Genomic DNA, 55,912 nt, shown 5'->3' on the forward strand with positions numbered 1-55,912 from the left:
GCGACCACTGGTTTGAAGAACCGTGCCTGGATGTCAGCCAATAGAGACGATTTGCTGGATCGCGCAAAGCTAGCTGGCAAGCAACTCCATCTTTACCTGATCGACCTCGATCATTTCAAGAACGTGAACGATACGTTCGGCCATCACGTTGGTGATCTCCTGCTGAAAGCCGTCGCCGAAATCCTGCAGTTGATCGAACGCCCCGACGATGTGTTTGCGGTTCGATTGGGCGGAGACGAGTTCGCGGTCATCGAGATTGGAGTGACGCATTCGGCCGAAAAAGGTCTCGGCAATCGTCTTCGGGAGCGATTGAATGGGTTTGCCGAGTTGGAAGGCCATCAAGTTCGAGTTGGCGCAAGCATCGGCATGGCCAGTTTTCCGCAGCATGGTGCGGACATTTCAACCTTGATGCGCAACGCGGATAGCGCTCTCTATGCCGCAAAGGCCCAGGGGCGGGCCGGCCTGGTGACGTTTTCGCCTGCAATCCTCAGTCAAATCGATGTGCAGCTTGGCGAAGAGGCCGCAATCAAGCGAGCGCTTAATTGCGACGAATTCTTCCTGGTCTGGCAACCACAATTTGAGTTGGCAACCGGCCGCATGACCGGCGCCGAGGCCTTGGTGCGCTGGCGCGACCCGATCTCAGGGGCGATTCGGCCGCCGATGTCGTTTATTCCAACAGCCGAACGAAGTGACCTGATATTGGAACTCGACAAGTTGGTCTTGAGCAAGGCTTGCCGGCAGGCAGCACAGTGGCTGCCCATTTGCTCGGAGGACTTTGTCTGCTCGGTAAATGTCTCAGGCAAGAGTCTTCAGAACGACGTGTACTTCACCCACCTGGTTGAAGTGTTGCGACAAACGGGACTGCCGACGTCACGTCTGCAGCTGGAAATCACTGAAGGGGTGTTTGTCCAGAACAGCCGAAGCGCTTTGGATATCCTGACCGAAATTCGAAACATCGGAGTCAGTTTGGCACTCGACGATTTTGGATCTGGCTATGCGAGTTTCGGCTATCTCGCCGATTTCAACCTGGATCAATTGAAGATCGACCGATCCTTCTTGAGCGATTTGGCATCGTCCCCGAAAAAGCAGAATGTCGTGCGAGGGATCATAGCGCTGGCCAATTCGCTCAGTCTGACAGTCGTGGCGGAAGGGGTGGAAAACGAAGCGCAGCTAGATTTTCTGATCGCTGAACAATGTCACCGCGCTCAAGGGTTCTTTATGTCGAAGCCCATCGAAGAAACCTTGCTGACAAATCATATGATTGCCCGGCGAGGCAGGACGAGCAGCGCGGGAAAATTCAAGCTGAACCTCTCCGCCTAGTCATCGTGCCACTTCCGGTCAGATCATCGCCATGCCGCCATTTACATGGATGGTCTGGCCGGTGACGTAGGCGGCTTCGTTGGAGGCGAGATAGGCGACGGCGGACGCGACTTCAACGCTGGTGCCCATGCGGCGCGTCGGGATCGCCGCCATGATCGCCTCTTTCTGCTTGTCGTTGAGCTTGCCGGTCATCGCCGATTCGATGAAGCCCGGGGCGACGCAGTTGACGGTGATGTTGCGGGTGGCGATCTCCTGCGCCAGCGATTTGGAAAAGCCGATCATGCCGGCCTTGGAGGCGCAGTAGTTGGTCTGGCCGGGATTGCCGGTGACGCCGACGACCGAGGTTATGTTGATGATGCGGCCGTGGCGGCGGCGCATCATCGGATGAGTGAGTTCGCGGGTCAGCCGGAACACGGCGGTCAGGTTGACCTCGAGCACGGTGTCCCAGTCGGCATCCGACATGCGCACGAACAGCCCGTCCTTGGTGATGCCGGCGTTGTTGACCAGGATGTCGACGCCTTCGAGATCGGCCTCCGCCTTCTGGCCGAGCGCCTTGACCTCGTCGCGGTTCGACAGATTGGCCGGGAAGAGCTTGACCCGGTCGCCAAGCTCGGTGGCTAGCGCTTCCAATTTCTCGACGCGGGTGCCATGCAGGCCAACGATCGCGCCTTGCGCATGCAGCACCCTGGCGATGGCCTCACCGATGCCGCCCGATGCACCGGTGACGAGCGCCTTTCGGCCAGTCAATTCGAACATGTCTCAATCCTCTTCTCAAATCGGACAGCCCGCGAATTGGCTATCTGTAAACGTCGCCGCGATGGCCTATCGTCACCACCAGAATTACGAGCCGGCTGTCCTGCACATCACAGATAATTCGATAATCCCCAACCCGATACCTCCAAAAGGTCGCAAGCGGACCCTTCAGCGGTTTGCCAGCCTCCCGTGGATTGTCGAGAGCGGCGATACGGTTCTCGATGAAGTCGCGAATTCGGTTGCGTGTCTGCGGATCCAACTTTTCGACGAATTTGCGCGCCGAGCGGGCATATTCAAGCGTCCAGGCCACGCCAGAAGTCCTCAGGCTTCACGACATCCTCCTCACCGCGTCTGATCCGTTCCAGGACCTCGGCCGCGAGATAATAGTCCTCTATGTCCTCAAGACCGCGTTCGATAAGCTCACGTAGATAGTAAGCTTTGCTCCGGCCGGTCTTGGTCGCGAGAAAATCCAAGCGTTCTTCGATTTCGGGAGCAAGTCGGATCGAGGTCGGCATACCACTCTCCTTGTGAATACATGTATTCATGTATCGTCATGACGTCGGGATTTCAAGTCCGGTGTGTGTAGGTCAACTCAACGCTGCCAGCGCCGTGTCGACCTCGGCCGCGGAGCCGACCGACGCGGTGGCGATGTCGCGGTTGATGCGCCGCGCCAATCCTGAAAGCACCTTGCCGGCGCCGATCTCGTAAAGCGTGGTGACGCCGTTTGCGCCGAGCCATTCCACCGTTTCGCGCCAGCGCACGCGGGCGACCACCTGCTCGACCAGACGCCGCGCGATCTCGTCGGGGTCATTGGTCGGGGTGACGGTGACGTTGGAGACGATGGGCACCACCGGCGCGGCCTTCGTCACGCTGGCAAGTGCCTCGCGCATGATCTCGGCCGCGGGCGTCATCAACGCGGAGTGGAAGGGCGCGGACACTTGCAGCATCAGCGCGCGCTTGGCGCCTTTCTCGGTGCAAAGTTTCGCCGCCAGTTCGACCGCGGCTCTTGCACCGGAAATGACCAGTTGGCCACCGCCATTGTCGTTCGCCACCTGGCAGACAGAGCCCTGCCCGGCCGCTTCGGCGGCCTCGGCGCAGGCAGCTTCGACATCGGCCTGTTCCAGTCCGATGATCGCCGCCATCGCGCCCTCGCCGGCCGGCACCGCCGCCTGCATGGCGTTGCCACGGATGCGCAAGAGCCGGGCGGCATCGGCAATCGAAACGAAGCCAGCAGCGGCTAACGCCGAATATTCGCCCAGCGAATGGCCGGCGACATAGGCGACCTTGCCGTTCAGCGACAAACCACGCGATTCCAGCGCCCGGATCGCGGCGAGCGACACCGCCATCAGCGCCGGTTGCGCGTTTGCGGTCAGCGTCAACGTCTCTTCCGGTCCTTCCCAGATCAGCTTCGACAGGTTTTCGCCGAGCGCGTCATCGACTTCCTGGAAAATCCCGCGCGCCTCCGGAAAGGCGTCGGCGAGATCCTTGCCCATGCCGACAGCCTGGCTGCCTTGTCCAGGAAAGGTGAATGCAACGGCCATGCGAGGGCTCCCAAGGGTTCGTTTTGCTTGCCTGGTAGACGAGTTTTGCTTGCCTGTGACGCAAGGCGGGCCGCCAAGTCAAGCCACTTCAACCCTTCCTGACGGCAGTGTCACACGCCGAGTGCCTGTTCCGAAAAGCTTTTTGGCGATCACTCCTGATGAAAACCGCTCACGATTCGTTTGCTGGCTCTTCTTATTTTGGCCACAGGCGCTAGCATTGGGTGACAGTTCCATGACAACCGAGTGACATGTTTGTCGCTGGGTGGGGAAATCAAAAGTGGCAAAGAGTTCGAAACGCGCCGGTACGGCCGCGCCGCAGTTCCTGGAAGACGACCCCTCCACCGGCTACCTGCCGGGCAGGAGATGGCCGGTCGTGCGCTATGGGCTGGTCAGCCTGGCGATCGCTGCAATCCTGGTGTTTGCCATCGAGCTGATCGTGCGCGGCGACTTTGCCGGCACGATCTCCTTCTTCCTGCAGCCACTCAAGCCGGGCTGGACCACCATTGTCGTGTTTGCGCTGATCCTGATCGGCCTTGATGCGGTGCTTGGGCGCAGCCACCAGAGCCTCATGATCGTCGCGCCGCTGACGCTTTCCCTTGCTTTCGTCGGTCACCAGAAGTCGCACTATCTCGGCGATCCGCTCTATCCGACCGATTTCCTCTATGCCCGCCAGATCTTCGCGCTGTTGCCGCTCCTGGTGCGCGACCGGCCGATGACCGCGCTCGCCATGGTCGCAGGCATCGTCGCCGGCCTGTCGCTGCTCGTCTATGGCTGGCGGCTGTGGCGCCGCAAGGTGCCGGCGCTCAGCCGCAAGGGACGCCTTGCCCGGCTGACGCTGGCAGTGCCGCTGCTCGCCTTCTTCGTCTCGATCATGGACTACGCCACCTTCTCCTGGACCAGGGACAGGCTGCAGATCATCCCGATCATGTGGGACCAGAAAGAGAACTATGCCTCCAACGGCTTTGCGCTGGCTTTTGCCCTCAATGTGCCGATGGCGCATGTCTCGGCCCCGCCGGGCTATTCCGACAAGGCGATCGCGGCGATCGGCAGGCCTGATGTGACCGCCTCGGTGCCGGCCGAGAAGCCCGACATCATCATCGTCATGAGCGAATCCTTCTGGGATCCGACCAAGTTGCCCGGCGTCACCATCAAGCCCGATCCGATCCCCAATGTGCGGGCGCTGCGCTCGGGCTCGATGTTCTCTCCGGAATTCGGCGGCATGACCGCCAACATCGAGTTCGAGGCGCTGACCGGCTTCTCCAATGCGTTCCTGCCTGCCGGCAGCATCCCCTATCAGCAGTATGTGCGCACGCCGACGCCTTCGCTGGCAACCTTCCTCAAGAGCCAGGGTTACCGGGCGCGCGCCATCCACCCCGGCACGAACTGGTTCTGGAACCGTGGCGCGGTCTACGCTGATTTCGGCTTCAACGATTTCAAGTCGGAAGAGACGCTGCCGCCGATGCAAAAGCGCGGGCCGCTGGCATCGGACGCGGCGATGACCGACGAGATCATCGGCGAGGCCGACGCCAGCGACGAGCCGGTGTTCTTCTTTGCCGTCAGCCTGCAAAACCACGGCCCGTACGAGCCGAACCGCTACTACAATCCGACGCACACGGTGCAGGCGCCGATCAGCCAGTGGGCGCGCGAATCGCTGCTCAGCTACGCCGAGGGCTCGGCCGACGCCGATCGCGGCCTTGAACGCCTGGTCGAATGGGCAAAGAAACGCTCTCGCCCGACCGTGATCGCCTTCTTCGGCGACCATCTGCCGCCGCTAGGGCCGGTCTATGTCGAAACCGGCTTCCTCAAGGACAATGTCGCGCCGCGCAAGGAAGCGTCGCCCGAGGCGGCCCTCGAACACCACGAGACGCCGCTGGTCATCTGGTCGAACCGCACCGGGCCGGCTGAAGACATCGGCGCCGTCAGCCCGGCCTTCCTGCCCTATCATATCCTGAAGACGGCCGGCATCACTCATCCCTACTACACTGGCTTCCTGGGCGAGATGAGCGAGCGCTACCGCGTCGTCGACCGCAACCTGTTGCTGACGCCGGCTGGCGAGGCCACGCCCGATTGGGAGCGGCAGAAAGAGATCGATCCAGCGATCCGCGATTTCCGCCTGTTGCAGTACGACATGATGTTCGGCAAACGCCACGCGGCGCCCGACTTCTTCCCCGAAACGGTCGACAAGGTTGTCGCCCATACGAGTTGAACAGACTGGCGAGTTGAACAGACTGGCGAGTTGAACAGACTTGTCCTTCTGGACCCGGTTCGACCGTTCGGTCGGGCGTTCATTTCGTCAATTGCAGCTTCGTGAACTTGTTGGCGATCCGCAGGAACACGTTCGGCAGTTTGATCGGATCGTTTACGGCATAATAGTCGCTCGGATCCGAAGCACAGGCGCTGTAAAGCGTGCGGTTGGCGGTGGAGGCTCAACTCCGCACAACCTGATAGCGTGGTCAAGGCGTGGGTGCCGGAAGCCTTGCCGTTGTTGCTACTTGATTTTTCGCCGCCTGCGACACGGAGGACGTCGTCTGCCCTTGCTTTGCCGCCGGATTGCTATATAGACGCCCGCAATCTGCCGGTCCTAGCTGGGGGCTGAACGGAGGGCCGGAGGTTTTTTCGAAAACCTCCGTGTGATGCCAGAAGTGCTTCCGCCTCCCGTGTCTCCGCTCTCGACCGTCTCGTCATGCTCCTTTCTTCCCCGATTTTGCGGGTCAGAGAAGTTGCAGAGGCTTTTGCCGCCGGGAACCGGGAGAGAAACGAAGAAAGGCATAAGACATAATGGCTCTTTACGAACATGTGTTTCTTGCCCGGCAGGACCTCTCGCAGCAGCAGGTCGATGCGCTTGTCGAACAGTACAAGGGTGTCATCTCCGCGAATGGCGGGTCCGTCGGCCGGGTCGAGAACTGGGGACTGAAGTCCCTCACCTACCGGGTCAACAAGAACCGGAAGGCTTACTACACGCTGATGGACCTGAATTGCCCGCCGGCCGCGCTCAACGAGATGGAGCGCCAGATGGGCCTGTCCGAAGACGTGCTGCGTTTCCTGACCATCAAGGTCGAGGCGCATGAGGAAGGCCCGTCAGCCATGATGCAGAAGCGCGAAGAGCGCTCGGAACGCGGCGGCTTCGGCGATCGCGACCGTGGCGATCGTGGTCCACGCTCGTTCGGCGACCGTGATCGTGGCGACCGTCCGCCGCGCTCGTTCGGCGACGCCGGTGCCGATCGCGGTCCGCGCCGTCCGCGCGAAGGCTTTGAAGGGGGTGCAGAATAATGGTCGACATCAATCAGATCCCGACCCGGCGCCCGTTCCATCGCCGCCGCAAGACCTGCCCGTTCTCCGGCGCCAACGCGCCCAAGATCGACTACAAGGACGTGCGTCTCCTGCAGCGCTACATTTCCGAGCGCGGCAAGATCGTGCCGTCGCGCATCACCGCGGTCAGCCAGAAGAAGCAGCGCGAACTCGCCAAGGCGATCAAGCGCGCCCGTTTCCTCGGCCTGCTGCCCTACGTGGTTCGCTGAGACTTTTAGTTTGACCATGATCTCTGGACAAACGGTTTCCGTTTGTCCGAGAAAACCGGTATCCACTTTTCGGGATCATGATCTAGCATGCGGGCGGTTCGCCGCCCGCTCTTCTCCCACGGCGACGGGCGCCGCAGGGTTGAACGTCAAATCCCGGGTTGAGGTCAAAAACCTCTAACTGCCGCGACAGGCAGGACAGCGACACCAGCGCCCCAGGCGCTCAAGCTTCCTGACCTGTTCCAGAGACATTCGGCGTCGACCTCATCGATCGATTGGCGCCCAACCAAAGGAACAAAACCATGGAAGTCATTCTTCTCGAACGCGTTTCCCGCCTCGGCCAGATGGGCGATACCGTCAAGGTCAAGGACGGCTTTGCCCGTAACTTCCTGCTGCCGCAGGGCAAGGCGCTGCGCGCCAACGAAGGCAACAAGAAGAAGTTCGAAGGCCAGCGCGCCCAGCTCGAAGCCCGCAACCTCGAGCGCAAGTCGGAAGCTGCCCAAGTCGCCGAAAAGCTCGACGGCAAGAGCTTCATCGCCGTTCGCTCCGCTGGTGAAACCGGACAGCTTTACGGTTCAGTGTCGACCCGCGACATCGCCGATCTGCTGACGGCGGAAGGTTTTTCGATCAACCGCAACCAGATCCTGCTCAACCAGCCGATCAAGACCATCGGCGTCACCAATGTGGCAATCGCGCTGCATCCGGAAGTCGAAGTCACGATCACGCTCAACATCGCCCGCACGGCCGACGAAGCCGAACGCCAGGCCAAGGGCGAGACACTGACCACCGCCGAGGCCATCTATGGCGAGGACATCAACGACAATGCCCGGCCGGAAAACTTCTTCGACCCGAACACCGAATTCGAGGGTGGCGAAGACAACGCCTGATCATACGTCGCGGAGGTTTGGAGCTGTGCTCCGATCACTTTGCCGGCATCCAGCCATACTGGACCAATGCCCGGGCCTCTTGCCCGGGCATTTTTGTGCCAAATGGAACTTTTCGAACCCCTATATATTGTTGCAGACTATAGCGTCGCGCGTCCTTTGGTCGCGCAAGTGACGTTGTGAACTTTGGCTCGGCGCAAGGCTCCTCGAAATCGATTCCGATTTTCGCGGTTACGCGCCAAGACAGCCTGTCTGGCCGAGAGGGGACATTTGGTCATGAATATTCTGTTGAAGCGCGTTCTCGACCGCCTGGTGCGCACCGGCAATCTCAAGGTGACCGGCCCCAAGGGCGCGACGGTGGTTTTCGGCGACGGCAGCGGCGAACCGGTGCACATGCACATCAAGACCGCGCATGCCGAGCGCGCCATCACCTTAGATCCGATGCTGGCGGTTCCGGAATCCTACATGGACGGCGAACTCGACATTCTCGAAGGTGGCGTGCTGGGCGTGATGCGCATCGCCTTCCAGAATATGGGCAGCGGCGGCATCGACGCCACATGGTCGAAAGCCATAGAAGGCCTGCGCCACGCCTTCCGCCGCCTGCAGCAGATCAACACCGCTTCGCGCTCGCGCCGCAACGTCCAGCGCCACTACGATCTGTCAGGCGATCTCTACCGACTCTTCCTCGACGACGACATGCAGTATTCCTGCGCCTATTTCGAACAGCCGGACATGACGCTCGACGAAGCGCAGGCTGCCAAGAAACGCCATATCGCCGCCAAGCTCAGGCTGAAAGCCGGCCAGACGGTGCTCGACATCGGCTCCGGTTGGGGCGGGCTCGGTCTCTACCTCGCCAAGGCGTTCGACGTCGACGTGCAGGGCGTGACATTGTCGACCGAGCAGCATGGCGTCGCCACCGACCGGGCGCACGCCCAAGGGCTGGAAAGCCGCGTGCATTTCGAGCTCAAGGACTACCGCGAGCTCAACGAGCGTTTTGACCGCATCGTCTCGGTCGGCATGTTCGAACATGTCGGCGTCAACCATTACCGTACCTTCTTCGACAAGAGCGCGATGCTGCTCAAGCCGGATGGCGTCATGCTGTTGCACACGATCGGCCGTTCCGGCGTGCCGTGGGCGACCAGCGCCTTCATCCGCAAATACATCTTCCCGGGCGGCTACATCCCCGCGCTTTCGGAAGTCATGCCGGCGATCGAGAAATCGGGCCTGGTCGTCACCGACGTCGAAATCCTGCGGCTCCACTATGCCGACACGCTGAAGCACTGGGGCCAGCGCTTCGCCGCCAACCGCGACAAGGCCAAGGCGATTTATGACGAGCGCTTCTGCCGTATGTGGGAATTCTACCTGGCGGCCTCGGAAGCAGCCTTCCGCTGGCAGGATCTGGTCATCTTTCAGATCCAGATCACCAAGAAGAACGACACGCTGCCGATGACACGCGATTACATGGCCAAGTGCGAGAAGGCGCTTGAGATGCGTGATATGGGGCATCGCGAAACGGCGCCGGTCAAAAAGAGCCCCGCCGCCAAGCCAGCTCGCCGCCGCAAGGTTGCGGATCCGGAATAAGCATTGCCGCTTGCCATTGTCGGCGCCTGCACTGAAAAAGGTCCCGTGATCGTCTCGGGACCTTTTTCATGACCTATGTCCTCTATGCCGCTGCCGCCCTGGCCGAGATCGCCGGCTGCTTTTCGTTCTGGGCCTGGTGGCGATTGGAAAAGTCGCCGCTTTGGCTGCTCCCCGGTCTCGCCTCGCTCGCGCTGTTCGGCTTCCTGCTGGCGCTGGTCGACACGAACGCCGCCGGCCGCGCCTACGCCGCCTATGGCGGCATCTACATCGCGGCGTCGCTTGGCTGGCTGCGGCTGGTGGAGGGTGTGCGCCCCGACCGCTGGGATTTTGCCGGAGCGGCGCTCTGCATTGCAGGCGCTTCGGTGATCCTTCTCGCCCCGCGGGGCGCGTGAGATGGAACTGCCGGCCCAACTTCGCCAAGGTGTCGAGCGTCTGCTCGAAAACATTCCGCTGGCGGTGCTCAAGCAAGCGGCAAAGATGCTGTCCGACCGCTACCGTGCCGAGTTGCGCGACGGCCGCCTGCACATGGCCGAGGATCTGGCGGTGAAGGCCTATCTGACGACGCGGCTTCCGGCGACCTATGCCGCGATCCGCGCCAGCCTCGACGCGCTGAGCGACGCCAGGCCCGACTTTCAGCCCAGGAGCCTGCTCGATGTCGGCGCCGGCCCTGGTACGGTGCTTTGGGCCACGACCGACCAGTGGCCCGATCTCGAACAGGCGGTGCTGCTGGAAGCGAGCGCGGCGGTGCGCAAGGTGGGCGAGGCGCTAGCGGGCGACGCGATTTTCGCCCAGACCAGTTGGCTGGCCGGCGACGTCACCATCGATCTTGCCGGCCTCGAGCCAGCGGATCTGGTGACGTGCGCCTATGTGCTGGATGAAATTGCCCCGGCCTCGCTGCAGAAGCTCATCGACCGGCTCTGGCAGCTCACCGCCGACACGCTGCTGATCGTCGAGCCGGGCACCCCTGCCGGATGGCAACGAATACTTGCCGTGCGCCGACAACTGATCGAGGCGGGCGCGCATGTGCTTGCCCCTTGCCCGCATCAGGCGCCCTGCCCGCTCGCCCAGCCGGACTGGTGCCATTTTTCCCGCCGCGTCGCCCGCTCGCGCCTGCACCGGCTGGCCAAGGACGCCGACGTGCCTTGGGAAGACGAGAAGTTCATCTATGTCGCGGCTTCCCGAGACGCGCCCACTTCGCACCAGGCACGCGTTCTTGCGCCGCCGAAATCCGGCTCCGGCAAGGTTCTGCTCAAGCTTTGCAGGGAAGACGGCACTGCCGCCGAGCGCTTGTTCACCAAGCGCGACGGCGCCGATTTCAAGCTCGCCCGGCGGCTGGGCTGGGGCGACAGGCTGGACAAAGCCGCAATATGAACAGCGTAACTGTTCTTGCTTTGTTCTGACGAGTCAGATACGAATCAGCGCCTTGTCGAGTCAATCGGAATCGGGGCGCGCGCATACTCTCCTGTGGACGACTGGTCGTTCCTGTGAACAACGGGCATCGAGGCTCTTTGGTCGCGCAGTGATGCAGAAAGGTCAGCATCGACTCGTCTCGTTCTGATATCGAAGGTCGGGATCAAAATCGGGGATATCATGGCAGAGGCAGCGCGAAAATTCGGCGTCGCGGAAACACCGCTTTATCGTGAAGCGCCAAACAATATCGAGGCCGAGCAGGCGCTGCTCGGCGCCATCCTCGTCAACAACGACGCCTTCTACCGCGTCTCGGACTTCCTCAAGGCCAGCCATTTCTACGAGCCGCTGCACCGCAAGATTTATGAGGTGGCGTCCGAGTTCATCCGCATGGGCAAGGTCGCGACGCCGATAACGCTAAAAACCTTCCTGCCGGCCGACGAGAAGGTCGGCGACATGACGATGGCGCAATATGTCGTGCGGCTGGCGGTGGAGGCGGTGACCGTCGTCAACGCCGCCGATTATGGCCGCGCCATCTATGACCTTGCCACGCGCCGCGCGCTGATCACCGTCGGCGAGGACATGGTCAACATCGCCTATGACGCGCCGGTCGACATGGCGCCCGGCGAACAGATCGAAGACGCCGAACGCCGCCTGTTCGAGCTGGCCGAAAACGGCCGCTACGATGGCGGGTTCGAAAGTTTTTCCGATGCGTTGAAGAATGCCGTCGACATGGCCAGCGCGGCCTATATGCGCGACGGCCACCTGTCCGGCATTGCCACCGGCCTGCGCGATCTCGACCACCGCATGGGCGGCTTGCAGCCATCGGATTTGATCATCATCGCCGGCCGCCCGGGCATGGGCAAGACGTCGCTGGCCACCAACATCGCCTACAACATCGCCGCCGCTTATGAGCCGGCCCAGCAGGCCGACGGTTCCGTCAAGGCGGCCAATGGCGGCGTCGTCGGCTTCTTCTCGCTCGAAATGTCGTCCGAGCAGCTGGCCACCCGCATCATTTCCGAGCAGACCGAGATCCCATCGTCGAAGATCAGGCGCGGCGATTTGACGGAAGCCGATTTCGGTAAGCTCGTCGCCTACACGCAGGAGAACCACAAGCGCCCGCTCTACATCGACCAGACGGGCGGTATTTCGATCGCCCAGCTCGCGGCCCGCGCCCGCCGCCTCAAGCGCCAGCGCGGGCTAGATCTGATGGTCATCGACTATATCCAGCTGATGCAGGGTTCATCCGCCAAGGCGTCGCAGAACCGCGTCCAGGAAATCACGGAGATCACCACCGGACTGAAAGCGCTCGGCAAGGAGCTTGGCGTGCCGATCATCGCCCTCTCGCAGCTCTCGCGTCAGGTCGAAAGCCGCGACGACAAGCATCCGCAGCTGTCGGACCTGCGCGAATCGGGCTCGATCGAGCAGGACGCCGACGTGGTGCTGTTCGTGTACCGCGAGGAATATTACATCAAGAACAAGGAACCGGAGAAAGGCACGCCCGAGCACCTCGCCTGGGAGGCGAAGATGATCGAGGTCCAGGGCAAGGCCGAAGTGATCATCGCCAAGCAGCGCCACGGACCGACCGGCACCGTCAGCCTTGCCTTCCAGGGCGAGTTCACCCGCTTCTCCGACCTTGCCGAGGAGCATCATCTGCCGGAAAGGTTCGAGTGACTTATTGAGACAGGCCTCGTTCCTTCGCGCCCCCCTCTGTCCTGCCAGACATCGGGGGGCACAAATCTGATGGCCAAGTCGCGCGTACAATTCATCTGCCAGAGTTGCGGATCGGTGCATCAGCGCTGGGCCGGCAAATGCGATGCCTGCGGCGAGTGGAACACGCTGGTCGAGGAAGGTACGTCCGGCGGCATCGGCTCGGGTCCGGCCAATACACGCAACGCCCGCAAGGGCCGCGCGGTGGTGCTGACCACGCTGTCCGGCGACATCGAGGACGCGCCGCGCATCATTTCGGGCATCGGCGAACTCGATCGCGCCACCGGCGGTGGTTTCGTGCGCGGTTCGGCGCTTCTGGTCGGCGGCGACCCCGGCATCGGCAAATCGACGCTGCTCACCCAAGCGGCGGCCGCGCTGGCGTCAAAAGGCCACCGCATCGTCTATGTCTCGGGCGAAGAGGCGGTCGCGCAGATCAGGCTGCGGGCGCAGCGGCTTGGCGTCGCCTCGTCTCCGGTGGAGCTTGCCGCCGAGACCAATGTCGAGGATATCCTGGCGACAATAGCCGACGGCAAGCGGCCGGATCTCGTCATCCTGGATTCGATCCAGACGCTGTGGACCGACCTTGCCGATTCGGCGCCAGGCACCGTCACCCAAGTGCGCGCCGCCGCCCAGGCGATGATACGCTATGCGAAGTCCACGGGGGCGGCGATCGTGCTGGTCGGCCACGTCACCAAGGAAGGCCAGATCGCCGGGCCGCGCGTCGTCGAGCATATGGTCGACGCCGTGCTCTACTTCGAAGGCGAAGGCGGCCATCATTACCGCATCCTGCGCACGGTGAAGAACCGTTTTGGACCGACCGACGAGATCGGCGTCTTCGAAATGTCGGACAAGGGCCTGCGCGAGGTTGCCAACCCGTCCGAGCTTTTCCTTGGCGAGCGCCATGCGAAATCGCCGGGCGCGGCGGTTTTCGCCGGCATGGAGGGGACAAGGCCAGTGCTGGTCGAGATACAGGCGCTGGTCGCGTCCTCCTCGCTCGGCACGCCGCGCCGCGCCGTCGTCGGCTGGGACGGCGCCCGGCTGTCGATGATCCTGGCGGTCCTCGAAGCCCATTGCGGCGTGCGCTTCGGCAGCCATGATGTCTATCTCAACGTCGCCGGCGGCTATCGCATTTCGGAGCCCGCGGCGGATCTTGCGGTGGCGGCGGCCCTGGTTTCCTCGCTCACCGGCCTTGCCCTTCCCGCCGATTGCGTCTATTTCGGCGAAATCAGTCTTTCGGGCGCAGTGAGGCCGGTCGCGCATGCGCAACAGCGCCTCAAGGAAGCCGAAAAGCTGGGTTTTGGAAGCGCGGTCCTGCCTTCGGGCAGCGGGGAATTGGCCGGGGGGATCGGGGCCGGTTCTTTCCAGCCGACCGAGCTTGCCGACCTCGTCGCGCGCATAGCCGGCTCACGCCGAAGCCGCGCGGACGAGGAAGATTAGGGCATCGGACCCGAAGGCGGGAACCGGTTTAGGAAAATCCGATGCTCCGCGCTATAATGCAGCTCATGGAGTGGGGCGAAAGACATGCCGATTACGCTGCTTGACGGAATTCTCGTCGGCTTCACTCTGGTCTCGGCGATGCTCGCCATGGTTCGCGGCTTCTCGCGCGAAATCCTGTCCGTCGTCTCTTGGGCAGCGGCGGCGGCGGCGGCGTTCTTCTTCTACAAGCCGGTTGTGCCTTACCTCGCGCCCTACATCGAGAATGAAAAGATCGCCATGGCGGCCGCCGCCGGCGTTGTCTTCGTCATCGCGCTGATCGTCGTCTCGGTCATCACCATGAAGCTTGCCGACTGGATCATCGATTCCAGGATCGGCGCGCTCGACCGCACGCTTGGTTTCCTTTACGGCGCCGCGCGCGGCATCCTGGTCGTCGCCGTCGCACTTCTGTTCTTCAACTGGCTGGCCGGCGCCAAGGCACCGGCCTGGGTGACGGAGGCCAAGTCGCGGCCGCTGCTCGAGCAGATCGGCGCCAAGCTCGAAAGCCTGCTGCCCGAGGATCCGGAAAACGCCATCCTGAAGAAGCTCAATCCGAATCAGCCGGCTACCGAGACGCCCGCTGCTCCGGACGCACCGGCAGCGGATGCTCCGGCGGGTGGGGACGATGCCAACACGCCGGCGCCTGATGATGATGCCGCAACACCGCCGGCGGACAACGCCCCGGCCAATCCAGCACCGGCTGCACCGGCAAACTGACGCCGGAAATGGGCGCTGGGACTTGACGATGGTGTGAATGGCTGCACGGCGCGCGTTGCTTTCGACGCGAACCCGCATTATATGGCGATTTTAGCGGAGCTTAAGATGGCAGACGCAGACGACGTGCTTTCCGCCGAGGCCGACGACCATTTCCACGACGAATGCGGTGTGTTCGGCATTTTCGGCCGGCAGGATGCCGCGGCCATCGTCACATTGGGCCTGCATGCGCTCCAGCATCGCGGCCAGGAAGCGGCCGGCATCGTTTCCTATGACGGCAGCCAGTTCCATGTCGAACGCCATGTCGGCCTGATCGGCGACACCTTCACCAAGCAGCGCGTCATCGACAGTCTGCAAGGCAACCGCGCCATCGGCCACACGCGCTACGCCACCACCGGCGGCGCCGGCATGCGCAACATCCAGCCTTTCTTCGCCGAGTTGGCCGATGGCGGCTTCGCCGTTGCCCACAACGGCAATCTGACCAACGCCATGACCGTGCAGCGGGCGCTGCAGAAGCAGGGCGCGATCTTCTCCTCCACCTCCGATACCGAGACGCTGTTGCACCTCGTCGCCACCAGCAAGGAGCGCGATTTGAACTCGCGTTTCATCGATGCGGTGCGGCAGGTCGAGGGCGCCTTCTCGCTGGTGGCCATGACGGCCAAGAAGATGATCGGCTGCCGCGACCCGCTCGGCATCCGGCCGCTGGTGCTCGGCGATCTCGACGGCGCCTGGATCCTGGCCTCCGAAACCTGTGCGCTCGACATCATCGGCGCGCGTTTCGTGCGCGACCTGAAGCCCGGCGAGATGGTCGTCGTCACGTCCAAGGGCATTGAAAGCCTGTTCCCGTTCGAGCCGCAGAAGACCCGCTTCTGCATCTTCGAATATGTCTATTTCGCGCGGCCGGATTCGTCGGTCGAAGGCCGCAACGTCTATGAGGTGCGCAAGCGCATCGGCGCCGAGCTGGCAGTCGAAAGCCCGGTCGAGGCCGATATCGTCGTGCCGGTGCCGGATTCGGGCACGCCGGCGGCGATCGGCTTTAGCCAAGCGGCGGGCATTCCTTTCGAACTCGGCATCATCCGCAACCATTATGTCGGCCGCACCTTCATCCAGCCGGGCGATTCGATCCGCCATATGGGCGTCAAGCTGAAGCACAACGCCAACCGCCGCATGATCGAGGGCAAGCGCGTGGTGCTGGTCGACGACAGTATCGTGCGCGGCACCACCAGCCAGAAGATCGTGCAGATGGTGCGCGACGCCGGTGCCAAGGAAGTGCATATGCGCATCGCATCGCCGCCGACACGCGCCTCCTGCTTCTACGGCGTCGACACGCCGGAGAAGTCGAAGCTCCTTGCATCGCGCATGTCGGTGGAAGAAATGGCCGAATTCATCCGCGTCGATTCGCTCGGCTTCCTCACAATCGACGGGCTCTACCGCGCCGTCGGCGAGGCCAGCCGCGACAATGACCAGCCGCAATTCTGCGACGCCTGCTTCACCGGGCAGTACCCGACCCGCCTGCTCGACTTCGAGGGCCACGACAATGTGCGCACGCTGTCGCTGCTGGCGACGAGCGGGACGTAGGGCCTTGCTGCAACCGTGAATTTCGCCGGTTTGCAAATTTCGCCGCGATCACTTTGTTGCGGCCTCCTCGAAGCAGCCGATCTCCCCCCTTGCGGGGGAGATGCCCGGCAGGGCAGAGGGGGGTGCTGTCCCTCCATCCTGTCGATCAATTCCAGCCGCGCGCTTGGCCGGGTTCTCTCTCGGGGTCGGATCATTTCGAAAATTGGCGATCCTTCACACCCCCCTCTGTCCCGCCGGACATCTCCCCCGCAAGGGGGGAGATTGCGCTCCCACCTCCGCTTTCGCCAAATATGCAGGCTGACGAGGCAGAGCCAAGTCCGAGTTAGAACGCTAGCCCTCGGAGTTGCCCGTTGACCCGTCCCCTCGACCTTACCGGCCGCGTTGCGGTTGTCACCGGCGCCTCGCGCGGCATCGGCTACTTCATCGCCAAGGAATTGGCTGCCGCCGGCGCGCATGTCATCGCGGTAGCGCGCACTGTCGGCGGTCTGGAAGAGCTTGACGATCAGATCAAGGCGGCCGGCGGCCAGGCGACACTGGTGCCGCTCGACCTCGCCGACATGGCAGGCATCGACCGGCTGGGCGGCGCCATCCATGAGCGCTGGGGCAAGCTCGACATTCTCGTCGCCAATGCCGGCGTGCTCGGCGTCATCTCGCCGATCGGTCATGTCGAAGCAAAAACCTTCGAGAAGGTGATGACCATCAACGTCACCTCGACATGGCGGCTGATCCGCTCGGTCGACCCGCTGCTGCGGCTCTCCGACGCCGGGCGAGCGATCATCCTGTCATCCAACGCGGCACACTCGGCCCGCGCGTTCTGGGCGCCCTACGCAGCGTCCAAGGCGGCGGTCGAGACCATGATGCGTTCCTGGGCACATGAGACGCAAAGCCTGCCGCTGCGCGTCAACGCCGCCGATCCCGGCGCCACCCGCACCGCCATGCGGGCGCAGGCGGTGCCCGGCGAGGATCCGGCGACGCTGCCCCACCCCTCGGAGATCGCCAAGCTCATCGTGCCGCTGGCGAGCCCCGACTTGAAGGAGACCGGGCTGATTTTCCAGGCCAAGCACAACCGCTTCGTCGCCTATCGGCAGCCGGAATAGCCGCACTCGCGCGGGCGGCAGCGTGACAAACCCGCCGCCTCATCACGCGGCTGTGATGTGACGGCTGGAGGCTGCGCGGCGGCCATGCTTTCGTCACTTCCGTGGAGTTGGTAGGATCGCAGCGACTCCCACAACAACCACCCAACTGGCAGAACGAGGAAATCCCCATGGCAACGACCGCAGCGTTGGTCTGGTATCTGGTAATCGCCGGCCCGCAAGGCGGCATGGTCGTCCTGCCCAGCACCTTCGACAAGCGCGAACAGTGCACCGCCGCCATCGCTGAGTATCAGAAACAGCCGACACCGGCCGGCTGGTCGGTGCAATGCGTGCCGAGCGCCTCGCCCTTCACCGACGAAGGCGACGCCGAAGAACCGTCAGCGCAGTAATGAGCGTAATCTCGCCCCTTGAGGGGGTTGAGGAGTGATCCGCACAGCGGACGGAAAGCCAATTGCTTGGCTTTCCGAACGACGAACGGCCGACAGGCCAGAGGGGGTCGCCGCGCGTCGAGCGCTAACCTCCTCTGCCGGCGGAAGAAGGTCGCGTCCCGTCGTTCCGACCCGCTCTGTCGCCTTCGGCGACATCTCCCCTCAAGGGGGAGATCCTCAGCGTCGAGCTGAAACCGTCAGTTCCGGCTTCTGGTTGATGGTCTGGAATACCACGCAATAGCGCTCGGTCAGCTTCAGCAGTGACTCTACCCGCTCCCGCGGCTCATCGGTGTCGAGGTTGAAATTGAGCCGAATGGCGCGAAAGCCGACCGGCGCATCTTTTGCCACACCGAGCGTGCCGCGAAAATCGAGGTCGCCTTCTGCTTCCACCGTGGCGGCGCCGAGCTTGAACTCGAGCGCCGTCGCCACCGCCTTCAGCGTCACCCCGGCGCAGGCCACCAATGCCTCCAGCAACATGTCGCCCGAGCAGAGCTCAAGGCCCGAGCCACCTGTTGCCGGATGCAGCCCGGCGATGGCGAGCGCCCTGCCCGTCTCCACCTTGCAGGCGACCGACTGGTCGTCGATCGAGCCCTTGGCGCGAAGCGTGATCAGGGCCTGCGAAGCATCGTCACGATAGGTCTGCTTCAGCGGCGCCTGCATGGCCTTCAGTTCGGTCGCATCCATCCGCTCTCCCCTTTCGTCGGCTATTTCGTGCGGTCGAGATTTGCGCCGATCACTACGGGAAGGCAATGCTGTTCATCGCCACCGCACACGGGCGAGCCGCCAAGACGCGGTTGGAGCCAGCAGCCCGCTCGCAGGAAGAAGGGAGAAGGAGCGGCAGCAGCAGTTGTCCAACCAAACAGCCATTTCCTTTGACTTCGATCATCTCGGCCATACCTATGCGGGAGTCGTTCTCGCGGAGCCATCATGCCGGTCAAGCTGAAACTGATCTTCCTTATCCTGCCGATGCTTGCCGCCCTGGCGCAGCCCCTCCTGGCTGAAACGGTGGAGCGGCCGGGCCCCTCGGGCGGCGTGCTGTCCCTGCTGCCGCCGCCGCGGACCACCAACCATTCGATCACCCTCGCCGGGCGCAAGCTGGATTATCAGGCAAAGGCCGCCACCCTGTCGCTGCTTTCCGGCAAGGGCGATGTCACGGCGGAGATCTTCTATGTCGCCTACGCGCTGGAGCCACCGGCAAGCATGGCCAAAGACCCGCAGCGGCCGATTACCTTCGTGTTCAACGGCGGCCCTGGAGCAGCGTCCGCCTATCTGCATATCGGCGCACTCGGTCCGCGTATAATCGCAACGGGAGCCGACGGCGAATTCCTGCCCTCACCGCAAAGACTTATCGACAATCCGGACAGCTGGCTCGACATGACCGATCTCGTCTTCGTCGATCCGGTCGGAACCGGATATAGCCGCGAGGCACCCGGCCAGGACACGCACGACTTCTGGGGCGTCAATCAGGATGCCAGTTCGATAGGCGCGTTCATCCGGCTCTATCTCGCGCAGAACGGCCGCACCGGATCGCCGTTGTTCCTCGCCGGCGAAAGCTATGGCGGGTTCCGCGCGGCGCTGCTCGCCAGGACATTGCAGGAAGACATCGGCATCAGTCCGAACGGCATCGTGCTGATCTCGCCGGCGCTGGAGTTCACGCTGGTGCAACCCGACGAATTCGAGCCGCTGCACTGGGCGCTTGAACTGCCTTCACTGGCGGCGGTGCGCCTGCGCGCCGAAGGCGTCAGCGGCGATGCGTTACGGGAGAAGCTGGCCGAAGTCGAACATTATGCGATGGGCGATTACCTTACGGCGCTCACCAGCGGACTGGAGCAAGGCAGGCGGCTGGCGAGCCAACGCGTGGCTGACATCACCGGCCTGCCGCTCGACCTCGTGCAGCGGAACTCCGCCCGTATCCCGACCGGCCTGTTCGCAAGGGAGTTCGCCCGTGCCAGCGGCAAAGTGCTCAGCCCATATGACGCCATGATCGGCACGGCCGACATCGCGCCCGAGAGCGCCCGCATCGCCGGCCCGGATCCAGTGCTCGACCGCAGCGTACCGGCGTTGACGTCGGCTTTCGTCGGCTATATCAGCGACGAACTGAATTTCCGCACCGACGTCAGCTATCGGCTGCTCAATGGCGAAGTCAGCCACAATTGGGATTACGGCACCAGCGCCTCGCGGCAAGGCTATGCCGGTGTGATGGACGATCTGCAGCGAGCACGCTCGCTGAACCCGTCGCTCGGCGTCGTGATCGTCAACGGCTACACCGATCTGGTCACGCCTTACCTCGCCTCGCGCTACCTGGTGAGCCAGATCTCGTCGCTCGCCAACGCCAAGCCTATCCGTCTCGATGTCGTCGAGGGCGGCCACATGATGTACTTCAGATCCGATGGTCGGCGTGCCCTGAAAGAGGCCGCTTCGGAGCTTTACCAGGCGACGCAATAAGCTTTGCGAGAGTGCAGATCGCCATGGAACTGGGGCGGCGTGCCGCGCCGCGAAGTCTTCCCGGGTGCTGCCTGATCATCGCTGCCGGCCTGCTGATCGTCGGCGGCGAGCATTTTCGCAAACGGCTATGATGTGGATTACCATCACTGCTGACGCTACGATGTCAGGACTGAACGGCGTAGGCTTGTGGCATGACTGACATCGCAGCCACCGCCGACACCGCCGCGGAGCGCACGCTCGGCATCATCCTGGTGTCAGCGTCGGCCGCCGTCTTCGGCCTGACTGGTGTTCTGACAAAGTCGATCCATGCCGACCCGCTGACAATCATCTGCTGGCGCGGCTTTGTCGGCGCGATCCTGATCAGCCTCTACGTGCTGTGGCGCCGCCGCCGCTCCGGCAACCGCGAAACGCCGCGCCTCGGCTGGCGCGGCTGGCTGCTGGCGGTGGAAGGCGCGCTGGCCAGCATAGCCTTCATCTCGGCGTTCAAGTTCACCTTTGTCGCCAATGTCGCCGTCATCTATGCCACAGCGCCTTTCGTCACCGCGCTGCTGGCCTGGGTTCTGACGCGCGAGCCGCTTCGACTGCAGACGATGGTCGCCGCCGCCGTATCGCTGTGCGGCGTGGCGATCATGGTCTGGTCCGGCTTCGGCAGCGGCAATCTGTTCGGCGACGGGCTGGCATTGCTGATGACCGTCGGCAGCGGCCTCTACATGATCATGGTGCGCGCCTTCCGCGACACGCCGGTGGTATGGGCCGGCGCGGTTTCGGCGTTCCTGCTGTTCGTGCTCGGCTGGTTCGTCACCGATCCGCTAGCGGTTTCGCCAAGGGATGCCGTTCTGCTCGCCACTTTCGGCGCGTCCTTCGCGCTGTCCTCGATCCTTTGGACGGAGGGCGCACGGCTCATTCCGCCCGCCGAATCCGGGCTGTTCGGCTCGGCCGAAGTGCCGTTCGCGATCCTGTTTGCCTCCCAGTTCCTGGGCGAGATTGCACCGGTCGCCAGCATGATCGGCGGCGCTATCGTGCTGTGTGCGGTGTTTGCCCATGCGGGGCGGGATTGGCTGATGGTCCGCTCGCAACGCGTGGCGTCAAATATTTCTTAAAAAAGTGACGCAGTCACGGAACCATCATCGTGGTCAGACATTATTGGTGTGACGGGCCATCCCCAAGTCCCCCCAAACCCCTCGGCCCGTCCTACTCTCAAGCCGACCGTAAGGTCGGCTTTTTCTTTGGCATTCAGCCAGCCGACAAGGCAAGGTTGCCGCTGAGCAGTGTCGCGAGGTCGCTCGCCGGACCATCGGCGCCGACGCGCAGCCGGATCGCGAACTCAGCCATTGGAACTTGCGGCAGACCAAGCTCGCGCGGCGCCTCGACGATGCCGGAATGGGCAAAGCGGGCCGTTCGCAACGTGAGCGCGACACCGGCGTTCACCGCCGTGCGCAGGCCGGCCAGACTGGCACTGCCGGCAGCGATGCGGTAGCGGCGACCGGCAGCATCGAGTGCGGCAAGTGCCGCTTCGCGAAAACCGCAATACGGATCGAGCAGAGCCAGCGGCACTTCCTCCTGCCGCGAGGCCAATCCTTTTTGCGAGCACAGCCATATCATCGGCTCACGCAGCACGCCGACTTCGTCCGGCACCGCGGCCTGGCGCATGACGATCGCCAGATCGAGGCCGCCGGACTGCAGCGCCTGCGCCAGTTCGGCGGAGCGGCCGACCCGCAGTTCTATCCTGACGCGCGGATGACTGACGGCGAAGGCACGCAGCAGGTCCGGCAGGCCGCTGTCGGCGAAATCCTGGGTCGTGCCGATGGCGACGCGCCCGGCAGCCCGTGCGCCCTTCAGTGCCAGCCAGGCCTCGCGGTGAGCAGCAAGGATGCGCCTGGCATGACCGACGAGATCCTCGCCTGCAGGGGTCAAGCCTCGGCCCCGGCCTTGCGGCGCCAGCAGCGGCTCGCCGACGATTTCCTCCAGCCGCTGCATCTGGGCGGTCACCGCCGAGGGCGAACGGCCGACGCTTGAAGCCGCCTGGGCCAATGAGCCACTGTCGACGAAGGCAAGAAAGGTCCTGAGCAGATCGGGATCGAGCGTTTGCATAATTCGATAATATCGAACCTTCAATTTAAAACAATTCGATTTTTTTGATTTAATAATGATGGCATGGTTCTTTCAACGGCGATCAGACGCCGCTCGAACCGAGGAGAAGAGAAATGCCCATCATCACCGTAAGCGTCACCGGCAGGCCTGACGCGGCTCTTTCCGCTCGCATCGCAAAGGAGGTCACCGAAATCACCGCGACGCAGTTGCGCAAGGATCCGACGATTACAGCCGTCGCCGTATCCTACATCGATCCGCAGCACTGGTTCGCCGGCGGCAAGTCGCTGGCCGAGCATGGCACCAATACGTTCTGGCTGGATATCAAGGTGGTCGACGGCACCAACACCAAGCTCGAACTGGAAGCCTATCTGAAAGCGATATTCGCTGCCTTCGGCCGTCTGCTGGGCGGCGTGCACGAGGAAAGCTATGCCTTCGTGCACGAAGTGCCGGCAGCAGCCTATGGCTATGGCGGCAAGACGCAGGAATTCCGTTTCATCAGCGGACGGTTGAAGGCGGCGTGAACACAGACCTTACCTTCTGGCTCGGGGCAAGAAGGTAAGCTTGCCCTCATCCGCATTGACGTTGCTCCCACATGGTCTAGGTTCTGGCCGAAGCGGCCGCAAAAGAGCCGAGATGATAAAATCGTTGGGAGAGACGCGGCATGGTCCTGACACTGGCGCTGCTTGCGGGTCTTGTTCTGGCCTGGCTGCTGATCGGCGTGGCGGAAAAATTCCGCCTCGGCCTGCGCTTCACCCAGGCGCTGCTCTATGTGCCGTTCAAACTCGCCTACCGAATCGCCGACACCCGGGTCAAGATCGCCCGCAAGGCGCGGGCCCCGGTCATCTACGTCATCTCGCATCAATCGCGTTTCGAACCGGCTCTGATGCTGTCGCTGCTGCCGGACGACACGCTGCATATTCTCGACGAGGTCTCGGCGCGGTCGCCTTGGCTCGAACCGTGGCGCGAGCTCGGCCGCACCATCGCCTTCAACGCCGAACATGTCTTCGTCAGCCGCCGGCTGGTGCGCGTCCTCAAAGGCAAAGGCCGGCTCGCCGTCTATCTGCCGGATGCGGTCGAGCCTGACGTCAAGACGTTCCGGCTGTTTCGTGCCGTCACGCGCATCGCCATGCAGGCCGAGGCCAGCATCGTGCCGATCTTCGTCAGCGGCGCGCGCAGCCTGCCGGTGTCGTTGACGCCCGCGGACAAGGCACCACGGCACTGGTTTCCACAGCTGTCGATCAGCGTTCTGGAGCCGATGACCATCGCCGAACTGGTGGCGCGCAACCCCGACCAGGCCTCGAACACCAATGCGTTGTTCGACCGTGTCGCCGAGGCCCGGCTTTTCGGTACCAACCTCGATCGCGGCCTGTTCCTGGCCATGCGCGATGCCGCCGACCGGGTCGGCGCTTCGCACACGATCATCGAGGACGTCATCTCCGGCGCGCTGAGCTACCGCAAGATGTTCATCGGCGCTCGCGTCCTGGGCAGGCGCTTCGAGGCGGTCACTGCGCCGGGCGAAGCGGTCGGGCTGATGCTGCCGAACGCCAATGGCGTCGTGCTGTCGCTCACTGGCCTTCTGTCGGCCGGCCGGGTGGCGGCGATGATCAACTACACGGCCGGGCCGGCAAGCGTCACCGCCGCCGTGCGCACCGCGGTGATAAGGACCGTGATTTCCTCCCGCGCGTTCGTCGAGAAGGCCAGCCTTGCCGATATCGTCGAGGCGGTCGAGAAGGGCGGTGCCAGGCTGCTTTGGCTGGAGGATGTGCGGGAAGGCGTCACGGCGCTGGACAAGCTTGCCGCCGCCTTGCTGTGGCGCTGGCCGCTGCAACGGCAGGATGCGGCCAAGCCAGCGGTGAACCTGTTCACCTCGGGTTCGGAAGGCACGCCCAAGGCGGTGATCCTTTCGCACAAAAACCTGCTGGCCAACGCCATGCAGGCCGAGGCACGCATCACCATCTCGCCCGCCGACATCCTTCTCAACGTGCTGCCGGTGTTCCACTCGTTCGGGCTGACGGGTGGCACCATCCTGCCGCTGGTCACTGGGGTAAAACTGTTCCTCTACCCCTCGCCTCTCCACTACAAGATCATCCCCGAGGTCGCACGCAAGGTGAAACCGACCATCATGTTCGGCACCGACACGTTCCTCGCCAACTATGCGCGCACCGCCAAGGACGGCGATTTTTCCAGCCTGCGCTTCGTCGTCGCCGGCGCCGAGGCGGTGAAGCCGGAAACCCGCCGCGTCTATCGCGAGCGCTTCCAGGCGGAGATCATCGAAGGGTTCGGACTGACCGAGGCAGCACCCGTGGTTGCCGTCAACACCGCCATCCATGGCCGCGACGGCACCGTCGGCCGGCTGCTGCCGGCCATGCGCATGAAGCTGGAGCCGGTCGAGGGCATCTCCGACGCCGGCCAATTGTGGCTCGACGGACCGAACCTGATGATGGGCTACATGACCGCGGAGCGTCCCGGTGAGTTGCAGCCGCTGACCGGCTGGCACGACACCGGCGACATCGTTGCCGTCGACCGTGAAGGTTTCATCACCATTCGCGGCCGCGCCAAACGCTTCGCCAAGATCGCCGGCGAAATGGTGTCGCTCGGTGCGGTCGAGATGCTGGTGCAATCGCTGTGGCCGGAGGAACGGCACGCGGCGGTGGCGGTGCCCGACAAGCGGCGCGGCGAGCGCATCGTGCTGGTCACCACCGCCGACGACGCCAATCCCGACGAGTTGCGCAAATTCGGCAAACAGGCGGGTGCCGCCGAACTGATGGTGCCGAACGACATCGTCAAGGTGGAGGAAATCCCGGTGCTGGGTTCCGGCAAGACCGACTATGTCTCGACCCGCAAGCTGGCGATCGACAGGCTGGGGCTCGGCGTCGCGGCGTGAGTCAGATCAAGGACTTCGGCGTATCTTCTAACCTATATCCGAAGGTGGCACCTTCTCACCCTCCAGCTTGGCGCGCTTCGAATAGGCGCGCACGCTGAACGGCAGGAAGATCAGATAGCCGGCGACCGAAGCCGTCAGCGTGTACCAGGGATAGGTCATCAGCAGGAGCACGTAGAGCACGACGCCAAGGATGATCGGCAGCACCTTGTCGCCCGGGATTCTCAGGCTCTTGCCGGAATAGACCGGCAGCCGGCTGACCAGCAGGAAGGCGACCAGGATGGTGAAGCCGGTGGCGACGAAGGCGGCTGGACGACTGGGCTCCAGCCCTGTGCGCAGGAAATAAAGATAGAGCGGCAGCATCACCAACACGGCTCCCGCCGGCGCCGGCACGCCGACGAAATATTCGGACTGCCATATGGGGCGATCGGTCTTCTCGTCGTCAAGCACGTTGAAACGGGCGAGCCGCAGGCCGCAGGCGATGGCAAACAGGAGTGCGGCGATCCATCCCGGCGAGCCGGCACGGTCGAGCAGGAAGGCATAGAGCACCAGAGCCGGTGCGACGCCGAAATTGACGATGTCGGCCAGCGAATCCATCTGCGCGCCGAATTTCGAGGTCGCCTTCAGCATCCGCGCCAGGCGGCCGTCGATGCCGTCGAGGAATGCCGCGAGCAGCACCATCACCACCGCCGGCTCGAAGCGGCCTTCGAAGCCGAAGCGGATGCCGGACAGGCCGGCGCAGATGGCCAGCACGGTGACGAGGTTGGGCAGCACCATGCGCATAGGGATTTCGCGGATGCGCGGACCGCCGCTGGCATGGGCCTCGAACTTTTTGTATTGCGTGCCCACGGGTCAGGAAATCCGAACAAGTGGCGTGCCGGCGACACCGCCGAATTCAGCCAGCACGGTTTCGCCCCCGACCGCCGTCTGGCCAACGGCAACACGCGGCGTGGCGGTCAAAGGCAGGAACACATCGACGCGCGAGCCGAAGCGGATCAGGCCGAAGCGCTCGCCGATGGCGATCGAGCCGCCGGCCTCGGCCCAGCAGACGATGCGCCGCGCGACCAGGCCGGCGATCTGGACGGCGGCAACCGTGCCGTTGGGGCTCTCGATGACCAGGCCGTTGCGCTCGTTCTCGGTGCTTGCCTTGTCGAGTTCGGCATTGAGGAATTTTCCCGGCCGATGTTCTATCCTGGCAATACGGCCGCGCACCGGTGCGCGGTTCACATGGCAGGAGAAGACGTTCATGAACACCGAGATGCGGGTCATCTCGACGTTGCCTAGGCCAAGCTCGCGCGGCGGCACGGCCGGTCCGACAGCCGAGATGATGCCGTCTGCGGGGCTGACCACGAGGTGGTCGTCGACCGGCGTGACGCGCTCGGGATCACGGAAGAAATAGACGCACCAGGCCGTCAGGATAAGGCCGATCCAGAACAGGATCGAGGAGAAATAGCCGAGGAAAAGCGTCGCCGCGCCAAAAGCCGCGATGAAGGGATAGCCTTCACGATGGATCGGTACGAACGCGTTCTTGACCGTATCGACAAGGCTCATCGGGTATAAACTGGCTCCGTTTCAAGTCCGGCCTCAATAGCCGAAAGCCCCCCTCGCCGCAACGCAACAATCGGCATCGCCGCATTGGGCGCGACCGGCGTGCTTGCTTGTCGGCGTCATTGTCGACAGAATTTGGGGTAGCACCGGTTTTAGGCGCGGGAAAGGCCGACCGCCCATGATCCGAAACCCCGACAAGGCGCAGCTCATTGCCTGGTCCGCCATCGGTACAGTTATGGTGGCATGGCTGGCCGCGAACGGCAGCGCATTCGCGCAAGCAAAGCCGTCGTTCGACTGCGCCAAGGCGACAAGCGTGGCGGAAAAGGCCATCTGCGCCGATCCTGCCCTGGCGCAAGCCGACGCCGATGTGGCGAGGAGCTATGCGGCATTGCTGAAGACGCTTGATCCTCGCGCCGGCAAGGCCTTGCGAGGCGACCAAGGCGATTTCATCTTGTATCGCGACCAGATCGCCGGCTTCACCGAGAACATGCCCGAGGACCATCAGACTTTCGATCTCGGCGAATTTCTGCGCGACCGCGCGACCTTCCTCGCCGCCATCCGCAAGCCCGCGGACAGCGGCCTCATCGGCACATGGAGCAGCAGCCGCGGCTCGGTCGAGATCAAGGCGGCAGGCGCCGGCAAGCTCGAAGTGTCGGAAGATGTCGCCAACCCTGTCTCCGGCGGTGCGGAGTGCGACATCGGCGGCACGGTCAGGGCCGGCAAGGAGTTGCGGCTGGTCGATACCGACGACAACGACAAGCCGACCGGTTTTGTCTTCACCTTCCACCGCGATGGCGATGCGTTCGTCGTCGAGCAGAGCGGCACCGGCAAGGATGACCGTTCGGAACCGCCATCATGCGGCGCCAGCGGCCACGCCGATGGCTATTTTTTTCTGAGCGAAAAGCAGTAGGGCTGCTATCGGGAACAGCGCTAGTCGCCAGTTCCGTCCGAGCGGACATCTTATTCGCCGGCGGCTGCGGTCAGGTCGAAATATTCCTCAAGCTCAGTTCGATGAGCCTCCACCAGACTTTCCTCATTGTCACCACGCAACAGTGCACAGCGATCTCGGGATGCCTGGAAGAGAAATGCGTGACCGCCGGCCATTACCACCCAGCTGACAACCGGCCCTCCCTCGCGCTGCACGATCGAGTTCGCCGAAACGATAGCTTTGGTTGGATCGATTCCGGCCTTGCGCAGCAAAAGGTCGACGGCGACCGGCGCGTGATGTTCCTCAGCCAGTTCGATCACCTTTGCTATTGTTTGAGCATCGACTTGTCCGAGCTTGCGGCCGACGCGAGGCACGCCAGCGGCCAATGGATTTTCACCCACGCGCGCAATCGGCGGGTCCTCCGGAGCAATGGATTCATAGACCGCCGCATGGGTGTCTGTGACAACGCAGAGACGAACCTCCCCTGCATTGGTGCGCAGTTGAAAAGCCAATTGCTTTTCGCCCTCGACATCCAACATCCTCGCCGTACCGAGCGATAATTTAACTTCGGGCGGCAGCGCGTCCGCACAGGCAAGACCAACCCCGACGTCGCGCCGGCGAAACATCTGGCCGACCAGCTCGGCGACCGATCGGTGGAGAAGCCGGGATTCGCGCCGGGGATTGGCCATTGCCAATTGGCGGATGGCTTCATCGCAGTCATCGTCGTCGACAATTTGCAGATCGGGCCATGACGCGACCCAGCGCGCCAACAGGTCGAGCATCGGCGCCGCCTCGTCAGTGTCGTAGAAAGCATCATCAAGCGTGTCGAGAAAATCGTCCCGACCACCCTCAAAGCCGGTCTGTTCTTCGGCTTCGGCGGGATGCTCCGTGACCCAGACGGACATCTTTTCCAGAGTCGCTAGCTGCCCATTCGCACCAGCCGCAGTGAGACCAGCACGGGCGTTGGCGACCATAGTATCGAACTCCCTGCCGGCATTGTGGACGAACTGACTATGGCCGCCATTTTTCACCTCAGTTGAATACAAATCGGCGTGGAAGACCTGCATGGCCTTCGGGCTGATCTCCGGATAGTGGTAGAGCCCTTGGGAAACCATAGCGTGGATGAATTTGTCGACAGCGAAGACCAGCTCAAAGGGCCGTTCGACCGCATCTTCCACGGTTGAGCGAGGCACGATTACTGGTACTAGCAGCCCGGTTTTCGATAAGTGCCCTGTGGCAGGAGGCGAAGCACCAACCGGCTTCTCGGAGATTTTCTTGGACTTGCGCGAAAAGAATCCGAACATCCAAAATACTTCCCTGCATCGTACAAGAACTGGTGCGAGTTAGTGCCGACGAAGCAATATCATCGATGCAAGGCGATAAAAAGCGTCCTAGCTTGATCTGTCGTCGCCTCCTTGAGAGAAAATTGCCAATGACCATGTCGGCGTGTCATCCCTTCATTCGTCCTTGGATAGTGCGACAGCTATCTCTCACTCTGAGAGTCGCCTACCGCGGTCATTGCAGCATATTTGGCCCGTAAGCGCTCAATGAACAGAGGCCCGTCCATTTTTCTCCCGCTCTCAAAGCCGTCGGACAACCTGTACTTACGCGCTTCGACCTTGATCTCATCCATCGACGCAAACTGGCCCCGTCCGCTATCGATCCCTTCCTGCACAAGTTTGCGCAATTCCTCGACCGTATAGCCATGCAGGTCGCGCCGGTCTTTCCATTGCCTGAGCGCATCACGGATTACCTCGCTCGCCGATGCGTATTCGCCGGCGGCGACCACATCGTCCACCGCCTGCGCCAATTCCGGCGACAGCGTTATGCTGCGTTTATCGACCTGTCCCATGATGGCTCCCGATATATTTTGCCGATCCATGGTACGATTTAATCGCACCAATTTCAAGCAATCGCCGGTCCAGGCTTGCATGGCGGATCGTCGAACAAACCTGAATCACCAGGCGCGCCCGAGGGCGCAACCTGCTGATCTCAAAGACTTCTCTTCGATATCATGGAGACAATTGCCAGCTGGCCTGTAAGCCGGGTTTTGTATGGCCCTCGCCCCTTTCGGTGCGAGAACGTGGCGGCCATTCATCTTGGGCGCATGTTGCCATGCGCCTCACGCAACCTACCCGGACGGTGGGCCGGAAACAGCCCTCGAGGGTTTCCCCTCGCACCGCCCCTATTCGGTCTTGCTCCCGGTGGGGTTTACCGTGCCGCTCCTGTTGCCAGTCGCGCGGTGGGCTCTTACCCCACCCTTTCACCCTTGCCCCGAATCCGGCAAAGCCGAACCGTGGCGGTTTGCTTTCTGTGGCACTTTCCCTGGGGTCGCCCCCGCCGGCCATTAACCGGCACCGTGTTTCCATGGAGCCCGGACTTTCCTCACCCGCGACCTTTCGGCGTTTGCGGGTGCGGCCGCCCGGCCAGCTGGCAAGGCGTATAAAGGGGTTCACGCTCGAAAACGCAAACGAAAAAGCAGACTTATGCGGGCGATCCAAGCGCGGCCATCTGCACCTTGACCTTGCCGCAATAGGCGGCCGACACCGGGTTCATTCGCGTTGCGGCGTGCCCGGCGTTGTATTTCAGAATCGTACCACAGGTCGTGCCACCGCCGAGATTCCGCGCCATGGCGAGGTATTTCATGCCGTATTTGATGTTGGTATCGGGATCGAACAGGCCCTTGGCGGAACCACTATAGCCCATCATCCGCGCTGTTGCCGGCTTGATCTGCATCAGGCCGATCTCGCCGGCGCTGCCGACGATGTTGGGCCGGTAGTTGCTTTCGATCTTGATGACCGCCGTGGCGAGCGACACCGGCACGCCTTCGATCGCCGCATAGCGGGCAACGATTGCGGAATACTGGCCGCTGCTGGCCACCGCGGCCGTCGATGCCGCCGCCTTCCTCACACCAACCGACGCCGTTGTCGTCATGTCGACGGTCTTGCGGCCGCGTTTCGTCCTTTTGGCGGTGGACTTCTTGGGCTTGGACCAGCTTGCTTTTTCCACTTTGGCGGAAACCCGCTTCGTTGCCTTGGCGTCGTGGCTTGCCTTGTCGCTTTTGGCCAGGGTGGTCTTGCCGCTTTTTGCGGGTACCGAGGCAAACCCTTGATCGGCCCGCGGGCTGAATGGCGCGGCATGCGCCGCGCTGAAGGCAAAGGTCATTACGCCGGCAGCAAGAGCTGCCGTTAAAACGGTCGATTTCTGCATGTGATCCTGTTCTGTCTGAACCGCGTGAAGATGTTCACGCAGCATCGCTTAATCAATATCGGAACATCCGGGGGTTTGGGGGTCCGACAACTTGCACGTCAGCCGTTTGACGCTCGAATTGGTGTCAAACAAGGCCAGGCAAGTCACTTTGAGTGACAGCTTGTAATTTAAAGATTGGTAGGGGTTGCTTGGGAGCGGCTTGCCGGAGGTCAGCGCCTCACGGAAGCAAGCAGGTTTTGCAGCGTCCGCAGTGTCGAGCCATCGGCAATGCCGTCCACTCTACGCGGCCGGAAATGCCTCTGAAACGCCTCGACGACGACCTCCGTCTGAAGGTCGAAAATGCCCGATATCTCGACGCCATAGCCGTAGAGCGCCAACATCGACTGCAACGCCTCCACATCACCGCCGGTATCGCCGAGCCTGAGCACGGCTCCTCGACGGATGGGTGCGGCCGCCACCAGATGGCCGACACCGGCCTCGAACAGCGTCCGCCAGGGGAACTTCTCGCCCGGATCAATTTTGCGTCCCGGCGCCACGTCGGAATGCGCGAGCACCCGCTCGGCGGCAATCGAATGCCGCCCGGCGATCCCCCTGCACAGCCCGATCACCGCGTCGATCTGCCGCTTGGGAAAACCGGGATAGCCCAGCGAATGTCCCGGATTGACGATCTCGATGCCGACCGAACAGGAATTGATGTCGGCGCGTCCGAACCACGAACTCTTGCCGGCGTGCCAGGCGCGGTCGCTCTCCCTGACCATTTGCACGATGTGGCCATTCTCGTGGACGAGATAATGCGACGACACCTCGCTGGCCGGGTCGCACAGCCACGCCTCGGCCCCGATGCCGGTCGCCATGCCGGTGTAGTGCAGCACGATCATTTCAGGCTTGAGTGGCTCGCGCCGCGGACCGAAATTCGGCGATACCCTGACCTCGGCACGTGGCTCGTCGGGCAGGAAACCGCTCATGCGTGGCGAAGGCCCCGCTCGATCATCTCATAAGCGGCATTGATCGCCGCCACCCTGGTGGTCGCGATCTTGATGAATTCCTGCGGCAGGCCGCGCGCGATCAGCCGGTCCGGATGATTGTCGGAAACCAGCTTTCGATAGCGCTTCCTGACCTCTTCGAACGGCTTACCGCGTTCGATGCCGAGCACGACATAGGGATCCCCGGCGCCCAGATTGACGTGCCGCGCCATGATGCTTTCGTAATGTGCCTCGTCGATGCGGAAAATCTCGGCGATGCGATGCAGGAACAGGCCTTCGCGCTCATGCACCAGCCCGTCGGCCTTGGCGATGTGGAACAAGCCGTCGAGTATGTCTTCCAGCATCGCGCAGTTGGAATGCCCCGAGCCGCACATCTGCGCCATCCGCTCGGCATAGGTCTCGAAACCGGCCACGTCGCGCTGGGCGAGATGGAACAGCCGCGCCACATTGCGCGTCTCCTTCGGCGGCACGTCGAAGATTTGCTGGAAGGCGCGCACCTCGTCCTGGGTGACGATGCCATCGGCCTTGGCCATCTTGGCCGACAGCGCGATCATCGCCACCGAGAAGGCGACACGCCGGCGCAGATCCGCATCGCCTGAGAAAACCGTGCGCACGGCCTCGACGACGTCGGCGACACCCGACGAGGCTGAAGATGAAACACGAGTGATGAATTCGCCGAGGCGATCCCAAATCGACATGGCCTGCTTCTTAGTGCCACCGCCCCCTGCTATCAAGCCGGGACAGTGCCGCAGGCTTTGCACGACAAATCGGTCCGGCGCTGACGCGCGATGTCGCCCCGGCGCTCGGACAGTATGAAAAAGGCCGACGTGAGTCGGCCTTTCTCATTCATCACACGAAGTACTGCGTTACTGACTACTGCGCGGGCGCAGGAGCTGGTGTTGCCGGAGCCGGCTCGGCAGGCTTCTCGGGTGTGATGCTCTTCGTGGTCGAATTGTCGGTAGCCGGAGGCGTTGCGGCCGGCGGCGTTGCTTCCGGCGTGGCCGGCTTCATCGGCTGTTCGGCCGGTGGGTTGGTGCTCTGGGTGGTGGTGTTATCCGTGCCGCTGTCACTGCAGGCGGCGACGCCAAGCAAGGCCAACGCGGAAACGGACGCAAGAATGAGCTTTTTCATCTTAATCTCTCCTTCAACACACGCTCACGTTGCCGTGAACGGTCGAAAGGGAAATGCATCAGATGGCCATGAGTTTCATAACGTTGCGTTTCCGCATGTAACATCGTCTGGTCCATTTGCGATTGCCGGCCGGGCGATGGCGAACTAACAGAATGTGCTGAACCACGGATCGAGCAGAAAAGTGCCAGGGCTGTCATGACTGAAAAATGGGATTTCTGGATCGACCGCGGCGGCACGTTCACCGATGTCATCGGCCGCGACCCGAAAGGCGGCCTGCATCCCCGCAAGCTTCTCTCCGAAAATCCCGAGGCCTATACCGATGCCGCCATCCAGGGCATTCGCGACCTTCTCGGCCTGTCCTCCGGCGACGCGATTCCGCCCGGTCTGATCGGCGACATCAAGATGGGCACCACGGTCGCCACCAATGCGCTGCTGGAGCGCAAGGGCGACCGCGTGCTTTTGCTCATCACCAAGGGTTTTCGCGATGCGCTGAAGATCGCCTATCAGGCGCGCCCGGACATCTTCGCCAAGGAGATCATCCTTCCCGAACAGCTCTACGAGCGCGTCATCGAGGTCAACGAGCGTGTGCGCGCCGATGGCCGCGTCGAACAATTGCTCGACATCGGCGCCTGCCGGCCGGCGATCGAACAGGCGAAAGCCGATGGCATCGATGCCGTGGCCATTGTCTTCATGCATGCCTGGAAATATCCCGACCACGAGAAGGCGGTGGCAAAAGTCTGCCGCAAACTTGGTTTCGCCCAGGTCTCGGTCAGCCATGAGGTCTCGCCGCTGATCAAGCTGGTCGGCCGCGGTGACACCACGGTGGTCGACGCCTATCTGTCGCCGATCCTGTCGAGATATGTACGGAGGGTGGCGGGAGAGTTGGGCGCGGCGCCAATCTCCCCCCTTGTGGGGGAGATGTCGGCGAAGCCGACAGAGGGGGGCGCTGTCCCGCCGACGCCTCGTTCTGTCACGCCCCCCTCTGCCCTGCCGGGCATCTCCCCCACAAGGGGGGAGATCAGCCAATCCCCCCGCCTCATGTTCATGATGTCGTCCGGCGGGCTGACCGCCGCCGACATGTTCCAGGGCAAGGACGCGCTGCTCTCGGGTCCGGCCGGCGGCGTCGTCGGCATGGTCGAGACAGCCAGGCTCGCCGGTTTCGGCAAGGTCATCGGCTTCGACATGGGCGGCACCTCCACCGACGTCGCCCATTATGACGGCGAGTATGAGCGCGCCTTCGACACCGAGGTCGCCGGAGTGCGCATCCGCGCGCCGATGATGCGCATCCACACCGTCGCCGCCGGTGGCGGCTCGATCCTGCATTACGAGGCCGGCCGCTTCCGTGCCGGACCTGACTCGGCTGGCGCCAATCCCGGCCCGGCCGCCTACCGGCGCGGCGGCCCGCTCGCCGTCACCGACGCCAATGTCATGCTGGGCAAGCTGCAGCCCGATTTCTTCCCGGCCATCTTCGGACCCGGCCAGGACCAGCCGCTCGATGTCGAGACGGTACAGGCAAAATTCGCCATGCTGGCCGCCGAAATCGGCGATGGCCGTACGCCCGAGGCGGTCGCCGAAGGGTTCGTCACCATTGCCGTTGAGAACATGGCTAACGCCATCAAGAAGATTTCCGTCCAGCGCGGCTACGACGTCACCGAATATCTCCTGAACTGCTTCGGTGGCGCAGGCGGCCAGCACGCTTGCCTGGTCGCTGACGCGCTCGGCATGGAGGCGGTGCTGATCCACCCCTTCTCCGGCCTGCTGTCGGCCTACGGCATTGGCCTGTCCTCGGTTTTTGCCTCGCGCCAGCAGGCGCTGCTGAAGCCGCTTGCCGAAGAGTCCAGAACGGAGATCGGCAACCTTATTGCCACCTTGAAAAAGGCCGTCATCGCCGAACTCGGGGCACAAGGCATCGCCGAGGATGCGGTCTCCGCGAAGCCAGTGCTGCACATTCGTTATGACGGCACCGACACGACACTGCCGGTGAATTTCGGGGAGGACTCGATTTTCCAGGCCAAGCGCGATTTCGAAATCGCCCACAAGGCGCAGTTCGGTTTCGTCTATGACGACAAGCCGATGATCGTCGAGATCGTCGGCGTCGAAGGCACCGATACCGGCGGCACTGGCCGCGACGAGAGTGAATCGCAAACCGAAAACCTTGCCGTAAGCCCTTCGCAAACCCGCGAAATCTTCACCGAGGGTGAGTGGCGTGCTTCAGGCATCTTCCGCCGCGAGGCGCTGAGGCCGGGAAATACGGTTGCGGGTCCTGCCTTGATCATCGAACCGAACCAGACGATCGTCATCGAGCCGGGCTGGCAGGCCGAAATCACCGCCAGGAATCATGTGCTCCTGCGTCGCGTCGAGAAAAAGCGCAGGCAGGCAGCACTCGGCACCGAGGCCGACCCGGTCATGCTGGAGGTCTTCAACAACCTGTTCATGTCGATTGCCGAACAGATGGGCGTGACGCTGCAGAACACCGCCTATTCCGTCAACATCAAGGAAAGGCTGGATTTCTCCTGCGCCGTCTTCGACCGTACCGGCGCGCTGGTCGCCAATGCGCCGCACATGCCGGTGCATCTCGGATCGATGGACCGTTCGGTCGAAACCATCATCCGGCTGAATTCCGGCGACATCCACCCCGGCGACGTCTTTGCCCTCAACGCGCCCTACAATGGCGGCACGCACCTGCCCGACATCACCGTGGTGACGCCGGTGTTTTCCCTCCCCCTCGAGGGGAGGGTGGCCGCGCAGCGGCCGGGTGGGGCCCTCTCAGAAGGCACCGCCAGAACGTCGAGCACTGCCGCACCGACCCCCTCCGCCGCCTTCGGCGGCACCTCCCCCTCAAGGGGGGAGGAAATCCTCTTCTGGGCCGCCTCGCGCGGCCATCATGCGGACATCGGCGGCACGGCACCCGGTTCGATGACACCGCTTGCCACCACCGTCGACGAGGAAGGCGTGCTGTTCGACAATTTCCGCATCGTCGATCGTGGCCGCTTCCGCGAGAGGGAGCTGGAGACGCTGCTCACCGACCATCCTTACCCGGCCCGCAATCCGCACCAGAACATCGCCGACCTCAAGGCGCAGATTGCCGCCAACGAGAAGGGTGTCGCCGAACTGCGCAAGATGGTCGCGCATTTCGGCCTCGATGTCGTGGAGGCCTATATGGGCCATGTCCAGGACAATGCCGCCGAAAGTGTGCGCCGCGTGCTGGAGCGGCTGCCGGATAGTTCTGAGTACGAATACCCGACCGACACGGGCCAAATTATCAAGGTGAAGATCACGGTCGACCGGAAAAAGCGCGAGGCGACCGTCGACTTCACCGGCACGTCGCCGGTCATGAAGAACAATTTCAACGCGCCCGAGCCGGTCGCCCGCGCGGCCGTGCTCTATGCCTTCCGCGTCATGGTCGAGGACATGATCCCGATGAATGCCGGGTGTCTGCGGCCCATCAACATCATCATTCCCGATGGCTGCATGCTGAAACCCGCCTACCCCGCCGCCGTCGTCGCCGGCAATGTCGAGACCTCGCAGCACGTCACCAATGCGCTGTTCGGCGCCATGGGCGCCATGGCCAACGCGCAAGGCACGATGAACAACCTGACCTTCGGCAACAAGACGTACCAATATTACGAGACGATCTGTTCCGGCTCGCCGGCCGGCCAGATGAACTCCGGCCGCGGCTTTGCCGGCACCTCCGGCGTCCACACCCACATGACCAATTCGCGCCTCACCGATCCGGAAGTGCTGGAGCTGCGCTTTCCCGTGCTGCTCGAGGATTTCCACATTCGGGAAAGCTCCGGCGGCAAGGGCAGATGGAACGCCGGCGACGGCACCAAGCGCACCATCCGCTTCCTCGAAAAGATGGAATGCGCGATCCTGTCCTCGCACCGCAACCGCCCGCCACGAGGCCTGGACGGCGGCGGCGACGGCGAGGTCGGCTCGACCAAGGTCCGCCGCAAGGACGGCACGATCGAGATGCTGAAAGCCTGCGACCAGACCATGCTGCAAGCCGGCGACGCCGTCATTTTGACGACGCCGACGCCGGGTGGATTTGGCAAGCCGTAAGCAGGCATCAACAGGCTGTCACCGGCCTGTCATCGCCCTGGGTTACCCGCTTGCGGCAAAGCAAATGGGGAATCATCTTCCATGACGGACATCTCCGCAGATCTGGTTTTTCGCCGCGGCAAGGAAGTTGGAAAGGCCGTCTACCAGAACCGTCCGCTGTCGAAGGCAGGCATTTCGGAGCGGTTGTTCGCCTTCCTGTTTTCCGGCCTCGTCTATCCGCAGATCTGGGAAGACCCCGACGTCGACATGGAGGCGATGCAGCTTGGCCAGGGTCACCGGGTCGTCACCATCGCCTCGGGCGGCTGCAACATCCTGGCCTACCTCACCCGCTCACCGGCACGGGTCGATGCCGTCGATCTCAACGCCGCCCACATCGCGCTGAACCGCATGAAGCTGGAGGCGGTGCGTCATTTGCCTTCGCAGGGCGATCTGTTCCGCTTCTTCGGCGCCGCCGACACCAGCCACAATTCACAAGCCTACGACCGTTTCATCGCGCCGCATCTCGACCCGGTCAGCCGTCACTACTGGGAGCGCCGCAACTGGCGCGGCATCAGGCGCATCGCCGTCTTCGACCGCAATTTCTATCAGACCGGCCTGCTTGGCCTGTTCATCGCCATGGGCCATCGCACGGCAAAGTTCTTCGGCGTCGACCCAGCCGGCATCATGCAGGCTCGCAACATCGGCGAGCAGCGTCGCTTCTTCCATGAGGAGTTGGCACCGGTCTTCGACAGGAAGCTTTTGAAATGGGCGATGTCGCGCAAGGCCTCGCTGTTCGGCCTCGGCATTCCGCCGGCGCAGTACGATTCGCTGATCACCTCGGGCGACGGCACGATGGCCAGCGTGCTGAAAGCCCGGCTGGAAAAGCTCGCTTGCGATTTTCCGCTGCGGAACAACTACTTCGCCTGGCAAGCCTTCGCCCGGCGCTATCCGAACCCCGGCGAGGCCGCCCTGCCCGCCTATCTCGAAAAGCAGAACTACGAGGCCATCCGCGGCAATGTCGACCGCGTCGCCATCCACCATGCCAATTTGATCGAATTCCTCGCCGGCAAGGATGCCGGCGCGGTCGACCGATTCATCCTGCTCGATGCGCAGGACTGGATGACCGATGAACAGCTCAACGCACTGTGGGCGGAAATCACGCGCACCGCGTCGGCCGGCGCCCGCGTCATCTTCCGCACCGCCGCCGAGCCCAGCCTGCTGCCCGGCCGGGTCTCCAGTTCGCTGCTTGACCAGTGGGCCTATCAGGACGAGGCGTCGCGGGAATTCTCGGCCCGCGACCGCTCGGCCATCTATGGCGGCTTCCACCTCTATGTGAAGCGTGCGGCATGAGCACGAACGAGCTGCCGGCCAGCCCCGAATTTAAGGCAAACCATGCCGAATTGATGGACGGCGTCTACCGCTGGCAGCGCCACATCTACGACCTGACCCGCAAATACTACCTGCTCGGCCGCGACCGGCTGATCGCGGAGCTTGATGTGCCCGCCGGCGGCACCGTGCTTGAACTCGGCTGCGGCACCGGCCGCAACATCATCCTGGCCGCGCGCCGCTATCCCGACGCGCGCTTCTTCGGCCTCGATATCTCTGCCGAAATGGCGGAGACGGCGCGCGCCGCAATGACGCGCGATGGCCTGTCCGGCCGCGTCCTGCTGGCAAGGGGCGACGCCACCGACTTCGATGCGAAGGCACTCTTCGGCATCGAACGGTTCGACCGCATCTTCGTGTCCTACTCGCTGTCGATGATCCCCGGCTGGGAAAAGACGGTATCGGCGGCACTTGCCGCGCTGTCACCGACCGGTTCGCTGCACATTGTCGATTTCGGCCAGCAGGAAGGCCTGCCACCCTGGTTCCGGGCCTTGCTGCGCGGCTGGCTCAAAAAATTCCACGTCGCGCCGCGTGAATCGCTGCGCGAGATCCTGGATTCGGAATCTCGGCGAACCAGCGCAAGCTTCCGTTTCCGCACGCTTTATCGCGGTTATGCCTGGCTGGCGGTTATCAAGATCGCCATCTGAATATTGCCGTGGCAAGCGCATGCAAGGGCGAGGCAGCCGCGATCAGTCGGATCTACATTGCCAGATGACCCCGAGAACGGTACATTATCTCACATGCATGGAAGCATGTGATGATCGTCGGTTTTAGGGATGAATGGCTGCGGGCCTTCTTCGTGGAAGACACCCACTCTCGCAACATTCCGTCCGATCTCGAAAGCCGTTTGTTCCGCAAGCTCCAGATGATTGACGACGCGATGATCGATCAGGATTTGCGTGTGCCGCCCAGCAACCATTTCGAGAAGCTGCGCGGCAATCTCGAAGGCTTCCTTCAATACGCGTCAACAAGCAATGGCGGCTGGTCTTCCGCTGGGACGGCGGCCGCGGTGAGGCGTCGGACATCTATCTCGACGACCACAGCCATAGGTGAGGTGAGACATGTTGATGACCGCACGCAAGCCAGTAACGGTTGGCGAAATTCTCACGGAAGAATTCATGCAGCCGCTTGGCCTGACGCAGGCGGCTTTGGCCGAGGCGATGGGGGTCCAGCGCAAGCATGTGAACGAATTGTGCAACGACCGCCGCAACATGACGGCCGCCACCGCGCTCATTCTGGCGCGGGTATTCGGCAACAGCCCGGACTTCTGGTTGAACGTCCAGCGCCGCAGCGATCTTTGGCAGGTCATGAACTCACCCGACGAGCGGGCGCGGGTTGATCGCGCCAAGCCTTTGGCGACAGCTGCATAGCAAGAGTTGCGGTGCGCTAGTTCTAATGCAGCGCCTTCACCAGCGCGCCCACCATCGTCTGCGGCCGGTAGCCGAGCTTGGCCGGCGTCAGCCCCAGCCGCACGACCACCAGTTGCTCCGAGGGAATGATGGCGACCGTCTGCCCGTCATGACCTTCCATCCAATAGGTGTCCTTGGGCAGTCCGGCGGCAACGCCGGCGCCGGGGTTTTCCTCATCGCCCGGGGCCTCGATCCACACCTGGCCCTTGCCGTAGACTTTCGACGCCGATGCCGGCTCCCGCATCCAGTCGACGAAGCCGGCAGGCAGGATTTGGTTGCCGTTCCACACCCCGCTTTGCAGCAGGAACTGACCGAAGCGCGCCCAGTCATGCGCGGTTGCGTAGAGATAGGACGAGCCGACGAAGGTGCCTTGCTCGTCGGTCTCGAGCACCGCGCTGTGCATGCCGAGCGGCTCGAACAGCGCCGTGCGAGGCCAGGTCAGCGCCTTGGCCTTGTCGCCGATCGCTTCCTGCCAGAGGCGCGACAGCATCACCGCCGTGCCGCTCGAATAGGAAAACAATTTGCCGACCTCGGCCGCCAGCGGCTTTGATTCGGCAAAGCCCGCCATGTCAGGCTCAAGATAGAGCATGCGCGTGACGTCGGCGACGTCGCCATAATCCTCATTGAACTCCAGCCCGCTCGACATCGCCATCATGTCGGCAAGGCTGATGGCACTGCGGCCGTCCGCCTTCCACGGCCCGAACAGTCCCTTGTCGGTAAAGGTCATCTTGCCGTCCTTGACCAGCGTGCCGACGATGGCGGCGTTCACCGTCTTGGTCATCGACCATCCGAGCAGCGGCGTCTTGGCGGAAAAGCCGTCGCCATAGCGCTCGGCGATGACACGACCGTTCTTGACCACCACCACCGCACGCATCCCAGGGCCGGTCAGTGCCGCATCGTCCAGCAACTCAGCAATCAGCGGGTCCTGTGATGCCTCGATCCGTTCACCTTCCGGCCACAGCGCATCCTGGCTGACCGCCGAGGGCTCCGCATGGATTGCCGTCCGCCGAACCTTGCCGACGTCGCCGTCGGGGACCGAAGCGCAGCCCAGCCCATCACGGGCGACGGCGACGCTCTTGCCGAGGAAACCAAGCAAGCCCGCGGAGACCGTTCCCCTGTTCTTGTCCACCGAGACCCGCATCAGCCGCAGCAGCGGGTGCCCTGGCGCCTGCACATCGACGGCTAGCACCTCATTGGCGTCACGACCGGCGATGAAGAGGTTCGAACAGACGATCTTGGCCGAGTAGCCGGAGCCGACGCGGATCAATTCCGGCGGCGCGATATAAAGCCAGGCAAAAAGCGCGGCGATCGCCAGCACGATCAGGCCAAGCAGCCCTTTGACGATCTTGACAACGATCCGCATTTCTTTTCTTTCCTCCAAGGCCCTGCCCGACCTTTTGTCATCGATTTGCCGCCATTGCTTTCGCAAATCATGGTGCTTGTCGAGCGCCGTCAACGGATTATCAACCATGATCGGCGATCACAGGATAGGTTGGGGCGATGCTGTGGGGCGATCGCTCGGAGAGGCCAGTCGAGGGGGCCACCCGCAACAAGACCCATCAGCGACCGGCTGAATCCGGCTCGGGAGTTGCGATGCGCCGTCTTGCGGTCCTTTTCATACTGACGCTGCTTGGCGCCTGTTCCACCATTGACGACCTCTCGCCGCTGTCTCCGTCCGCGTCGAACAGCCCGGCGGTCGCCGTGCGCGCGCCGCGCTTTGCCGATTCCAAGCCGCATGAATGGGAAAGCGGCGCGCCGTGGAGCTACGCCGTCCACGGCACCGATGTCTCCAAATACCAGACCTCGGTCGACTGGCCGGCAGCAAGGGCCGGCGGCATCTCCTTCGCCTTCATCAAGGCGACCGAAGGCGGCGACCGTTTCGACGAGTATTTCAATGAGCATTGGGCGCGCACGAAGGCCAACGGAATTCCGCGAGCCGCCTATCACTTCTACTATTTCTGCACCCCGGCTGCCGTGCAGGCGCGCTGGTTCATCCGCAACGTCCCCGTCGATCGCTCGGCAATGCCGCCGGTTCTCGACATGGAATGGAACCCGCAATCGCCGACCTGCAGGCTGCGTCCCGACGCGGCCACCGTGCGCGCGGAGATGAGCACCTTCCTCGAAATCGTCGAACGGCACTACGGCAAGAAGCCGATCATCTACACCTCGGTCGACTTCTTCGAGGACAACGAGCTGTCGAGCTTCCGCGGCTACCCCTATTGGCTGCGCTCCGTCGCCGGCCATCCGCGCGAAAAGTATGGCAGTCACCCCTTCACCTTCTGGCAGTACACTGGAACCGGCATCGTTCCGGGCATGACCGGCAAGTCCGACATCAATGTCTTCAACGGCAGCGAAGCCGCCTGGAACAAGTGGCTGCGGCAGAACACCCGCTGACACCGGGTTCAACGGCAGCGAAGTCGGCTGCAACAAGAGGCTAGGGCAGAAGAACCGTTGACACCGGGGCTGCCGCCTGCTTTCGACACTGCCTGCGGTAAAGAGTGCAACCGCCGGTAATTCAGGGCGTTGGGCTTCCCGGCGAAGCACGACAAAATGCCCCCATTCGTTTCGAAAGGAAGCTGATGCGACTGCGTTCTCGAGCCCTCGCTGCGCTCACCCTGTGCGCCACGGCCTTGCCGGCGATGGCGCAGGAATGCGGCGGCGACTTCGAAGCCTGGAAGCAGGGCGTGGCGGTGGAAGCCAAGGCGGCTGGCGTCGGCCCCGTCGGTCTCGACGCACTGGAGGACGCCACCATAGACGAGAAGGTTCTGGCACGCGACCGTGCCCAGGGCGTCTTCACCCAGACCTTCATCGAATTCTCCAACCGCATGATCTCGGCCTACCGGCTGAAGCAAGGTGCGGCGAACCTGACGAAATACGCCGATGTCTTCGCCCGCGCCGATCAGCAGTTCGGCGTCCAGGCGCCGATCATCGCCGCCTTCTGGGCGCTGGAGACCGATTTCGGCGCCGTGCAGGGCGATTTCCACACGCTGAGCGCCTTGGTGACGCTTTCCCATGATTGCCGCCGCCCGCAACTGTTCCGGCCTCAGTTGATACCGCTTCTGCAATTGATCGATCGCGGCGTGGTGCCGGCCGACGTCAAGGGTGCCTGGGCCGGCGAGATCGGCCAGACGCAGATCCTGCCTTCCGACTATCTGGCGCGCGGCGTCGACGGCGATGGCGATGGCAAGGTGGACCTGCGCGGCAGCGTGCCGGACGTGATCATGACCACCGCCAACAAGGTGCTGTCGCGGGGCTGGAAACGCGACGAACCCTGGATCCAGGAAGTCCGCGTGCCCGAAGACATGCCGTGGGACCAGACCGGCCGCACCAACAAGCTGCCGCTATCGCAATGGGCCCAATGGGGCGTCACCAACCCCGACGGTACGCCGCTCATCGACAACGGCCTCAAGGCCGGCCTGGCGCTGCCCATGGGCCGCAAGGGCCCGGCCTTCCTTGCCTATGACAATTTCGACGTCTATCTCGAGTGGAACCAGTCCTTCACCTATGCTCTGACGGCGGCAAATCTCGCCGCACGGCTGGGCGGGGCAAAGCAATTCGACCCGCGCAATCCCGAAACTGGTCTCGACAACGAGCAGATGAAGGCTTTGCAGACAAAGCTCGAAGCCAGGGGCTACGACGTCGGCACCGTCGACGGCATTCTCGGCACCAACACCCGCGAAGCGATCCGCAAGGAGCAGATGCGGCTTGGCCTGCCCGTGGACGGCTGGCCGACGCCGGATCTGCTGGGGAAATTGTAGGCAGTAGGCAGTAGGCAGTAGGCAGTAGAAAATTACTCCGAAAGCAGTGACTGCCGCCCCTATTCCCTATTCCCTATTCCCTAGTCCGCCATCGTCTCCAGACTCGCGAACCCCTGCGGCACGTCGCCCTCGTCGAAGGGCGTCGTCACCTCGACGAAGGTGTCTGGGTAAAAGCCGTTGAAGCGGGTCCTCAGCGACAGCGAATAGGCGCCGATATGGCCGATCTCGATCCAGTCGCCGGTGTCGACCGTCTCCGGCAGCCAGAACGGCCGCGACAGGATGTCGACGGAATCGCAGGTCGCCCCGCACACCTTGAACGGCACGATGTTCTTTTCCTCGCCATTGCGCGAGCGGATCGCCGGATCGGGAATGAAACGCGCCGGCAGCGTGATCTTGCCGGTCCATGAATCCGACAGCGATGCCCAGATGCCGTCATTGATGTAGAGCCGTTTGCCCTTGCGCAGCAGCACCCGCACGATCAGCGACAGGCAGCGCGCCACGATCACCCTGCCCGGCTCCGCCACCAATGGCATCTGATCGAATTGGTACTCCTTGAGATCGCCCGACAGCCGCGACATGATCTGGCCGAGCGACGGCATCTCGATCTGCTTGCGGTTCGGGTCATGGCCGTATTCGGCGGGAAAGCCGCCGCCGACATCAAGCCCGGCAATATCGAAGGTCAGCCGGTTGCGCACCCAGTCGGCCGACGCTAGCGCCCGCTCATAGGTGTCGGGATCCTCGATCTGGCTGCCGACATGGAAACACAGACCAACCTTGTAGCCGGTGCGGTTCAGCCGCTCGGCGAGTTCGACGGCATAGGCCGGCCCGGCGCCGAACTTCTTCGACAGTTCGTAGGCGGCAAGCCCCTTGGTCTGCACCCGCACGAAGACGCTGATCGAGCCCGGATCGACGTCGAGCGCCCGCACCACGCGGGTCAGCTTGGTGATCTCGTCCTCATGGTCGAGCGAAATGACGCGAATGCCGTACTTCTCCAGCGCCAGCTTGATGTCCGACTGCGCCTTGACCGGGTGCATGTAGAGCATCTCGGCATCGGCGGACACCGCGCGCACGGCGGCGAACTCCCCCGGCGAAGCCACGTCGAAAGCCTTGACGCCGGCCTCCACCAGGGTCTTCAGCACGATCTGCTCGCCGTTGGTCTTGACCGCATAGGCGGTCTTGCCGGGGAACATGCCCATGAACTGTTTGGCATCGGCCATCAGCACCCGCGGGCGGAAGCAATAGACCGGATCGTCCGGACGAAGCGCCAGTGCCGCCTCGCGGGCATTTTCGAATCGCTGCATCGACGAATCCTTGACCTAGCCTGCGCACAATTAATCCAAGCTAGCGGCTAATGAAAACAATTCTGTGTCTCGCGGCCCTGACGCAGCGGCGCTAGGTCTTGGCATGAAGGCTCGACATCAATCAGGTTTCGGGTGGCCCTTGTGGCCCGACCCGATATGCGTTTCGCCTGACCGACTGGCATTCAGGCCGTCTGGGGGAGAACGATTCACATGGCGATAGCCGGGGCGACTGCATCACGCGGGCCGATGGTGCTCAAGGACTGGGGGCAGCTCCTGCTGCTCGGTGCGATCTGGGGCGGCTCGTTCTTCTTCGCCCGCATCGCGGTGGCGGAACTCCATCCGCTGGTGCTGGTGCTGTTTCGCGTCGCCATCGCGGCGGTCGCGCTGCATATCTATCTCGGCCTGCGTGGCCCCTCCTTCCGTCTCGCGCTTCCGCATGCCGGCCTGTTCTTCCTGCTGGCACTCACCAACAACGTCGTGCCCTTCTCGCTGATCTTCGCCGGCCAGACGGAGCTTGGCGCCGGCATCGCCTCGGTGCTCAACGCGACGACGCCGTTCTGGACATTGATCCTCGCCAATGCGCTGACATCGGACGAAAAGCTCTCCTGGAACAAGCTCGCCGGCATTGCGCTCGGCATCGCCGGAACGGCTGTCATGATCGGCCCCGGCCTGCTTGCCGGACTCGGCGGCCCGGTCTGGGCCAAATTCGCGCTGATCGGCGCTTCGCTGTCCTATGGCATCGCCCTGATGGTCGCTCGTCGCTTCAAGGGCGTGCCATCGCCGGTCATCGCCACCGGACAATTGACCGCCTCGACCATCATCATGATCCCGATCGTGCTCTTCACCTATGGTCCATCAGGCCTGTTCCTGGCCTCGCCGCCGGTTTGGGCCGCGGTGCTGGCGCTGGCGCTTTTGTCCACCGCCTTCGCCTACATCCTCTATTTCAACCTCGTCGCCTCGGCCGGCGCCACCAACGCTTCGCTGGTCACGCTCATCGTGCCGGCCAGCGCCATGCTGCTCGGCTTCCTGTTCCTTGGCGAGCGGCTCGAACTGTTCGAAATCGGCGGCGTGGTGCTGATCGCCCTTGGCCTCGTCACCATCGACGGGCGACTGTTCGGAAGACGTTAGCCGTGCGTCCAACTGGACGCGCCGCATCGCGAAAGTCGAATTCGGCTTTCGCGGGGGGTAGCGCTGCCATGACACGACAGAGACACATCACCGCCATAATTTATTCACAGGCCCGAAGCCGGTTTTTGCCTAGGAGTTTCAATGCCTAACGGCAAAAGGCGGGTCGCAAATTTCACAATCACGTCGCAATGCAGCATATTTTCCGCTTGCCTGTGGCACAAATGAACCTAGACTCCTAGGCATAGCTCTTTAAGAGGAGGCTATGTCATGGGACTTACGAGGCCTATCAACGCATTGATGATCTGTGCTGCGTTCGCCTTTATCGGAGCGCTCATTATGGGCTTCCTTCCCTGACCGCCAAAGCGGGGAAGACCAGCACCCAAAATAGTCCAACCAATTCAAAAGGCCGGGTTTTTCCCGGCCTTTTGTTGTTGAGCCTGGGTCATGCGGCGGCTGATCCAGCGGCCGCCGCCTCATGCGAGCGGATGCCGATCATATGGCAGATGGCAAAGACCAGATCGGCCCGGTTCATCGTGTAGAAGTGGAAATCGCCGACACCGCGCTCGACCAGATCCATGACCTGTTCGGCCGCCACCGCCGACGCCACAAGCGCATGCGTCTGCGGGTCTCGGTCAAGGCCCTCGAACCGTTCCGCCAGCCAGCCGGGCACATGCGCGCCCGCCCTCGCGGAAAAGTTCGCGACTTGCTTGAAACTGTGAACCGGCTGGATGCCCGGCACGATGGGGATGTAGATGCCGGCGCGGCGGACGCGCTCGACATAGCGCTCGTAGAGATCATTGTCGAAGAAGAACTGAGTGATGGCGCGCGTCGCGCCATTGTCGACCTTGCGTTTCAGCATCTCGATGTCGGTGGCGAAATCGGGGCTCTGCGGATGCTTCTCCGGGTAAGCCGCGACGGAGATGTCGAAATCCGCGATCGACTTAAGCCCGGCGACCAGCTCCGCGCCATTCTCGTAGCCACCGGGGTGCGGGCGATAGGGTTCGCCGACGCCGGAGGCCGGGTCGCCGCGCAGCGCCACGAACCGGTTGATGCCGATTGACTTGTAATCCTGGATGACCGCGTCGACCTCTTCGCGCGTTGCACCGACGCAGGTCAGATGCGCCGCGGCAGGAATATCGGTCTCCGTCAGGATGCGCTTCACGGTGCGCGCGGTGCGCTCACGTGTCGAGCCGCCGGCGCCGTAGGTGACCGAGACGAATTTCGGCTTCAGCGGCTCCAGCCTTTTGACTGTGTCCCAAAGCTTGGCCTCCATGTCGTCGGTCTTCGGCGGGAAGAATTCGAAGGAAACCCTGACCTTGTCGCCGATGTCGGGGCGGCGGGAAAAGCGGAACTGGTTCATCAGGCGATTTCCCTTATCTGCTTGCTGTCGTTGGAAGGATCGGCGATCAGCAGGCGCCGGTCGCGGCCGAGCCAGAGTTTCACGGTGAGCCTGGCCTCGTTACCGCCGCGCGGCTCGAATTCCTGGCTGTCTTCGAGATCGAGGCCGGCTTCCTCGAACCAGTCGGCGATCTGCCGGTCGGAAAAGCCGAGCCGCATATGCGCGTGCTCGTCGCGCAGGAATTCCAGCGTGTGCGGCGCGAAGTCGACGATGACCAGGCGCCCGGCCGGGCGCAAAAGCCGCGCCGCCTCATGGATGGCGCGGGCGGGATCGTCGAGATAGTGCAGCACTTGATGGATGGTGACGAGATCGAAGGCATCGCGCTCGACCGGCGGCGCGAAGATGTCGCCCTGCCGCACCTGCGCATTCGAAACGCCGGCCTTGTCGAGATTGGCGCGCGCCACGGTCAGCATCTCGCGCGACATGTCGATGCCGACACCGCGCCGGTAGAGCGGCGAGAAGATTTCGAGCAGCCGCCCGGTGCCGGTTCCGAGATCCAGCATGGACTGGAACGGCCGCTTGCCGACCAGCTTCAGCATTGCGGCTTCGACGGCGCGGTCCGGCACATGCAGCGAGCGGATATGGTCCCAACTCGCCGCATTCACGGAAAAATACTCGACCGCCCGGTCCTGCCGCTTGCGCTTGACCGAGGCCAGCCGCTCGAGATCGCGCACGACCTGCGGATCGGCACCGCGAATGCCGGAAACCAGCCCCATGACGAAGTCCCGCGCGGAATCCGCATCCGACAGGCGGAAGAAGGCCCAAGACCCTTCCTGGTAGCGGCCGATCAGCCCGGCTTCCAGCAAGAGCTTCAGGTGCCGCGAAACGCGCGGCTGCGACTGGCCGAGAATTTCGGTAAGATCGGAAACGGTGAGGTCGCCGCGCGACAACAGTGCCAGTATGCGCAGACGGCTGGATTCGGCGGCCGCCTTCAATGTATCCACCATGGTGTCGAGCGAGACATGCATCAGCGTATTCTCTTTGAAAAGATATAAACATATGTTTATGTCGATTTTCAAAACCTTGCAAGCGCTATGTCGCTTCCGGACAAGAAAATGGCGCTTGCGTGGCCGCTCGGTGCCTGTTCTCCAAAAGTGCGTTGCGGTTTGGGACAACGACCTGCACACGCAGAAAGATGCGAAACGAGGGCAGAATGACCGGATCGCGTGAGATGTTCGAGGAACGCGAAGGCGAGCGTAGGCTGGAAAACGATCCGGCATCGATGCCGCCGGATGGCGGCATCGTCTTCATCGGCCGCATCGCCTCGCCATGGATAACGCGGGAGTCCTGCCCGAAGAACATGCATGCCGCGCGCGAAACCGGACAGCCCGCGGTGCTGACCATCGACGCGCTTTATCGCGATGGCCTGCAAGGACTGGAGCGCGCCAGCCACGTCATCATCCTCTCCTGGCTGCATCACGCGCCGCGTGATCTGATTGTGCAGAAACCGCGCCATGCGGCTGAAGCGAGAGGCGTGTTTTCACTGCGCTCCCCTGCCCGCCCGAACCCCATCGGGCTGCATATGGTTAGGCTCGTCGCACTCGACCAAAACACCGGCCGCATCGATCTCGACGCCATCGACGTGCTCGACGGCACGCCGGTCATCGACATCAAGCCTTATTTTGCCTCGACCGACGCCATATCGGAGGCGACCATCGAGGGGCGCGACGAGCCCAATCGGGTCCGGCGATGACGGCGCCTACCGGCCGACGCCGCGCCATCGCCAAGGCGCTGACGGCACTGCTGCCGCTGGCGCCCTATGCCGACATGGAGAAGATCCGCACAGACGCCGGCGCGGTCCACATGAAAACCTTGCCGCCGGGCATCGCCGTATGGCTGGCGACGATTGCCCATATCCGCCACATGCACACCGACTACGAGAAACTTCTGGCCGAAGGGTACGATCGCGACTCGGCGCGTTTCTTCGTCATCGAGCAGACCAACATCGTGCTCACGCGCTGGCGCGCGACACGCCTGCTCGACGCCGACGACGAGGAATGAACGGCCGCTACTGCCGCTTCAGGACGGCGACGGCATTGTAGGGCTGGCCGTCCGCCTGGCCAACCCACGTCCAGGACAGATTCCCCTTGAAGAACCTGACGGTGATGTCGCCGCCGTCGATGCACTTGTCCTGACCGTAGGTGATGCTCTCGTGGTATTCCGCCGACGTATCGTCCCTGGACGTCTGGGATAGGGATCCGCCGCAGCCGAGCGACGGATAGTCGATCGACGCGCCGCCATCCTCGATCGTCATGGAGATCGACCAGTCGGCCCCGGCATCGCCGGCCGGGCTCTGGTGGCCGCTGCCTACCCAGGTGCCGCTCAGCGACGGCACATTCACCGCGCAAGGCAAATTCTGGAAGATCGGCGTCAATTCGCTGCCGGTTTTTTCGCAGCGATAGGTCTGGCCGCCCTGGCACAGTTCTTCACCCTCCCGCGCGCACTGGGCACCGGCTTCGCCCGCGGCAGCGAACATCATCATGGCTGCTATGACGACCCCAACCTTGTCCATCTTCCCCTCCTGTTCAGAACCGGAATGGTAGGGCAATTCCAATCCAATGTATCGTTCAGATCATCACGGAGGCCGAACAGCGCCGAGCGGGTGGCTCTATGCCTTCTGGCCAGCACCGCTAGCCTGCTGACCTCGCCTTGCGCGACAGGGGGCTCCAATGAGGCAGACGATGGACGAGAAGCAACTGCCCGTGGTTGGCGTTCGCCACATCGACCCGCATTCCTACCCCGAGGGCGTCGCTTTCCTCGACGGCCAATACCTGCCGATGTCGCAAGCCAAGATCTCGGTGCTGGACTGGGGTTTTCTGCATTCCGACGCCACCTACGACACCGTGCATGTTTGGAACGGTCGCTTCTTCCGCCTCGATTTGCATCTCGACCGCTTCTTCGGCGGGCTGGAAAAGCTGCGCATGACGATCCCCTTCGACCGCGAAGGCGTGACCGATATCCTGCACAATTGCGTGGCGCTGTCCGGCCATCGCGCCGCCTATGTCGAAATGCTGTGCACGCGCGGCGCCTCTCCCACCTTCAGCCGCGATCCGCGCCAGGCGGTCAACCGCTTCATGGCGTTCGCGGTGCCGTTCGGCTCGGTCGCCAATGCCGAGCAGCTGCGGCGCGGCCTGCGTGTCGCCATCAGCGACAAGGTGCGCATCCCGCCGGCCTCGATCGACCCGGCGATCAAGAACTACCACTGGCTCGATCTGGTGCGCGGTCTCTACGACGCCTACGACCGCGGCGCCGAGACCGCGTTGATCCTCGACTTCAACGGCAATGTCGCCGAAGGTCCGGGCTTCAACGTCTTCCGCGTCAAGGACGGCAAACTGTCGACCCCGGCCACAGGCGTTCTGCCCGGCATCGCAAGGCGCACCGTCTTCGATCTCTGCGCTGAGGAAGGTCTTGTTGCCGCCCCGGCCGACGTCAGCGTCGCCGCGCTGCGTGACGCCGACGAGGTTTTCATCACCTCTACCGCCGGCGGCATCATGCCGGTGACGGAGATCGACGGCGCCCGGGTCGCGGACGGCAAGATCGGCGCGATCACCACCCGGCTGATGGCACTCTACTGGGAGAAGCACGACGACCCGGCATGGTCGTCTCAGGTGAATTATCCCTGATCGACCGGGCGTCTTGTTCAAAAAGATTTTCCTCTCCTCTGGAAAATCACGCGATAGACCGTATATGGGCGAAAGCGGAGATGCCTCCGCTTTTATCCGAAATCACGCCCGCAGGGGCAAGGACTCTACATCATGACAAACAAGGTTTGGTTCATCACCGGATCGTCGAAAGGCTTTGGCCGCGTCTGGGCCGAGGCCGCGCTCGCCCGTGGCGACCGCGTCGCGGCGACCGCCCGCGATGCCGGCACGCTCGCCGATCTCGTCGAGACATACGGCGACAAGATTGCCGCGATAAAGCTCGACGTCACCGACAAGAAAGCCGTCGATGCCGCTGTCGCCGAGGCGCACAAGCGCTTCGGCCGGCTCGACGTCGTCATCAACAATGCCGGCTACGGCCATTTCGGCGCCATCGAGGAGGTCAGCGAACAGGAAGCCCGCGACCAGATCGAAACCAATGTCTTCGGCGCCCTGTGGGTCACCCAGGCCGCACTGCCGATCATGCGGGCGCAGCGGTCGGGCCACATCATCCAGATATCGTCGATCGGCGGCGTCAATGCCTTTGCCTCGCTCGGCCTCTACCACGCCTCGAAATGGGCGCTGGAAGCCTTCAGCCAGTCGCTGGGCATCGAGGTCGCGGAATTCGGCATCCATGTGACGCTGGTCGAACCCGGCGGTTTCTCCACCGACTGGGCCGGCCCGTCGGCCAAGGTCTCCCAACCGATCGAGGCCTACGCGCCCGCCCGCGCCAAGATGGCCGAGCGCCGCGCCAATTCGGTCGCCGGCGATCCCGAGGCCACCGGGCCGGCCATGCTGGCCATTGTCGACGCCGCCGAGCCGCCGCTCAGGGTGTTCTTCGGCGATGGCGGCCTGCCGATGATCAAACAGGAATACGCCAACCGCATCGCCACCTGGGAAAAGTGGGATGAGGTTTCCGTTATGGCGCAAGGCGCCAGAAAGAACCGCAAAGCTAACGCCTAGTGGGCCTGGGCTGCGCCGCCCTGGCGGCGTAGCCCCTGCCCTTTGATTGCCGCACAGCTATGCCGAATAGATCCATTGCTCCGGCACGCGCACCGAAATCTCTTCGCCGACGCTGATCGTTCCCGGCTTCTCGACCCAGGCGACGACGCCACGCAGCCGCTTCGCCATCTTCGGGAACAACAACGCGCCGGCTTCAATGTCGGCCATTCCGGTATTTTCGGCTATCGATCGGCCGGCGATACGGCAGGGGCCGTTCTGCGCGTCGACCTTGATCGTCACCCCGCCCTTGAAGAACAGCAGCGTGCCGGACGGCAGCATGGAGAGGTTCGGCACGCCTTCGATCACCAGATTGGCGCCGATCCATTCCGGCTTGATCTCGGCCAGGCCCATCCGTTCGGCGACGACGGCAAGTTCATCCGCCGCCACGATGGACAATTGCCGTTCGTTGCGCATTTCTGTGCCGCGCGGATACCAGGGTTCGCGCCCGCCCGAACGCCGCGTTTGCCCGGCATGGAAATCGCCCGCTATACCGTCGAAACCCAGCCGCAATTCATCCACCGGGCGCGTCTGAAAATGATCCGATGGCGCCACGTAAAGTGCTGCCGTCTTGGCGACAAGCTTTCGCGCGGGGATGATTTCGGCCGGCTTTTCAGCCTCGGGGAAGAGATTCAGCATGGCTTCATTCCTTGGATGACGCCGCTTGGTTTTGCCCTTCGGCCGGCAAGGCCGCAAGAGCGGTTTGGGCCAAAACGCGCAACTCTTCGACCGAAGCCCCATCCCGCGCCTGGATCGACATGCCGTTCATGACGCCAGCCAGGTATTTGGCGAACCCCTCGACCGACAGGTCCGCCGGCAGGTCGCCCACCGCCCTGCCCCTGGCTAGGCGATCTGCAATCGCCGCTTCACTCGCCTTGCGATAGGTTCTGAGTTCATCGGCAATGGCTTGCGCCTGTGGCGAGGCTGCCAACGCGCCGCTGACGAACAGACAGCCACCAGGCTTGCCGGGCCTGGAATACGCCTCCGCCGCGCCGAGCAGCAACCGCCGGATCGCTTCCCGCGTCGATACCGGCGCGCTCAGCGCTTCCAGCGCAAACCCAATCTCGGTTTCGTGGTAGCGCGTCAGCGCCCTGCGGAACAAGGTCTCCTTGTCGGTGAAGGCGTTGTAGATCTGCGGCGGCGTCAGTCCCATCGCCTCGCGCAGCATGGCCAGCGACGTCGCCTCATAGCCATGCTCCCAGAACAGATGCATCGCCGCATCCAGTGCCCGGTCGGGATCGAATGCGCGCGGCCGGCCGCCACGGGGCTTTTCCGAAGTATTCATAGCGATCGATACGAAACCCATTGACTCGTCTTCTCGATACAACGTACCAATCGATACGAAACATGGCAAGCCGGAAGACATGTCAGTCGGAAAGCCATGGAAACCAGCAAAATGGAGAGCCAAATGCCGATAACCGTGACCGCGCCGGAAGGCATACTGACCCCGACGGGTGAGCGCGAGATCCTGCCGCGTCTCAGCGGCGCCCTCATCGAAGCCTCGGGCGCCACCGGCAATCCGTTCTTCACCGCGATCGTCGGCGGCACGGTCCATGTGCTGCCGCTCCATCGCATCTACGCCGGCGGCGTCAATCGGCCTGTCCTCATGGTCGAGTTGAAACTTCCGAACATCGGTCTCGGCTCGGTCGAAGCCCGCAAGGACTTTATCATCGCTGCAGCCGCGATTGTCGCCGATCTCTGCGTGCCGGAGCACCAGCCCGAAAACACCTGGATCAACATCGTCAACGCACCCGACGGCGGCTGGGGTATCGGTAGCAGGCAATATTCCGGCGAGGCGCTCATCGCTGCCGCCACCGCCGCCGCGCACTGATCTGTCCGTTGCGATCAACAGGAGTTAACCGATGCGGCTCTCCCCTTCCCTGTTCTTCACCACCAATTGCGAGCCGGCACTGGCCTTCTACGAACAGTGCGGCCTTGGCCGAGGGACGATCCTGCTGCGCTGGGGCGACAACGACATGCCGGTGCGAACCGAAGCGATGCGCGGAAAGGTCCTGCACGCGCGGTTCGAAGGTGCGGGAGTGTTGTTTCACGCTTCCGATAATGACGATGCGGAGCCGATGAAAGGCTCCGCCATGATGCTGGAGTTCGACGACCTGGCCGCCATGCAGGAGCTTTTCGGCCGAATGAGTTCGGGCGGCCGGATCACCGTCCCTCTGGCGAGGCAATATTGGGGAACCAGCTTCGGCATGCTGGTCGACGCCTTCGGCGTGCAGTGGATGTTTGGCTGTCCCAATGAATGAGGTCCGTTGCGGGTCACGATCTTCCTGCCTGAAATGGAACCACTCCCAGATAGCGCCGCATTGCTGCCGCGCTGTGCCGGCTAGATGATGCCTCCGAACCAAGTCCGCGGAGGGTCTCATGCGTCCCGGGACGGCAATCGCGCTGCTTTGGCTGATCTGGGTGGTGTCGTGGGCCGCTGCCGCCTTGTGGGCCGACAAAGCCGAGAAGCGCGCCGGCTTCCGGGCCGAGGCGCCTTACCGCGTGGCTCTGATGATCGGCACCATCCTGCTCTTCATTCCGGCGCATAACTATGTCGGCCGGCTTCGCCTGTGGTTCCCCAACCTTGCCGAAGCCTGGATTTGCGTCGCACTGATTGCCGTCGGCTTCGCCTTCTGCTGGTGGGCGCGCCTGCATCTCGGCCGCTTGTGGTCGGGCACTGTCACCGCCAAGGTCGGGCACCGTGTCGTCGACACCGGCCCGTACGGCCTCGTCCGCCATCCGATCTACACAGGACTGCTTTTGGCCATACTTGCCACCATGGCGGCGAAAGGCACTGTCTGGGGTGTTGCCGGGGCCATCCTGCTGACCATCGGCATCGTCATGAAGGCAAAACTTGAGGAGAGCTTCCTGCGCGGCGAGTTGGGCAGTGCCTATGACGACTACGCCAGGCGAGTGCCGATGCTGGTGCCGTTCGCGCCAGCCTGACGCGACAAGCTCAAAGCATCCTCAGAAGCGCGCCGCCAATCGAATACCCCGCGCCAAAGGCGCAGATCAGGCCGAAATCGCCGGGTTTCATGTCGGCATGGTTCTCCGACAGCGCCACGATGGCGCCGGCGCCCGCCGTGTTGCCCAGCCGTTCAAGCACCATCGGCGCGCGGTCGTGATCGACCTCGTGGCCGAATGACAGTTTCAGGATCATGGCGTTCATCCGCGCATTGGCCTGATGCAGCCAGAAGCGCCTGACCGCCTGTGGCGTCAGCCCATGCTCGGCGAGGAATTCCACGATGAACTTCTGCCCGGCGACGGTGACTTCCTTGAACACCTTGTTGCCGACCTGCTTGATCAGATTGCCTTCCAGGTTGATCATGTAGGGATCGTCCTGGGCGGTGCGGGTGTGGTAGCCCAGATTGGTGCGGATGTTGTTCGACATCTGCGTCCAGATGCGCGTGTCGAGCACCTCGAAGCGCCCCGGCCGCTTGTCGCCCTGCGCCAGCCCTTCGACCACCATCGACACCGAGGCGTCGCCGAAGATGAAATGCGTCTGCCGGTCGCGGAAATTGAGATGACCGGTGATAATTTCCGGCGTCGTCACCAGAATGCGCTTGTGCGCGCCCGAGCGCACCAAATTCACCGCCATGTGAAGGGCCGCCGCAGCGGACGAACAGCCAAGCCCCATGTCG

Annotated in this window: 55 protein-coding genes, 1 other RNA gene and 1 pseudogene (2 of these 57 cut by a window edge); 34 read left to right on the top strand and 23 right to left on the bottom strand. The window is 63.0% G+C overall.

What is annotated here, in order from left to right; translation table 11 throughout:
- Positions 1-1,320: the 3' portion of a putative bifunctional diguanylate cyclase/phosphodiesterase gene (locus NKH03_RS04520; RefSeq protein WP_352967476.1), read on the top strand. 561 nt of this gene lie to the left of the window's left edge; the window shows 1,320 of its 1,881 coding nt (coding positions 562-1,881); its start codon lies off the left edge, out of view; its stop codon occupies positions 1,318-1,320.
- Positions 1,321-1,338: 18 nt separating this feature from the next.
- Here the strand turns inward: NKH03_RS04520 and fabG are convergent, their stop codons facing one another.
- The 4 genes from fabG to fabD form a co-directional block, all read right to left on the bottom strand.
- A complete protein-coding gene (gene fabG, locus NKH03_RS04525) occupies positions 1,339-2,076 on the bottom strand; it encodes a 3-oxoacyl-[acyl-carrier-protein] reductase (RefSeq protein ID WP_352599135.1) in 738 nt (245 codons plus the stop codon).
- 40 nt (positions 2,077-2,116) lie between these two features.
- Positions 2,117-2,383, bottom strand: a complete 267-nt coding sequence (locus NKH03_RS04530; RefSeq protein WP_352868170.1) for a type II toxin-antitoxin system RelE family toxin — start codon at positions 2,381-2,383, stop codon at positions 2,117-2,119.
- Entirely contained in the window at positions 2,367-2,588 is a 222-nt protein-coding gene (gene relB / locus NKH03_RS04535; protein ID WP_352868173.1) for a type II toxin-antitoxin system RelB family antitoxin, read from the bottom strand. Before relB ends, NKH03_RS04530 begins: the two co-directional genes overlap by 17 nt.
- 72 nt (positions 2,589-2,660) lie before the next feature.
- Positions 2,661-3,614 (bottom strand): ACP S-malonyltransferase, encoded by a 954-nt coding sequence (gene fabD, locus NKH03_RS04540; RefSeq protein ID WP_352967297.1) that lies wholly within the window; start codon positions 3,612-3,614, stop codon positions 2,661-2,663.
- Between the two features lie 277 nt (positions 3,615-3,891).
- On the opposite strand from fabD, the gene NKH03_RS04545 reads away from it, so the two are divergent.
- From NKH03_RS04545 to NKH03_RS04605, 13 genes are all read left to right on the top strand, one after another.
- The gene (locus tag NKH03_RS04545) at positions 3,892-5,820 is read left to right on the top strand and encodes an LTA synthase family protein (protein WP_352967299.1); all 1,929 of its coding nucleotides are present in this window, start codon (positions 3,892-3,894) and stop codon (positions 5,818-5,820) included.
- 572 nt (positions 5,821-6,392) lie between these two features.
- On the top strand, positions 6,393-6,884 hold the full coding sequence (gene rpsF, locus NKH03_RS04550; protein WP_352868182.1) for a 30S ribosomal protein S6: 492 nt from the start codon (positions 6,393-6,395) through the stop codon (positions 6,882-6,884).
- Positions 6,884-7,132, top strand: a complete 249-nt coding sequence (gene rpsR / locus NKH03_RS04555) for a 30S ribosomal protein S18 (protein ID WP_006203718.1) — start codon at positions 6,884-6,886, stop codon at positions 7,130-7,132. Before rpsF ends, rpsR begins: the two co-directional genes overlap by 1 nt.
- Before the next feature lie 299 nt (positions 7,133-7,431).
- Positions 7,432-8,016, top strand: a complete 585-nt coding sequence (rplI, locus tag NKH03_RS04560) for a 50S ribosomal protein L9 (RefSeq protein WP_352868186.1) — start codon at positions 7,432-7,434, stop codon at positions 8,014-8,016.
- Between the two features lie 273 nt (positions 8,017-8,289).
- Complete coding sequence (locus tag NKH03_RS04565) at positions 8,290-9,594, top strand: cyclopropane fatty acid synthase (RefSeq protein ID WP_352967301.1); 1,305 nt, start codon at positions 8,290-8,292, stop codon at positions 9,592-9,594.
- 68 nt (positions 9,595-9,662) lie between these two features.
- Positions 9,663-9,986 carry a YnfA family protein gene (locus NKH03_RS04570; protein ID WP_352967303.1) on the top strand — a complete coding sequence of 108 codons (324 nt, stop codon included), beginning with the start codon at positions 9,663-9,665 and terminating at the stop codon, positions 9,984-9,986.
- Position 9,987: 1 nt separating this feature from the next.
- Positions 9,988-10,965 (top strand): small ribosomal subunit Rsm22 family protein, encoded by a 978-nt coding sequence (locus NKH03_RS04575; protein ID WP_352967305.1) that lies wholly within the window; start codon positions 9,988-9,990, stop codon positions 10,963-10,965.
- Positions 10,966-11,184: 219 nt separating this feature from the next.
- A complete protein-coding gene (locus NKH03_RS04580) occupies positions 11,185-12,675 on the top strand; it encodes a replicative DNA helicase (protein WP_352967307.1) in 1,491 nt (496 codons plus the stop codon).
- A gap of 69 nt (positions 12,676-12,744) precedes the next feature.
- Entirely contained in the window at positions 12,745-14,148 is a 1,404-nt protein-coding gene (radA, locus tag NKH03_RS04585) for a DNA repair protein RadA (protein ID WP_352880820.1), read from the top strand.
- A gap of 84 nt (positions 14,149-14,232) precedes the next feature.
- Positions 14,233-14,901 carry a CvpA family protein gene (locus NKH03_RS04590; protein WP_352967310.1) on the top strand — a complete coding sequence of 223 codons (669 nt, stop codon included), beginning with the start codon at positions 14,233-14,235 and terminating at the stop codon, positions 14,899-14,901.
- Between the two features lie 105 nt (positions 14,902-15,006).
- The gene (gene purF / locus NKH03_RS04595; RefSeq protein WP_183453881.1) at positions 15,007-16,476 is read left to right on the top strand and encodes an amidophosphoribosyltransferase; all 1,470 of its coding nucleotides are present in this window, start codon (positions 15,007-15,009) and stop codon (positions 16,474-16,476) included.
- Between the two features lie 350 nt (positions 16,477-16,826).
- Positions 16,827-17,573, top strand: coding sequence for an SDR family NAD(P)-dependent oxidoreductase (locus NKH03_RS04600; protein ID WP_352880816.1), 747 nt, complete (start codon positions 16,827-16,829; stop codon positions 17,571-17,573).
- Positions 17,574-17,740: 167 nt separating this feature from the next.
- A complete protein-coding gene (locus tag NKH03_RS04605) occupies positions 17,741-17,959 on the top strand; it encodes a hypothetical protein (RefSeq protein ID WP_023761619.1) in 219 nt (72 codons plus the stop codon).
- Positions 17,960-18,175: 216 nt separating this feature from the next.
- Here NKH03_RS04605 and NKH03_RS04610 read toward each other — a convergent pair whose 3' ends face one another.
- Entirely contained in the window at positions 18,176-18,682 is a 507-nt protein-coding gene (locus NKH03_RS04610; RefSeq protein ID WP_352868207.1) for an OsmC family protein, read from the bottom strand.
- Positions 18,683-18,925: 243 nt separating this feature from the next.
- Between NKH03_RS04610 and NKH03_RS04615 the strand changes: the two genes are divergently transcribed.
- Both NKH03_RS04615 and NKH03_RS04620 read left to right on the top strand, forming a co-directional pair.
- Positions 18,926-20,443, top strand: a complete 1,518-nt coding sequence (locus NKH03_RS04615) for a S10 family peptidase (RefSeq protein ID WP_352967312.1) — start codon at positions 18,926-18,928, stop codon at positions 20,441-20,443.
- A 191-nt stretch (positions 20,444-20,634) separates the two neighbouring features.
- Positions 20,635-21,543 (top strand): DMT family transporter, encoded by a 909-nt coding sequence (locus tag NKH03_RS04620; RefSeq protein WP_352967314.1) that lies wholly within the window; start codon positions 20,635-20,637, stop codon positions 21,541-21,543.
- Positions 21,544-21,676: 133 nt separating this feature from the next.
- On the opposite strand, the gene NKH03_RS04625 is transcribed toward NKH03_RS04620, so the two are convergent.
- Positions 21,677-22,534, bottom strand: a complete 858-nt coding sequence (locus NKH03_RS04625; protein ID WP_352967316.1) for a LysR substrate-binding domain-containing protein — start codon at positions 22,532-22,534, stop codon at positions 21,677-21,679.
- Between the two features lie 113 nt (positions 22,535-22,647).
- On the opposite strand from NKH03_RS04625, the gene NKH03_RS04630 reads away from it, so the two are divergent.
- Positions 22,648-23,055 carry a tautomerase family protein gene (locus tag NKH03_RS04630; RefSeq protein ID WP_352967317.1) on the top strand — a complete coding sequence of 136 codons (408 nt, stop codon included), beginning with the start codon at positions 22,648-22,650 and terminating at the stop codon, positions 23,053-23,055.
- 140 nt (positions 23,056-23,195) lie between these two features.
- The gene (locus NKH03_RS04635; protein WP_352967319.1) at positions 23,196-25,418 is read left to right on the top strand and encodes an AMP-binding protein; all 2,223 of its coding nucleotides are present in this window, start codon (positions 23,196-23,198) and stop codon (positions 25,416-25,418) included.
- Positions 25,419-25,445: 27 nt separating this feature from the next.
- On the opposite strand, the gene NKH03_RS04640 is transcribed toward NKH03_RS04635, so the two are convergent.
- Complete coding sequence (locus NKH03_RS04640; RefSeq protein ID WP_502913483.1) at positions 25,446-26,264, bottom strand: CDP-alcohol phosphatidyltransferase family protein; 819 nt, start codon at positions 26,262-26,264, stop codon at positions 25,446-25,448.
- Positions 26,265-26,267: 3 nt separating this feature from the next.
- Positions 26,268-26,966, bottom strand: a complete 699-nt coding sequence (locus NKH03_RS04645) for a phosphatidylserine decarboxylase (RefSeq protein WP_352868224.1) — start codon at positions 26,964-26,966, stop codon at positions 26,268-26,270.
- 175 nt (positions 26,967-27,141) lie between these two features.
- Here NKH03_RS04645 and NKH03_RS04650 point away from each other — a divergent pair, with 175 nt between their 5' ends.
- Positions 27,142-27,873 carry a lysozyme inhibitor LprI family protein gene (locus NKH03_RS04650; RefSeq protein ID WP_352967321.1) on the top strand — a complete coding sequence of 244 codons (732 nt, stop codon included), beginning with the start codon at positions 27,142-27,144 and terminating at the stop codon, positions 27,871-27,873.
- Between the two features lie 50 nt (positions 27,874-27,923).
- Here NKH03_RS04650 and NKH03_RS04655 read toward each other — a convergent pair whose 3' ends face one another.
- The 7 genes from NKH03_RS04655 to NKH03_RS04685 form a co-directional block, all read right to left on the bottom strand.
- Entirely contained in the window at positions 27,924-29,195 is a 1,272-nt protein-coding gene (locus NKH03_RS04655; protein WP_352967323.1) for a DMP19 family protein, read from the bottom strand.
- Positions 29,196-29,374: 179 nt separating this feature from the next.
- Positions 29,375-29,743 (bottom strand): type II toxin-antitoxin system ParD family antitoxin, encoded by a 369-nt coding sequence (locus tag NKH03_RS04660; protein ID WP_352967325.1) that lies wholly within the window; start codon positions 29,741-29,743, stop codon positions 29,375-29,377.
- 171 nt (positions 29,744-29,914) lie between these two features.
- An RNA gene (gene rnpB / locus NKH03_RS04665) (RNase P RNA component class A) lies at positions 29,915-30,325 on the bottom strand.
- 50 nt (positions 30,326-30,375) lie between these two features.
- Positions 30,376-31,101: a lytic transglycosylase domain-containing protein gene (locus tag NKH03_RS04670; protein WP_352865348.1), complete on the bottom strand. Its 726-nt coding sequence runs from the start codon at positions 31,099-31,101 to the stop codon at positions 30,376-30,378.
- Between the two features lie 209 nt (positions 31,102-31,310).
- The gene (locus NKH03_RS04675; protein WP_352865350.1) at positions 31,311-32,066 is read right to left on the bottom strand and encodes a peptidoglycan recognition protein family protein; all 756 of its coding nucleotides are present in this window, start codon (positions 32,064-32,066) and stop codon (positions 31,311-31,313) included.
- Positions 32,063-32,782, bottom strand: a complete 720-nt coding sequence (locus NKH03_RS04680; RefSeq protein ID WP_352865353.1) for a TerB family tellurite resistance protein — start codon at positions 32,780-32,782, stop codon at positions 32,063-32,065. Before NKH03_RS04680 ends, NKH03_RS04675 begins: the two co-directional genes overlap by 4 nt.
- Before the next feature lie 175 nt (positions 32,783-32,957).
- On the bottom strand, positions 32,958-33,215 hold the full coding sequence (locus tag NKH03_RS04685) for a hypothetical protein (RefSeq protein ID WP_352865355.1): 258 nt from the start codon (positions 33,213-33,215) through the stop codon (positions 32,958-32,960).
- Between the two features lie 195 nt (positions 33,216-33,410).
- Here NKH03_RS04685 and NKH03_RS04690 point away from each other — a divergent pair, with 195 nt between their 5' ends.
- The 5 genes and pseudogenes from NKH03_RS04690 to NKH03_RS04710 all read left to right on the top strand — a co-directional run bounded on the left by NKH03_RS04690 (position 33,411) and on the right by NKH03_RS04710 (position 40,009).
- A complete protein-coding gene (locus NKH03_RS04690) occupies positions 33,411-37,277 on the top strand; it encodes a hydantoinase B/oxoprolinase family protein (RefSeq protein ID WP_352967327.1) in 3,867 nt (1,288 codons plus the stop codon).
- An 81-nt stretch (positions 37,278-37,358) separates the two neighbouring features.
- A complete protein-coding gene (locus NKH03_RS04695) occupies positions 37,359-38,606 on the top strand; it encodes a BtaA family protein (protein ID WP_352879910.1) in 1,248 nt (415 codons plus the stop codon).
- On the top strand, positions 38,603-39,286 hold the full coding sequence (locus NKH03_RS04700) for a class I SAM-dependent methyltransferase (protein ID WP_352967329.1): 684 nt from the start codon (positions 38,603-38,605) through the stop codon (positions 39,284-39,286). The genes NKH03_RS04695 and NKH03_RS04700 overlap by 4 nt, the downstream gene beginning before the upstream one ends.
- A 110-nt stretch (positions 39,287-39,396) precedes the next feature.
- Positions 39,397-39,692, top strand: a pseudogene (locus NKH03_RS04705) (type II toxin-antitoxin system RelE/ParE family toxin).
- Positions 39,693-39,700: 8 nt separating this feature from the next.
- Positions 39,701-40,009 carry a HigA family addiction module antitoxin gene (locus NKH03_RS04710; protein ID WP_352865363.1) on the top strand — a complete coding sequence of 103 codons (309 nt, stop codon included), beginning with the start codon at positions 39,701-39,703 and terminating at the stop codon, positions 40,007-40,009.
- A 22-nt stretch (positions 40,010-40,031) separates the two neighbouring features.
- Here the strand turns inward: NKH03_RS04710 and NKH03_RS04715 are convergent, their stop codons facing one another.
- The gene (locus tag NKH03_RS04715) at positions 40,032-41,411 is read right to left on the bottom strand and encodes a serine hydrolase domain-containing protein (protein ID WP_352967332.1); all 1,380 of its coding nucleotides are present in this window, start codon (positions 41,409-41,411) and stop codon (positions 40,032-40,034) included.
- Positions 41,412-41,641: 230 nt separating this feature from the next.
- Here NKH03_RS04715 and NKH03_RS04720 point away from each other — a divergent pair, with 230 nt between their 5' ends.
- Together NKH03_RS04720 and NKH03_RS04725 are read left to right on the top strand one after the other, a co-directional pair.
- Positions 41,642-42,442: a glycoside hydrolase family 25 protein gene (locus NKH03_RS04720; protein WP_352967334.1), complete on the top strand. Its 801-nt coding sequence runs from the start codon at positions 41,642-41,644 to the stop codon at positions 42,440-42,442.
- A gap of 185 nt (positions 42,443-42,627) precedes the next feature.
- Positions 42,628-43,806, top strand: a complete 1,179-nt coding sequence (locus NKH03_RS04725) for a lytic murein transglycosylase (protein WP_352967336.1) — start codon at positions 42,628-42,630, stop codon at positions 43,804-43,806.
- 80 nt (positions 43,807-43,886) lie between these two features.
- Here NKH03_RS04725 and NKH03_RS04730 read toward each other — a convergent pair whose 3' ends face one another.
- The gene (locus tag NKH03_RS04730; protein WP_352865374.1) at positions 43,887-45,107 is read right to left on the bottom strand and encodes an alanine racemase; all 1,221 of its coding nucleotides are present in this window, start codon (positions 45,105-45,107) and stop codon (positions 43,887-43,889) included.
- Between the two features lie 210 nt (positions 45,108-45,317).
- Between NKH03_RS04730 and NKH03_RS04735 the strand changes: the two genes are divergently transcribed.
- Positions 45,318-46,235: a DMT family transporter gene (locus tag NKH03_RS04735; RefSeq protein ID WP_352967338.1), complete on the top strand. Its 918-nt coding sequence runs from the start codon at positions 45,318-45,320 to the stop codon at positions 46,233-46,235.
- Positions 46,236-46,677: 442 nt separating this feature from the next.
- Here NKH03_RS04735 and metF read toward each other — a convergent pair whose 3' ends face one another.
- Positions 46,678-47,595 carry a methylenetetrahydrofolate reductase [NAD(P)H] gene (metF, locus tag NKH03_RS04740; protein ID WP_352967340.1) on the bottom strand — a complete coding sequence of 306 codons (918 nt, stop codon included), beginning with the start codon at positions 47,593-47,595 and terminating at the stop codon, positions 46,678-46,680.
- Positions 47,595-48,602, bottom strand: coding sequence for an ArsR/SmtB family transcription factor (locus NKH03_RS04745; RefSeq protein WP_352865383.1), 1,008 nt, complete (start codon positions 48,600-48,602; stop codon positions 47,595-47,597). Before NKH03_RS04745 ends, metF begins: the two co-directional genes overlap by 1 nt.
- Before the next feature lie 185 nt (positions 48,603-48,787).
- On the opposite strand from NKH03_RS04745, the gene tsaA reads away from it, so the two are divergent.
- Positions 48,788-49,327, top strand: a complete 540-nt coding sequence (tsaA, locus tag NKH03_RS04750) for a tRNA (N6-threonylcarbamoyladenosine(37)-N6)-methyltransferase TrmO (protein WP_352967342.1) — start codon at positions 48,788-48,790, stop codon at positions 49,325-49,327.
- Entirely contained in the window at positions 49,324-49,635 is a 312-nt protein-coding gene (locus NKH03_RS04755; RefSeq protein ID WP_352865389.1) for a DUF2293 domain-containing protein, read from the top strand. The genes tsaA and NKH03_RS04755 overlap by 4 nt, the downstream gene beginning before the upstream one ends.
- 7 nt (positions 49,636-49,642) lie before the next feature.
- Here the strand turns inward: NKH03_RS04755 and NKH03_RS04760 are convergent, their stop codons facing one another.
- The gene (locus NKH03_RS04760; RefSeq protein ID WP_352967344.1) at positions 49,643-50,146 is read right to left on the bottom strand and encodes a hypothetical protein; all 504 of its coding nucleotides are present in this window, start codon (positions 50,144-50,146) and stop codon (positions 49,643-49,645) included.
- A gap of 157 nt (positions 50,147-50,303) precedes the next feature.
- Between NKH03_RS04760 and NKH03_RS04765 the strand changes: the two genes are divergently transcribed.
- Together NKH03_RS04765 and NKH03_RS04770 are read left to right on the top strand one after the other, a co-directional pair.
- Positions 50,304-51,257: a D-amino acid aminotransferase gene (locus NKH03_RS04765; protein ID WP_352967346.1), complete on the top strand. Its 954-nt coding sequence runs from the start codon at positions 50,304-50,306 to the stop codon at positions 51,255-51,257.
- A gap of 132 nt (positions 51,258-51,389) precedes the next feature.
- On the top strand, positions 51,390-52,235 hold the full coding sequence (locus NKH03_RS04770) for an SDR family oxidoreductase (RefSeq protein WP_352967347.1): 846 nt from the start codon (positions 51,390-51,392) through the stop codon (positions 52,233-52,235).
- A gap of 57 nt (positions 52,236-52,292) precedes the next feature.
- On the opposite strand, the gene NKH03_RS04775 is transcribed toward NKH03_RS04770, so the two are convergent.
- Positions 52,293-52,910 carry an MOSC domain-containing protein gene (locus NKH03_RS04775; protein ID WP_352967349.1) on the bottom strand — a complete coding sequence of 206 codons (618 nt, stop codon included), beginning with the start codon at positions 52,908-52,910 and terminating at the stop codon, positions 52,293-52,295.
- Between the two features lie 4 nt (positions 52,911-52,914).
- Positions 52,915-53,577 (bottom strand): TetR/AcrR family transcriptional regulator, encoded by a 663-nt coding sequence (locus NKH03_RS04780; protein WP_352967351.1) that lies wholly within the window; start codon positions 53,575-53,577, stop codon positions 52,915-52,917.
- 102 nt (positions 53,578-53,679) lie between these two features.
- Between NKH03_RS04780 and NKH03_RS04785 the strand changes: the two genes are divergently transcribed.
- The 3 genes from NKH03_RS04785 to NKH03_RS04795 all read left to right on the top strand — a co-directional run bounded on the left by NKH03_RS04785 (position 53,680) and on the right by NKH03_RS04795 (position 55,217).
- Entirely contained in the window at positions 53,680-54,102 is a 423-nt protein-coding gene (locus NKH03_RS04785; RefSeq protein WP_352967353.1) for a hypothetical protein, read from the top strand.
- A 31-nt stretch (positions 54,103-54,133) separates the two neighbouring features.
- The gene (locus NKH03_RS04790) at positions 54,134-54,532 is read left to right on the top strand and encodes a VOC family protein (protein WP_352865407.1); all 399 of its coding nucleotides are present in this window, start codon (positions 54,134-54,136) and stop codon (positions 54,530-54,532) included.
- Positions 54,533-54,650: 118 nt separating this feature from the next.
- Complete coding sequence (locus tag NKH03_RS04795; RefSeq protein WP_352967355.1) at positions 54,651-55,217, top strand: methyltransferase family protein; 567 nt, start codon at positions 54,651-54,653, stop codon at positions 55,215-55,217.
- A gap of 10 nt (positions 55,218-55,227) precedes the next feature.
- On the opposite strand, the gene NKH03_RS04800 is transcribed toward NKH03_RS04795, so the two are convergent.
- Positions 55,228-55,912: the 3' portion of a beta-ketoacyl-ACP synthase III gene (locus NKH03_RS04800; protein WP_352967356.1), read on the bottom strand. It continues 437 nt past the right edge of the window; only the last 685 of its 1,122 coding nucleotides appear in the window; its start codon lies off the right edge, out of view — the gene reads right to left on this strand; the stop codon is at positions 55,228-55,230.

Origin of the sequence: Mesorhizobium sp. M1406 (assembly GCF_040317555.1) — a bacterium.
Classification (GTDB): domain Bacteria; phylum Pseudomonadota; class Alphaproteobacteria; order Rhizobiales; family Rhizobiaceae; genus Mesorhizobium.

Coding starts and splice junctions, on each gene's coding strand:
- fabG (WP_352599135.1), bottom strand. CDS start 2,076: ATGTTCGAATTGACTGGCCGAAAGGCGCTCGTCACCGGTGCATCGGGC.
- relB (WP_352868173.1), bottom strand. CDS start 2,588: ATGCCGACCTCGATCCGACTTGCTCCCGAAATCGAAGAACGCTTGGAT.
- fabD (WP_352967297.1), bottom strand. CDS start 3,614: ATGGCCGTTGCATTCACCTTTCCTGGACAAGGCAGCCAGGCTGTCGGC.
- rpsF (WP_352868182.1), top strand. CDS start 6,393: ATGGCTCTTTACGAACATGTGTTTCTTGCCCGGCAGGACCTCTCGCAG.
- rpsR (WP_006203718.1), top strand. CDS start 6,884: ATGGTCGACATCAATCAGATCCCGACCCGGCGCCCGTTCCATCGCCGC.
- rplI (WP_352868186.1), top strand. CDS start 7,432: ATGGAAGTCATTCTTCTCGAACGCGTTTCCCGCCTCGGCCAGATGGGC.
- NKH03_RS04565 (WP_352967301.1), top strand. CDS start 8,290: ATGAATATTCTGTTGAAGCGCGTTCTCGACCGCCTGGTGCGCACCGGC.
- NKH03_RS04570 (WP_352967303.1), top strand. CDS start 9,663: ATGACCTATGTCCTCTATGCCGCTGCCGCCCTGGCCGAGATCGCCGGC.
- NKH03_RS04575 (WP_352967305.1), top strand. CDS start 9,988: ATGGAACTGCCGGCCCAACTTCGCCAAGGTGTCGAGCGTCTGCTCGAA.
- NKH03_RS04580 (WP_352967307.1), top strand. CDS start 11,185: ATGGCAGAGGCAGCGCGAAAATTCGGCGTCGCGGAAACACCGCTTTAT.
- radA (WP_352880820.1), top strand. CDS start 12,745: ATGGCCAAGTCGCGCGTACAATTCATCTGCCAGAGTTGCGGATCGGTG.
- NKH03_RS04590 (WP_352967310.1), top strand. CDS start 14,233: ATGCCGATTACGCTGCTTGACGGAATTCTCGTCGGCTTCACTCTGGTC.
- purF (WP_183453881.1), top strand. CDS start 15,007: ATGGCAGACGCAGACGACGTGCTTTCCGCCGAGGCCGACGACCATTTC.
- NKH03_RS04605 (WP_023761619.1), top strand. CDS start 17,741: ATGGCAACGACCGCAGCGTTGGTCTGGTATCTGGTAATCGCCGGCCCG.
- NKH03_RS04610 (WP_352868207.1), bottom strand. CDS start 18,682: ATGGATGCGACCGAACTGAAGGCCATGCAGGCGCCGCTGAAGCAGACC.
- NKH03_RS04615 (WP_352967312.1), top strand. CDS start 18,926: ATGCCGGTCAAGCTGAAACTGATCTTCCTTATCCTGCCGATGCTTGCC.
- NKH03_RS04620 (WP_352967314.1), top strand. CDS start 20,635: ATGACTGACATCGCAGCCACCGCCGACACCGCCGCGGAGCGCACGCTC.
- NKH03_RS04625 (WP_352967316.1), bottom strand. CDS start 22,534: ATGCAAACGCTCGATCCCGATCTGCTCAGGACCTTTCTTGCCTTCGTC.
- NKH03_RS04630 (WP_352967317.1), top strand. CDS start 22,648: ATGCCCATCATCACCGTAAGCGTCACCGGCAGGCCTGACGCGGCTCTT.
- NKH03_RS04635 (WP_352967319.1), top strand. CDS start 23,196: ATGGTCCTGACACTGGCGCTGCTTGCGGGTCTTGTTCTGGCCTGGCTG.
- NKH03_RS04645 (WP_352868224.1), bottom strand. CDS start 26,966: ATGAGCCTTGTCGATACGGTCAAGAACGCGTTCGTACCGATCCATCGT.
- NKH03_RS04650 (WP_352967321.1), top strand. CDS start 27,142: ATGATCCGAAACCCCGACAAGGCGCAGCTCATTGCCTGGTCCGCCATC.
- NKH03_RS04655 (WP_352967323.1), bottom strand. CDS start 29,195: ATGTTCGGATTCTTTTCGCGCAAGTCCAAGAAAATCTCCGAGAAGCCG.
- NKH03_RS04660 (WP_352967325.1), bottom strand. CDS start 29,743: ATGGGACAGGTCGATAAACGCAGCATAACGCTGTCGCCGGAATTGGCG.
- NKH03_RS04670 (WP_352865348.1), bottom strand. CDS start 31,101: ATGCAGAAATCGACCGTTTTAACGGCAGCTCTTGCTGCCGGCGTAATG.
- NKH03_RS04675 (WP_352865350.1), bottom strand. CDS start 32,066: ATGAGCGGTTTCCTGCCCGACGAGCCACGTGCCGAGGTCAGGGTATCG.
- NKH03_RS04680 (WP_352865353.1), bottom strand. CDS start 32,782: ATGTCGATTTGGGATCGCCTCGGCGAATTCATCACTCGTGTTTCATCT.
- NKH03_RS04685 (WP_352865355.1), bottom strand. CDS start 33,215: ATGAAAAAGCTCATTCTTGCGTCCGTTTCCGCGTTGGCCTTGCTTGGC.
- NKH03_RS04690 (WP_352967327.1), top strand. CDS start 33,411: ATGACTGAAAAATGGGATTTCTGGATCGACCGCGGCGGCACGTTCACC.
- NKH03_RS04695 (WP_352879910.1), top strand. CDS start 37,359: ATGACGGACATCTCCGCAGATCTGGTTTTTCGCCGCGGCAAGGAAGTT.
- NKH03_RS04700 (WP_352967329.1), top strand. CDS start 38,603: ATGAGCACGAACGAGCTGCCGGCCAGCCCCGAATTTAAGGCAAACCAT.
- NKH03_RS04710 (WP_352865363.1), top strand. CDS start 39,701: ATGTTGATGACCGCACGCAAGCCAGTAACGGTTGGCGAAATTCTCACG.
- NKH03_RS04715 (WP_352967332.1), bottom strand. CDS start 41,411: ATGCGGATCGTTGTCAAGATCGTCAAAGGGCTGCTTGGCCTGATCGTG.
- NKH03_RS04720 (WP_352967334.1), top strand. CDS start 41,642: ATGCGCCGTCTTGCGGTCCTTTTCATACTGACGCTGCTTGGCGCCTGT.
- NKH03_RS04725 (WP_352967336.1), top strand. CDS start 42,628: ATGCGACTGCGTTCTCGAGCCCTCGCTGCGCTCACCCTGTGCGCCACG.
- NKH03_RS04730 (WP_352865374.1), bottom strand. CDS start 45,107: ATGCAGCGATTCGAAAATGCCCGCGAGGCGGCACTGGCGCTTCGTCCG.
- NKH03_RS04735 (WP_352967338.1), top strand. CDS start 45,318: ATGGCGATAGCCGGGGCGACTGCATCACGCGGGCCGATGGTGCTCAAG.
- metF (WP_352967340.1), bottom strand. CDS start 47,595: ATGAACCAGTTCCGCTTTTCCCGCCGCCCCGACATCGGCGACAAGGTC.
- NKH03_RS04745 (WP_352865383.1), bottom strand. CDS start 48,602: ATGCATGTCTCGCTCGACACCATGGTGGATACATTGAAGGCGGCCGCC.
- tsaA (WP_352967342.1), top strand. CDS start 48,788: ATGACCGGATCGCGTGAGATGTTCGAGGAACGCGAAGGCGAGCGTAGG.
- NKH03_RS04755 (WP_352865389.1), top strand. CDS start 49,324: ATGACGGCGCCTACCGGCCGACGCCGCGCCATCGCCAAGGCGCTGACG.
- NKH03_RS04760 (WP_352967344.1), bottom strand. CDS start 50,146: ATGGACAAGGTTGGGGTCGTCATAGCAGCCATGATGATGTTCGCTGCC.
- NKH03_RS04765 (WP_352967346.1), top strand. CDS start 50,304: ATGAGGCAGACGATGGACGAGAAGCAACTGCCCGTGGTTGGCGTTCGC.
- NKH03_RS04770 (WP_352967347.1), top strand. CDS start 51,390: ATGACAAACAAGGTTTGGTTCATCACCGGATCGTCGAAAGGCTTTGGC.
- NKH03_RS04775 (WP_352967349.1), bottom strand. CDS start 52,910: ATGCTGAATCTCTTCCCCGAGGCTGAAAAGCCGGCCGAAATCATCCCC.
- NKH03_RS04780 (WP_352967351.1), bottom strand. CDS start 53,577: ATGGGTTTCGTATCGATCGCTATGAATACTTCGGAAAAGCCCCGTGGC.
- NKH03_RS04785 (WP_352967353.1), top strand. CDS start 53,680: ATGCCGATAACCGTGACCGCGCCGGAAGGCATACTGACCCCGACGGGT.
- NKH03_RS04790 (WP_352865407.1), top strand. CDS start 54,134: ATGCGGCTCTCCCCTTCCCTGTTCTTCACCACCAATTGCGAGCCGGCA.
- NKH03_RS04795 (WP_352967355.1), top strand. CDS start 54,651: ATGCGTCCCGGGACGGCAATCGCGCTGCTTTGGCTGATCTGGGTGGTG.